The organism is Brevundimonas sp. GW821-FHT09G01, from assembly GCF_059416065.1.
Genome location: NZ_JBWKOL010000011.1, coordinates 1 through 56,624, shown reverse-complemented (window position 1 = coordinate 56,624; position 56,624 = coordinate 1). Strand labels below are relative to the sequence as shown.

General features: G+C 69.9%; 47 protein-coding genes. 19 read left to right on the top strand and 28 right to left on the bottom strand.

Features of this window, described 5'->3' with window-relative positions:
• Window positions 1-22 precede the first annotated feature (22 nt).
• Window positions 23-1,453 (top strand): UDP-N-acetylmuramate--L-alanine ligase, encoded by a 1,431-nt coding sequence (gene murC / locus AC07NB_RS16445; protein WP_492313721.1) that lies wholly within the window; start codon window positions 23-25, stop codon window positions 1,451-1,453.
• A gap of 7 nt (window positions 1,454-1,460) precedes the next feature.
• Here the strand turns inward: murC and AC07NB_RS16440 are convergent, their stop codons facing one another.
• Window positions 1,461-2,141: a hypothetical protein gene (locus AC07NB_RS16440; protein ID WP_291836736.1), complete on the bottom strand. Its 681-nt coding sequence runs from the start codon at window positions 2,139-2,141 to the stop codon at window positions 1,461-1,463.
• Between the two features lie 123 nt (window positions 2,142-2,264).
• Between AC07NB_RS16440 and murB the strand changes: the two genes are divergently transcribed.
• The 9 genes from murB to AC07NB_RS16395 all read left to right on the top strand — a co-directional run bounded on the left by murB (window position 2,265) and on the right by AC07NB_RS16395 (window position 15,867).
• Window positions 2,265-3,185, top strand: a complete 921-nt coding sequence (gene murB / locus AC07NB_RS16435) for a UDP-N-acetylmuramate dehydrogenase (RefSeq protein WP_492313720.1) — start codon at window positions 2,265-2,267, stop codon at window positions 3,183-3,185.
• A 35-nt stretch (window positions 3,186-3,220) separates the two neighbouring features.
• Window positions 3,221-4,822, top strand: coding sequence for an MASE1 domain-containing protein (locus tag AC07NB_RS16430; protein ID WP_494572334.1), 1,602 nt, complete (start codon window positions 3,221-3,223; stop codon window positions 4,820-4,822).
• Window positions 4,823-4,952: 130 nt separating this feature from the next.
• The gene (locus AC07NB_RS16425) at window positions 4,953-5,891 is read left to right on the top strand and encodes a D-alanine--D-alanine ligase (protein WP_494572335.1); all 939 of its coding nucleotides are present in this window, start codon (window positions 4,953-4,955) and stop codon (window positions 5,889-5,891) included.
• Window positions 5,879-6,772 (top strand): cell division protein FtsQ/DivIB, encoded by an 894-nt coding sequence (locus AC07NB_RS16420; RefSeq protein WP_291836740.1) that lies wholly within the window; start codon window positions 5,879-5,881, stop codon window positions 6,770-6,772. Before AC07NB_RS16425 ends, AC07NB_RS16420 begins: the two co-directional genes overlap by 13 nt.
• Before the next feature lie 11 nt (window positions 6,773-6,783).
• Entirely contained in the window at window positions 6,784-8,109 is a 1,326-nt protein-coding gene (ftsA, locus tag AC07NB_RS16415; protein WP_492313716.1) for a cell division protein FtsA, read from the top strand.
• A 247-nt stretch (window positions 8,110-8,356) separates the two neighbouring features.
• Complete coding sequence (locus AC07NB_RS16410; protein WP_494572336.1) at window positions 8,357-11,830, top strand: TonB-dependent receptor domain-containing protein; 3,474 nt, start codon at window positions 8,357-8,359, stop codon at window positions 11,828-11,830.
• A gap of 274 nt (window positions 11,831-12,104) precedes the next feature.
• Window positions 12,105-13,682, top strand: a complete 1,578-nt coding sequence (gene ftsZ / locus AC07NB_RS16405) for a cell division protein FtsZ (protein WP_494572337.1) — start codon at window positions 12,105-12,107, stop codon at window positions 13,680-13,682.
• Window positions 13,683-13,962: 280 nt separating this feature from the next.
• Window positions 13,963-14,862: a UDP-3-O-acyl-N-acetylglucosamine deacetylase gene (gene lpxC / locus AC07NB_RS16400; protein ID WP_291834169.1), complete on the top strand. Its 900-nt coding sequence runs from the start codon at window positions 13,963-13,965 to the stop codon at window positions 14,860-14,862.
• Between the two features lie 183 nt (window positions 14,863-15,045).
• The gene (locus tag AC07NB_RS16395; RefSeq protein WP_494572338.1) at window positions 15,046-15,867 is read left to right on the top strand and encodes an alpha/beta hydrolase family protein; all 822 of its coding nucleotides are present in this window, start codon (window positions 15,046-15,048) and stop codon (window positions 15,865-15,867) included.
• A gap of 9 nt (window positions 15,868-15,876) precedes the next feature.
• Here the strand turns inward: AC07NB_RS16395 and pgeF are convergent, their stop codons facing one another.
• Genes pgeF through lgt form a run of 3 tightly spaced genes read right to left on the bottom strand, consistent with a single transcriptional unit; the run spans window position 15,877 to window position 18,588 of the window.
• Window positions 15,877-16,647 carry a peptidoglycan editing factor PgeF gene (gene pgeF / locus AC07NB_RS16390; protein WP_494572339.1) on the bottom strand — a complete coding sequence of 257 codons (771 nt, stop codon included), beginning with the start codon at window positions 16,645-16,647 and terminating at the stop codon, window positions 15,877-15,879.
• Window positions 16,648-16,649: 2 nt separating this feature from the next.
• Window positions 16,650-17,723 carry a class I SAM-dependent methyltransferase gene (locus AC07NB_RS16385; protein ID WP_494572340.1) on the bottom strand — a complete coding sequence of 358 codons (1,074 nt, stop codon included), beginning with the start codon at window positions 17,721-17,723 and terminating at the stop codon, window positions 16,650-16,652.
• A gap of 4 nt (window positions 17,724-17,727) precedes the next feature.
• On the bottom strand, window positions 17,728-18,588 hold the full coding sequence (gene lgt, locus AC07NB_RS16380) for a prolipoprotein diacylglyceryl transferase (protein ID WP_494572341.1): 861 nt from the start codon (window positions 18,586-18,588) through the stop codon (window positions 17,728-17,730).
• 181 nt (window positions 18,589-18,769) lie between these two features.
• Between lgt and AC07NB_RS16375 the strand changes: the two genes are divergently transcribed.
• The 3 genes from AC07NB_RS16375 (at window position 18,770) to proC (ending at window position 20,418) form a co-directional block, all read left to right on the top strand.
• The gene (locus AC07NB_RS16375) at window positions 18,770-19,045 is read left to right on the top strand and encodes an accessory factor UbiK family protein (protein ID WP_291834207.1); all 276 of its coding nucleotides are present in this window, start codon (window positions 18,770-18,772) and stop codon (window positions 19,043-19,045) included.
• 64 nt (window positions 19,046-19,109) lie between these two features.
• Window positions 19,110-19,613: a type III secretion system chaperone family protein gene (locus AC07NB_RS16370; RefSeq protein WP_291834181.1), complete on the top strand. Its 504-nt coding sequence runs from the start codon at window positions 19,110-19,112 to the stop codon at window positions 19,611-19,613.
• 4 nt (window positions 19,614-19,617) lie between these two features.
• Window positions 19,618-20,418, top strand: coding sequence for a pyrroline-5-carboxylate reductase (gene proC, locus AC07NB_RS16365; RefSeq protein WP_494572342.1), 801 nt, complete (start codon window positions 19,618-19,620; stop codon window positions 20,416-20,418).
• On the opposite strand, the gene AC07NB_RS16360 is transcribed toward proC, so the two are convergent.
• The 3 genes from AC07NB_RS16360 to AC07NB_RS16350 all read right to left on the bottom strand — a co-directional run bounded on the left by AC07NB_RS16360 (window position 20,415) and on the right by AC07NB_RS16350 (window position 23,070).
• On the bottom strand, window positions 20,415-20,906 hold the full coding sequence (locus AC07NB_RS16360; protein WP_291834186.1) for a hypothetical protein: 492 nt from the start codon (window positions 20,904-20,906) through the stop codon (window positions 20,415-20,417). The genes proC and AC07NB_RS16360 overlap by 4 nt on opposite strands.
• A gap of 81 nt (window positions 20,907-20,987) precedes the next feature.
• On the bottom strand, window positions 20,988-22,331 hold the full coding sequence (locus AC07NB_RS16355) for an ATP-binding protein (protein ID WP_291834189.1): 1,344 nt from the start codon (window positions 22,329-22,331) through the stop codon (window positions 20,988-20,990).
• A 7-nt stretch (window positions 22,332-22,338) separates the two neighbouring features.
• On the bottom strand, window positions 22,339-23,070 hold the full coding sequence (locus tag AC07NB_RS16350) for a response regulator (RefSeq protein ID WP_291834193.1): 732 nt from the start codon (window positions 23,068-23,070) through the stop codon (window positions 22,339-22,341).
• An 88-nt stretch (window positions 23,071-23,158) separates the two neighbouring features.
• Between AC07NB_RS16350 and AC07NB_RS16345 the strand changes: the two genes are divergently transcribed.
• Window positions 23,159-24,037 carry a branched-chain amino acid aminotransferase gene (locus AC07NB_RS16345; protein ID WP_291834196.1) on the top strand — a complete coding sequence of 293 codons (879 nt, stop codon included), beginning with the start codon at window positions 23,159-23,161 and terminating at the stop codon, window positions 24,035-24,037.
• A 10-nt stretch (window positions 24,038-24,047) separates the two neighbouring features.
• Here AC07NB_RS16345 and AC07NB_RS16340 read toward each other — a convergent pair whose 3' ends face one another.
• A complete protein-coding gene (locus tag AC07NB_RS16340) occupies window positions 24,048-24,956 on the bottom strand; it encodes a DUF4349 domain-containing protein (protein ID WP_494572343.1) in 909 nt (302 codons plus the stop codon).
• A 200-nt stretch (window positions 24,957-25,156) separates the two neighbouring features.
• Between AC07NB_RS16340 and AC07NB_RS16335 the strand changes: the two genes are divergently transcribed.
• Window positions 25,157-26,422, top strand: a complete 1,266-nt coding sequence (locus tag AC07NB_RS16335; protein ID WP_291834202.1) for a NupC/NupG family nucleoside CNT transporter — start codon at window positions 25,157-25,159, stop codon at window positions 26,420-26,422.
• A gap of 17 nt (window positions 26,423-26,439) precedes the next feature.
• The gene (locus tag AC07NB_RS16330) at window positions 26,440-27,060 is read left to right on the top strand and encodes a glutathione S-transferase family protein (RefSeq protein ID WP_494572344.1); all 621 of its coding nucleotides are present in this window, start codon (window positions 26,440-26,442) and stop codon (window positions 27,058-27,060) included.
• Window positions 27,061-27,174: 114 nt separating this feature from the next.
• Here the strand turns inward: AC07NB_RS16330 and AC07NB_RS16325 are convergent, their stop codons facing one another.
• From AC07NB_RS16325 to AC07NB_RS16260, 14 genes are read right to left on the bottom strand one after another with little or no spacing between them, the layout of a single operon-like run.
• Entirely contained in the window at window positions 27,175-28,188 is a 1,014-nt protein-coding gene (locus AC07NB_RS16325) for a Rieske 2Fe-2S domain-containing protein (protein ID WP_494572345.1), read from the bottom strand.
• On the bottom strand, window positions 28,185-29,348 hold the full coding sequence (locus AC07NB_RS16320) for an ATP-grasp domain-containing protein (protein ID WP_494572346.1): 1,164 nt from the start codon (window positions 29,346-29,348) through the stop codon (window positions 28,185-28,187). Before AC07NB_RS16320 ends, AC07NB_RS16325 begins: the two co-directional genes overlap by 4 nt.
• Window positions 29,341-30,600: a cell division protein FtsA gene (locus AC07NB_RS16315; RefSeq protein ID WP_494572347.1), complete on the bottom strand. Its 1,260-nt coding sequence runs from the start codon at window positions 30,598-30,600 to the stop codon at window positions 29,341-29,343. Before AC07NB_RS16315 ends, AC07NB_RS16320 begins: the two co-directional genes overlap by 8 nt.
• Window positions 30,587-31,432 carry an MBL fold metallo-hydrolase gene (locus AC07NB_RS16310; protein WP_494572348.1) on the bottom strand — a complete coding sequence of 282 codons (846 nt, stop codon included), beginning with the start codon at window positions 31,430-31,432 and terminating at the stop codon, window positions 30,587-30,589. The genes AC07NB_RS16315 and AC07NB_RS16310 overlap by 14 nt, the downstream gene beginning before the upstream one ends.
• Window positions 31,429-32,418: an NAD-dependent epimerase/dehydratase family protein gene (locus tag AC07NB_RS16305; RefSeq protein WP_494572349.1), complete on the bottom strand. Its 990-nt coding sequence runs from the start codon at window positions 32,416-32,418 to the stop codon at window positions 31,429-31,431. The genes AC07NB_RS16310 and AC07NB_RS16305 overlap by 4 nt, the downstream gene beginning before the upstream one ends.
• Window positions 32,415-33,410: a 3-oxoacyl-[acyl-carrier-protein] synthase III C-terminal domain-containing protein gene (locus AC07NB_RS16300; protein ID WP_492313699.1), complete on the bottom strand. Its 996-nt coding sequence runs from the start codon at window positions 33,408-33,410 to the stop codon at window positions 32,415-32,417. The genes AC07NB_RS16305 and AC07NB_RS16300 overlap by 4 nt, the downstream gene beginning before the upstream one ends.
• Before the next feature lie 43 nt (window positions 33,411-33,453).
• Complete coding sequence (hisIE, locus tag AC07NB_RS16295) at window positions 33,454-34,062, bottom strand: bifunctional phosphoribosyl-AMP cyclohydrolase/phosphoribosyl-ATP diphosphatase HisIE (RefSeq protein ID WP_291837659.1); 609 nt, start codon at window positions 34,060-34,062, stop codon at window positions 33,454-33,456.
• Window positions 34,059-34,826 (bottom strand): imidazole glycerol phosphate synthase subunit HisF, encoded by a 768-nt coding sequence (gene hisF / locus AC07NB_RS16290; protein ID WP_291837661.1) that lies wholly within the window; start codon window positions 34,824-34,826, stop codon window positions 34,059-34,061. Before hisF ends, hisIE begins: the two co-directional genes overlap by 4 nt.
• The gene (hisA, locus tag AC07NB_RS16285; RefSeq protein ID WP_492313697.1) at window positions 34,823-35,557 is read right to left on the bottom strand and encodes a 1-(5-phosphoribosyl)-5-[(5-phosphoribosylamino)methylideneamino]imidazole-4-carboxamide isomerase; all 735 of its coding nucleotides are present in this window, start codon (window positions 35,555-35,557) and stop codon (window positions 34,823-34,825) included. Before hisA ends, hisF begins: the two co-directional genes overlap by 4 nt.
• Window positions 35,554-36,156 (bottom strand): imidazole glycerol phosphate synthase subunit HisH, encoded by a 603-nt coding sequence (gene hisH, locus AC07NB_RS16280; RefSeq protein ID WP_494572350.1) that lies wholly within the window; start codon window positions 36,154-36,156, stop codon window positions 35,554-35,556. The genes hisA and hisH overlap by 4 nt, the downstream gene beginning before the upstream one ends.
• Window positions 36,153-37,589, bottom strand: coding sequence for an imidazoleglycerol-phosphate dehydratase HisB (hisB, locus tag AC07NB_RS16275; RefSeq protein ID WP_494572351.1), 1,437 nt, complete (start codon window positions 37,587-37,589; stop codon window positions 36,153-36,155). Before hisB ends, hisH begins: the two co-directional genes overlap by 4 nt.
• Entirely contained in the window at window positions 37,586-38,893 is a 1,308-nt protein-coding gene (gene hisD / locus AC07NB_RS16270) for a histidinol dehydrogenase (protein ID WP_494572352.1), read from the bottom strand. Before hisD ends, hisB begins: the two co-directional genes overlap by 4 nt.
• Window positions 38,893-39,774, bottom strand: a complete 882-nt coding sequence (gene hisG / locus AC07NB_RS16265; protein ID WP_492313693.1) for an ATP phosphoribosyltransferase — start codon at window positions 39,772-39,774, stop codon at window positions 38,893-38,895. Before hisG ends, hisD begins: the two co-directional genes overlap by 1 nt.
• A gap of 9 nt (window positions 39,775-39,783) precedes the next feature.
• Window positions 39,784-40,068: a YerC/YecD family TrpR-related protein gene (locus tag AC07NB_RS16260; protein WP_492313692.1), complete on the bottom strand. Its 285-nt coding sequence runs from the start codon at window positions 40,066-40,068 to the stop codon at window positions 39,784-39,786.
• A 77-nt stretch (window positions 40,069-40,145) separates the two neighbouring features.
• Here AC07NB_RS16260 and AC07NB_RS16255 point away from each other — a divergent pair, with 77 nt between their 5' ends.
• Window positions 40,146-41,507 (top strand): DUF6880 family protein, encoded by a 1,362-nt coding sequence (locus AC07NB_RS16255; RefSeq protein WP_494572353.1) that lies wholly within the window; start codon window positions 40,146-40,148, stop codon window positions 41,505-41,507.
• Here the strand turns inward: AC07NB_RS16255 and AC07NB_RS16250 are convergent.
• The 6 genes from AC07NB_RS16250 to AC07NB_RS16225 all read right to left on the bottom strand — a co-directional run bounded on the left by AC07NB_RS16250 (window position 41,504) and on the right by AC07NB_RS16225 (window position 50,353).
• Entirely contained in the window at window positions 41,504-43,144 is a 1,641-nt protein-coding gene (locus AC07NB_RS16250; RefSeq protein WP_494572354.1) for a carboxylesterase/lipase family protein, read from the bottom strand. The two genes, AC07NB_RS16255 and AC07NB_RS16250, sit on opposite strands and share 4 nt — an antisense overlap.
• Complete coding sequence (locus tag AC07NB_RS16245; RefSeq protein ID WP_494572355.1) at window positions 43,144-44,457, bottom strand: spinster family MFS transporter; 1,314 nt, start codon at window positions 44,455-44,457, stop codon at window positions 43,144-43,146. The genes AC07NB_RS16250 and AC07NB_RS16245 overlap by 1 nt, the downstream gene beginning before the upstream one ends.
• A gap of 34 nt (window positions 44,458-44,491) precedes the next feature.
• Window positions 44,492-45,736 (bottom strand): serine hydrolase domain-containing protein, encoded by a 1,245-nt coding sequence (locus AC07NB_RS16240; protein ID WP_494572356.1) that lies wholly within the window; start codon window positions 45,734-45,736, stop codon window positions 44,492-44,494.
• Window positions 45,733-46,434: a TetR/AcrR family transcriptional regulator gene (locus AC07NB_RS16235; RefSeq protein WP_291837720.1), complete on the bottom strand. Its 702-nt coding sequence runs from the start codon at window positions 46,432-46,434 to the stop codon at window positions 45,733-45,735. The genes AC07NB_RS16240 and AC07NB_RS16235 overlap by 4 nt, the downstream gene beginning before the upstream one ends.
• 67 nt (window positions 46,435-46,501) lie before the next feature.
• The gene (locus AC07NB_RS16230; protein ID WP_494572357.1) at window positions 46,502-48,091 is read right to left on the bottom strand and encodes an AMP-binding protein; all 1,590 of its coding nucleotides are present in this window, start codon (window positions 48,089-48,091) and stop codon (window positions 46,502-46,504) included.
• A 90-nt stretch (window positions 48,092-48,181) separates the two neighbouring features.
• Window positions 48,182-50,353, bottom strand: a complete 2,172-nt coding sequence (locus AC07NB_RS16225; RefSeq protein ID WP_291837710.1) for a TonB-dependent receptor — start codon at window positions 50,351-50,353, stop codon at window positions 48,182-48,184.
• Between the two features lie 190 nt (window positions 50,354-50,543).
• Here AC07NB_RS16225 and AC07NB_RS16220 point away from each other — a divergent pair, with 190 nt between their 5' ends.
• Both AC07NB_RS16220 and AC07NB_RS16215 read left to right on the top strand, forming a co-directional pair.
• Complete coding sequence (locus tag AC07NB_RS16220; protein ID WP_494572358.1) at window positions 50,544-51,443, top strand: SDR family NAD(P)-dependent oxidoreductase; 900 nt, start codon at window positions 50,544-50,546, stop codon at window positions 51,441-51,443.
• 151 nt (window positions 51,444-51,594) lie between these two features.
• On the top strand, window positions 51,595-56,624 hold a 5,030-nt coding region (locus tag AC07NB_RS16215; protein WP_494572359.1), incomplete at its 3' end, for a beta strand repeat-containing protein.

Below are 56,624 nucleotides of genomic sequence, written 5' to 3'. Positions count from 1 at the left end.
AAACCCCTGCTAACCCGCTTCGATGATCGCTCGCCTTCGCCCCGTTCCGTTCGACCTCGGCCCCGTCCACTTCGTCGGCATAGGCGGCATCGGCATGAGCGGCATCGCCGAGATCATGCTGAAGATCGGCTATGCGGTGCAGGGCTCGGACGCCAAGGCCAGCGCCAACACCGAGCGGCTGGAGAAACTGGGTGCCAAGGTTTTCATCGGCCATGACGCAGCCCATGTCGCCGACGGCGTCTCGGCGGTGGTCTATTCGACGGCGGTCAAGGCCTCGAACCCGGAGATGATGGCCGCGCGCGAGCGCCGCATCCCCCTGGTCCGCCGGGCCGAGATGCTGGCCGAGCTGATGCGGCTGCAGTTCTCCATCGCGGTCGGCGGCACCCACGGCAAGACGACGACGACCTCGATGGTCGCGGCCCTGCTGGACGCCGCCGGGCTGGACCCGACGGTGGTCAACGGCGGGATCATCAACGCCTACGGCACCAACGCCAAGGTCGGCGACGGCGACTGGATCGTGGTCGAGGCCGACGAGAGCGACGGCAGCTTCCTGCGCCTGAAGTCGACGGTGGCGATCGTCACCAACATCGACCCGGAGCACCTGGACCACTACGGCGACTTCGACGGCGTCCGGAAGGCGTTCGTGGACTTCGTCGAGAACATCCCCTTCTACGGCTTCGCCGCCGTCTGCCTGGACCATCCCGAGGTGCAGCGGCTGGTCGCCTCGATCGATAACCGGCGTCTGGTCACCTACGGGATCAATCCGCAGGCGATGGTCCGGGCCGAGAATTGCGACATGGGCCCCGACGGCTGCCGCTTCGACGTGGTGATCCAGCAGCAGGGCGTGGCCGCGCTGGAAGAGCCGATCCGCATCGAGGGCCTGCACCTGCCCATGGCCGGCTGGCACAATGTCTCCAACGCCCTGGCCGCCATCGCCGTGGCGCGCGAGCTGGACGTGTCGGACGAAGCCATCAAGTCGGGCCTGGCCGGCTTCGGCGGGGTGAAGCGTCGCTTCACGACCACGGGCGTCGCCAATGGCGTGCGCGTCATCGACGACTACGGCCACCACCCGGTCGAGATCGCCGCCGTGCTGAAGGCCGCGCGCCAGGTGGCCGAGGGCCGCGTCATCGCCGTGGTCCAGCCGCACCGCTACACCCGCCTGCGCGACCTGATGGAGGAGTTCTCGACCTGCTTCTCGGACGCCGACGTGGTGATCGTGGCCGACGTCTATCCGGCGGGCGAGGCGCCCATCGAGGGCGTGGACAAGCATGCGCTGGTCGACGGCATCCGCCGCTTCGGCCACCGCTCCGTGCAGCCGCTGGAGAACGCCGCCGTCCTGCCGCGCACCATCCGCGAAGAGGCGAAGCCCGGCGATCTCGTCGTCCTGCTGGGCGCCGGCGACATCACCAGCTGGGCCTACGCCCTGCCGGCGCAGTTGGAGGCGTTGGGGTAGGCCGCAGCTATCCCAAGTGATCCAGAATCATGTTTCCGGCGACGAAGGCCAGGAAGCCGACCATGACGAAGGCCGTCGCGAACGAGGTCAGCCATTCCTGCCGATCCTTCAGCCTCAGGATCTCGGCGTCATCCAGGCCGCCCGCCTTCATCCGCTTCTGATCCGCGTCGATGAAGGGGAGCAGCACGGCGAAGCTCAGGGCCATCGGCAAGAAGACGAGAACCAGATTGGCCAGGCTGGAGAAGGAGGCGCGCCCTGCGCTGAACCGGCCGAGGAATTCGTTCAACGCCTGCTGGTGGGACAGCGGCGCATAGGCGGCCAAAAGGGATGCGATCCCGATGGCGTAGAGCGCGACGTAGAGCATGATCTGGCCTGGCGTCTTTTTCACGCGAGGGGGCGGCAGGGTCGGCTCCGAGCCGAAGCGGGGCATAGGCGCGCCGACCCGCCAGGCGCCTGAATCCTGCTTGCGCCGGACATGCCATGACCATCGATGCACGGCGCGATGGACGAGCGGCAGTCCTACGAAGGCCAGGAAGGTCGTCAGGATCAGGTTCAGCGCGGCCTCCGCCGTGATCGAGACCCCGGTGTAGACGTTGATCGCATAGACGAACGCGATCCAGCCCAGCAGCATGCCGACCGTCGCGATCAGCCATAACAGAACCAGTGTGAGGATCGCGGCGGGCTTCATGGGGCGAAGCTAGGGGATGGAGGGGTGCGCGGGCCAGTGAAACCGGCGCCGGAGTCGCACGCTAAGGCCAGGCGACCGCTTGCCCCCTTGGACATCGGCTCCGGCGCCGCTATCGGACTTCCCATGACCCGGCTCGACACCCTCCCCACCGTCCGCGGCAAGCTGCTGCTGAATGAACCGCTGGGGCCGTTCACCTGGTTCCGGGTGGGCGGAAACGCCGACGCCCTGTTCATCCCGGCGGACGCCGAGGACCTGGCCGACTTCCTGAAGGCGCTGGACCCGTCCACGCCGGTGACGGTGCTGGGCGTCGGTTCGAACGTCATCGTGCGCGACGGCGGGGTCGAGGGCGTGGTGATCCGGCTGGCGGGGCGTCCGTGGGCGCAGGTGACGACCGACGGCGACACCGTCACGGCGGGCGCCGGCGCGCTGGACTCGATGGTGGCCAAGGCGTCCGCGAAAGCGGGCATCGGCGGGCTGGAGTTCTATGCGGGCATCCCGGGCACCATCGGCGGCGCCCTGACGATGAACGCGGGCTGCTACGGCTCCGAGACCAAGGACATCCTGGTCTCCGCCTGGGGGCTGACCCGCCAGGGCGAGCGCGTGGACTATGCGCTGGCCGACTTCGGCTACACCTACCGCCACTCCGAGGCGCCCGCCGACATCATCTGGGTCGAGGCCGTCTATCGCGGAACGCCCGCCGATCCGGAAGCCGTGTCGGCCAAGATCAGCGAGATCACCAGCCGCCGCGAGCAGACCCAGCCAATCCGCGAGAAGACCGGCGGCTCGACCTTCAAGAACCCCGAGGGTCATTCCAGCTGGAAGCTGGTCGACGAGGCGGGATGGCGCGGCAAGCTGCACGCGGTCACCGGGGGCGGGGCCATGTTCAGCGAGCTGCACTCCAACTTCATGATCAACCCGGGCGAGGCGACCGCGGCGGACATCGAGGGGCTGGGCGACGCCGTCCGCGCCGACGTGCTGGCCAAGACGGGCGTCCAGCTGGACTGGGAGATCAAGCGCATCGGCCGCCCGGCCGCCCGGACTTAAGCCTCCGTTCACCACGCTTCGCCAAGCTTGGCGGCATGATCTCCTTCCCGCTCCGGCCCGGTCTGACGCCGGTTCGCCTGATCGCGCTTGTCATGCTCGGTCTGACGGCAGGCCTGCTGTCCTACGCCTCCTCGCTGTTCTTCGCGGGCACGCCGGGCATCACCGCCTTCTGGCCGGCCAACGCCCTGGTGCTGGCCTATGTCCTGCGGGTCTGCCGGACGCCGCGGGAGAGCCGACTGGCGCTGGCGGTGACGCTCGTCGGAATGGTCACGGCCAATCTGGTCATGGGACGGCCGGTCGAGGTCGCCGTGGCCTTCCCGATCGCCAATGTCGTCGAGATCGGCGTCGCCGCCTGGTTCATGCGGCGGATCGCCATGCCGTTGTGCGGTCTGCGCGACCTGCGTCAGTTCCTGCTGGGCGCCGTGCTGGGCGGCCCTCTGGCCTCGACCCTGATCGCCGCCTTCTTCATGTGGGTCCGGCTGGGAATGACCGGAGAGGCGTTGGCGGGGGCGGCGGGCACATGGCTTCTGGCCGACATGATGGGCATGGCCGTCGTGGCGCCGTTCGCCCTGTCGCTGGGGTCCGTCGTTCGTGGCGCATGGCTGAAGGGGCTGACCGCGCCCATGGTCATCTGCGGGGTCTGTTTCGTCCTGTGCTGGCAGGCGCAGGTTCCGGTCATCTTCCTGGCCTTCCCTCTGGTGGGGTGGGCGGTGCTGAGAGATCGCGACCGGGGCGGAGCCCTGGGCGTGGGGGCCGTGGCCATCGCCGTGATCGGCGCCGCCCTGCTGGGCCAGGGCCCCATCGCGCGCCTGCCGCAGTTCGGCGTGGACCCTGGCATCGCCGTGCCGGTCTTCTTCGGCGCGCTGGTCCTGACCGCCTATCCCCTCGCGGCCCTGCTGAAGGAACTGGATGTCGTCGCCGCCGAACTGGACCGTCGCCGCGCCCAGGCCGAGACGGACAGCGCCGCCAAGTCCCGGCTGATCGGACAGGTCGGCGAGGAGCTGCGTTCGCCCCTGACGGGGGTGGTCACGGTCGCGGAGATGTTGAGAAGCGGCCGCCTGGGCGAACTGAACGAGCGCCAGCGCGACCTGCTGGCCCGGATCGCCGAGAGCGGCGCGGAAATCGAGAGCCTCAGCCACGAGATGGTGGCGCTGGCGGACGGCGGCGGACGGGGATCGCGGGCGTCGTCGGTCGCGGAGGTCGTGGAGGCGGCCATCGGCTCGGCGCGCTTCCGCGCCAATCGGGCCCGGGTCTCGCTGCAGGCGCTGTCCGGCGAGCCCTACTGGCGCGCCGGCATAGACGCCGACCGCCTGAAGCGACTGGTTCAGGACGCCCTGGGCGCCGCCGTCGACGCCGCGCCCGCGGGCACGACCGTCCGGGTGGTCGTCGGCCTGGCCGGCGACGATCATCTGGAGGTCACCGTCGAGGATGCCGGCGCGCGGACCCTGACCGAGCGCGAAACGCGGTTCGCCACGGCCCGGCGCACGTCCCCGGCCGCGGACGGGGTGGCCTTTGATCGCGCCGAGCTGCGCCGGCTGGGCGGCGATCTGTGCTTCGGTCCCGGCGCCCTGGGCGGGGGCAGGCTGACGATCGTGCTGGCCCGGGCGCCGAACGAGGCCGCCGTCCGGGCCGCTTGACGCGCCGGGCGGCTGTCGCCGTCACCAGGTCACCCTCAATTTATCTCGCCCGGGGCCGCTTCTGGTTAAGGCTTCTTAACCGTCCCCACGGCAATCGGTTGGGGGGCGCTGAAGATGCCCGGAGCCGATCATGACCCGCCCGCTTTCCGATCTGCACGTCGCCGTCCTGATGGGCGGGCTGTCGTCCGAGCGCGAGGTCTCGCTGAGCTCGGGCGAGCAGTGCGCGAAGGCTCTGGAAGGACAGGTCGCCCGGATCACCCGCGTCGACGCGGGCCGCGACCTGGCCCAGGTGCTGACCGCGCTGCAGCCCGACGTGATCCTGAACGCCCTGCACGGGGAATGGGGCGAGGACGGCTGCGTCCAGGGCATCCTGGAGACCCTGCAGATTCCCTACACCCACTCCGGCGTCCTGGCCTCGGCCCTGACCATGGACAAGGACAAGACCAAGTCGATCCTGCGCGCCGCCGGGGTCGAGGTGCCGGGCGGCGGCCTGTTCAACCGGTTCGAGGTGGCCCGCCGCCACGTCCTGCCGCCTCCCTATGTGATCAAGCCCAACGCCGAGGGATCGTCGGTCGGGGTCTATCTGGTGCCCGAAGGCGCCAACGGCCCGCAGGCCGAGGTCGGCGCGCCCGGCTGGACCTATGGCGACGAGGTGATGGTCGAGCCCTACATCCCCGGCAAGGAGCTGGCGGTCGCGGTGATCGGCGAGGCCTCGGGCCCGCGCGCCCTGACCGTGACCGACATCACTCCGGTGAAGGGCTTCTATGACTATGAGGCCAAGTATGCGCCGGGCGGGTCGGTCCACAAGCTTCCGGCCGAGCTGCCAGCCCATGTGTTCGAGGCCGCGATGCGGGAGGCCGAGCTGGCCCACAAGGCGTTGGGTTGCCGAGGCGTTAGCCGGTCCGACTTCCGTTATGACGATCTTAAGGACGTTCTGGTCCTCTTGGAGGTCAATACCCAGCCAGGCATGACGCCGACCTCGCTCGTTCCCGAGCAGGCCGCCTACTGCGGGATGGCGTACAAAGACCTGGTCCGGTGGATGGTGGAGGACGCCTCATGCCCGCGGTAGTTCGCGGCGGTCGGCGACAGAGTTCGAACCAGCCCGCAAAACGCGGCGCGGCTCCCGCAAACAAGGGGCGCGGCCGCGCACCTCGCAACGCCCAGGCCATTCCCGGCAAGATGGCGGCCATCGGCCGCCTCGACCTGTCGCCGCGCGCCGTGGTGATCTCGATCGCGGCCGGCGTGGTCCTGCTGGGCGCCGTGCTGGCGACCGGGGCGCGGGCCGAGCGGATCGGCGCCTCTATCGGCCATGGCCTGGACGGGGTGACCGCCGGCATGGGTCTGAAGCTGGACAAGGTCTACATCGAGGGCGAGAGCCCCGAGGCCACCGCCGCCATCCAGCGGGCGGTGCAGCTTAACGCCGGTCAGGCCATGACCTCGATCGACCTGAACGCCGTGCGCGAACGGGTCGAGGCGGTGGGCTGGGTCAAGTCGGCGCGGGTCGTGCGCCTGCTGCCCAACACCCTCATCATCGACGTCACCGAGCATGACCGCCTGGCCGTCTGGCAGGTGGCCGGTCAGGCCTGGGTCATCGACGGCCACGGCAAGGTCATCCCGGGCGCCGACGCCGGCCGCTATCCCAATCTTCCGCTGGTCGTGGGCAAGGGCGCCGAACAGGCCGCCGCCGAGGTGCTGCCGCTGATCGCCCAGCGCCCGCGCCTGATGAGCCGGCTGGAGGCCCTGGTGCGCGTGGACGAGCGCCGCTGGGACCTGCGCCTGAAGGACGGCAGCCTGATCCAGCTGCCCGCCACCAACCAGGACGCCGCCCTGATCCAGCTCGACGAGATGGACCAGCGCCGCCGCCTGCTGGAGCTGGGATTCTCCCGGATTGACCTGAGAACGCCGGAAGAGGTCGCGGTCCGGCCCTCGTCCGCCGACGGTAGAGCTTGAGAGGGCAGGGGATGGCCGGACGGTCTGTGGACAAATCTGTTGATGGTCGGGGCGCGGCGGGCCGCGCGCCGGTCGTGGCCGCGCTCGACCTGGGTCAGTCCAAGGTCGGCTGCTTCATCATGAAGCCCGAGGGCGTGCGTCACGCCGACCGGACCATCCGGGTCGCCGGCGCGGGCCACGTTCAGTCGCGCGGCATCAAGGGCGGCGGCATCATCAGCATGGACGAGGCCGCCCAGGCCATCGGCCACGCCGTCGAGCGCGCCGAGCGCGCGGCGGGCTCTCCCGTCTCGGGCGTCGTCGTCACCACGGCCATCGGCCAGATGGCCAGCCACCGCGTCCAGTCGCGCGTCTCCCTGAGCCAGAACCCGGTCGGCGACGCCGACCTGGCCCGCGCCATCGGCATGGCCCTGGCGCAGATTCGCCTGCCCAACCGCCGTCCGATCCACGTCCTGCCGATCGCCTGGTCGGTCGACGGGGCGCGTGGCGTGCACGATCCGCGCTCGATGCGCGGCCATTCGCTGGGCCTCGACCTGCTGGTCGTCTCCATGGCCGAGAGCGCCTTCACGGCCCTGAGCCACTGCCTCGAACTGGCGCACCTGGACCTGCAGGGCGTGGTCGCCGCGCCGGTGGCCTCGTCGCTGGCCGCGCTGGAAGACGACGAGATGGATCTCGGCTGCGTCTGCATCGACATGGGCGGCGGCGCGACCTCGGCGGCGGTCTGGGGCGGACGCAGCCTGCTGCACATCGAATCGCTGAACGTCGGCGGCGACCATGTCACCGCGGACATCGCCCGCGGCCTGTCGACCTCCCGTGCGGGGGCCGAGCGGCTCAAGACCCTGCACGGCTCGGCCATGGCCTCGGCGAACGAGGACCGCGAGATGCTGGAGGCCCCGCCGCGCGGCGAGGATCCGTCCGCCGGGCCGGTCGTGGTGCCGCGCGCCATGCTGAAGACCGTCATCGCCCCGCGCGTGGAGGAGACGCTGGAGCTGCTCCGCGACCGCCTGCGCAGCGCCGGCGTGGGCCTGGAGCCGGGCGCCGGCCTGGTCCTGACCGGCGGCGCGAGCCAGCTGAACGGCGTGCGCGAACTGGCGGTGCGGGTGTTCGACCGCCCGGTCCGCCTGGGCAAGCCCCAACGGGCGCCTCACCTGGCCGACGCCGCCTCCGGCCCGGCCTTCTGTTCGGCCGCGGGCGTGCTGCTGCGGGCCGCCTACGGCCCGCGCGAAGCCGTTTCGGCCCGCAAGCTGATGTCCCGGCAGATCACCGCCGCGGACGCCCCCCGCGCCCACGCCGGCGGCCTGGTGGCCCGCGCCGCGGGCTGGCTGCGCGAGAACCTTTAAGGCGCCGCCGAGGCGAGCCGCGACGCCCGCAAGGTCGCATTTTGCCGCTATCTCGCCGCAAGGGGCGGTTTTTCTCGCTTGGATGGCGAGACTGTGTCCGGATTGTAACAACCGAGGTCTTGAGTGGTCGCCGTGCGGCCACATTCTCTTGTCGCCGCCATCTTTGCTGCTAGCGTGCCGAGAGAAGCAGTGTGCCGTTCTGTGACGGTCGCTGCGTCCTGCATCATCATCGGTTGGGGCCCAACACATGCTAATCAAGCGCAAGTACCTCTTTGGCACGACGATCCTGGCGGGGGTCATGGCTGTGGCGGCTCCGGCCTTCGCGCAGAGCCAACTTCCGGGCGTCACCGTCCAGGGCGAGTCCGCCCAAGACGCGACCGACCTCGGCGAAGTCGTCATCACCGGCACGCGTATCCGTCGTGACCCGACCAACTCGCCGACCCCGCTGATCCAGGTGAACCGCGAGCAGCTGCTGGAAACCGGCCAAGCGACCGTCATCGACTACCTGGCCACCATCCCGGCCCTGTCGAACTCGCAGGTTCCGTCGGACACCACCGGCTCGCTGAACATCGGCGGTCTGTCGCTGGCCAACCTGCGCTCGCTGGGTTCGACCCGCACCCTGACCCTGGTTGACGGCCGTCGCCACGTCTCGTCCTCGTCCGGCACCCTGGCCGTCGACGTCGACTCGATCCCGCGTCTGCTGATCGAGAACATCGAAATCGTCACCGGCGGCGCCTCGTCGGTCTACGGCGCTGACGCCGTCGCCGGCGTGCTGAACTTCGTCCTGCGCAAAGACTTCGAAGGTCTGGAAATCGACGCCCGCTACCGTCAGATCAACCAAGACGGCCAAGCCAACATCGATATCGCGGCCCTGCTGGGTCACAACTTCCTCGACGACCGTCTGAACGTCTATCTGTTCGCCGAGCACGAAGACATCGACCGGATCCGCCCGGCCGACATCGACTGGCTGCGCGACGCCTCGCTGCTGGTCGGCAACGACGCCGATCCGACCGCCGCGCCGTACGACAACCAGATGGACTCGCTGCTGTACAGCGGCCTGCGCACCCTGTCGCGCATGCCCTGGGGCGTCACCGTCCTGGCCAACACGCAACGTCCGAGCGCGACCACCGACCCCGACGTTCCGGCCGGCGCCTGCGGCAGCCGCGCTGGTTTCGCCGACGGCCTGGGCAACCTGAACTTCGTCGCGCCCAGCAGCAACTGCTTCAACCTGGAGCCGGGCAAGACCTACCTGTACGACGGCACGACCCCGCGTCTGGCCAACTTCGGCGTCCGCGTCAGCCAGACCGGCCTGAACCGCACGCTGAACATCGGCGGCGACGGCATCAACCCGAACACCGAGTTCTCGGGCGACACCGCCACGCCGCGTTCGGTTTCGAGCCGCTTCCAGACCGGCCTGAACTTCCGTCTGTCGGACAGCATCAACCTGTATGCTGAAGCCAAGTACACGACCGAAGAAACCGACATCATCACCCAGCCGGTGTTCGGCGACGTCATCATCCGTGACGGCGTGGAAGTCGTGACCCGCGCCAGCGCGGCTCCGGGCGCTGTCCAGACCTTCCGCATCGTCGGCGCCAACGAAGTTCAGCCGATCTTCAACAACCAGACCTTCATCACCCGTCTGGACAACGCCTTCCTGCCGGCCAGCCTGCGCACGCTGATCTCGCAAAACCGCTACCAGCAATACGGCGCCGGCACCGCCAGCGGTCCGGGCGCTCCGACGAACCCGGAAGGTACGGCTGACGGCCTGACGCCGGGCGCCTTCGCCCGTCACCGCTTCTTCTCGAACGACCGGAAGCAGTTCAACACCCGCGACGTGCAGCGTTACGTCGTCGGCGGCAACGGCGACCTGGGCGACTTCGGCTTCATCCGCGACCTGGCGTGGGACCTGTCCTACACCTACGGCAAGATGGAGAACGAGAACCGCGAAGAGGGCGTCGACATCCTGCGCTTCGGCCTGGCGCAAGACGCCGTGGTCGACACGACCGGCGCCCTGGGCACCGTCGGCGCCATCGTCTGCCGTGCGCGCCTGCTGGACCGTCAGGGCCAGTTCGTCGCGGACTACCGTCCGGGCTCGCAGAACCTCACCACGCTGGCCTACGACAAGAGCCTGCGTGCGACCGATCCGTCGGCCATCGACAACTGTAAGCCGCTGAACGTGTTCGGCCCGGGCAACCAGTCGCAGGAAGCCCTGGATTACGTCTACGCCGACCTGACCGTCCGCGAGCAGAACGAACAGCACAACGCGATCTTCTCGCTGGCCGGCCGTCTGTGGGACGTGCTGGGCGCGGGTGAGATGGGCGTCGCCATCGGCGGCGAATACCGCAAGGAAATCGCTTCGGGCATCGGTCGTGACGCCGACACCCGCGGTCGCTGGCTCTTCCTGAACACCGGCGCCGACATGCCGGAAGCCTCCTACGAGTCCAAGGAAGCCTTCGCCGAAATCTCCCTGCCGCTGATCCGCGATCACTGGCTGGGCGAGTACGCCGAACTGTCGGCCTCGTACCGCTACGCCGACTACGATCTGTACGGCAACGCGGACGTCTACGGCGTGAACCTGGTCTACCGTCCGATCCCGGACATCACCTTCAAGACCAGCTACAACACCTCGTTCCGCGCTCCGACGCTGTTCGAAGGCTTCCGCGGCACCGCGCAGACCTTCGCCAACGGCTTCACGGACTCCTGCGACGCCCGGGTCATCTCGCAACTCAGCGACCCGAACCTGCGTAGCCGCCGGATCCAGAACTGTACCGCTCTGGCGGCGCAGCGGGGCGTCACGGGCCTGACCTTCGACTACAGCGACATCAACGACGGCGACGGCACCGTCCGTTACACCCCGATCGACAACGGCCAATACGGCGCGGGTTCGATCGCCGGTGTGAACGCCGGTAACCGCAACCTGAAGCCGGAAACCTCGGACAGCTTCACCTTCACGGTGGGCCTCCAGCCGCGGTTCATCCCGAACTTCTCGCTGGTCCTCGACTACTACGAGATCCAGATCGACGACGTGATCGCCTCGGTTACGGCCCAGACCGCCGCCAACCTCTGCGTCAACGGTCCGGACAACGGCCAGCCCGCTGGCCCGACGCCGACGCTGAACCAACAGTTCTGCGACAGCATCACGCGTAGCGGCACGAGCTTCCTGGTCACCACCTTCGTCCAGCAGTCGTACAACTACGCCAAGCGCACCACCCGCGGCCTGGACTTCACCGCCCGTTACAGCTTCGACTCGCAAGAGCTGTTCGGCCGCAACTTCGGCACGTTCAACTACTCCCTGCGCGGGTCGTGGCTGATCGAGCAGAAGAACTTCAACAACATCGCTGACCCGAACGACTTCACGGAATCGGCGAGCACGGTCTTCTTCCCGCGCGTTCGTCTGACCTCGCAACTGGCGTGGGCTCCGACCGACGCCCTGACCGTGACCTGGGGTGTCGACTGGCAGTCGTCGCAGAACATCTCGTTCCTGCGTGACTTCGTCCGCAACCCGGACGCTTCGGACGTGAACTACATCGAGACCGGCAACTTCGCCCGTCACGACCTGAACGTTCGCTTCAACGTTCGCGACGACCTGACCCTGTCGGCCGGCGTGACCAACATCTTCGACGCCGAGCAGCCCGCGTGGCTGAACGCGGGCGCGCTGGTCAGCTCGTTCGACCCCTACGGTCGCCGCTTCAACATCGGCCTGAACTACCGTCCCTGGTAAGTCCGGTCTGATCTGAAACGGAAAGGGCGGCTCGAAAGAGCCGCCCTTTTTCGTTGCGCCGATACGAAGGCCCGACCGGCGTCATCCACCGCCGAAGGGGCGTTTTCTGTTGTGAAGGTTAATGAAACTCGTGGCTGGAGCTCCGACTCAGCCTATCCGGTAACACTCCCTTAAGCAGTTCGGGCGCTTCCTTAACGCGCTCATAACCAATGCGATTCGGCGGGGTTCTCGCATTGGGACTGCAAGGGCAGGGTCGGAATTAGGGTCGGAAAACATGTCTCTCTCGCTGGTGCGTCCGCAAGCTACGGAATTGAAGCCCCGCATCGTCGTGTTCGGCGTCGGCGGAGCCGGCGGGAACGCCGTCAACAACATGATCGACGCCGGTCTCGAGGGCGTTGAGTTCGTGGTGGCCAACACCGACGCGCAGCACCTGTCGTTCGCCAAGACCGACCGCCGCATCCAGCTGGGCGAGACGATCACGCAAGGCCTGGGCGCCGGCGCCCACCCCGAGGTCGGCATGAACGCCGCCGAGGAATCCGCCGAGGAAATCTTCGGGCACCTGGACGGCGCCCATATGGTCTTCATCACCTGCGGCATGGGCGGCGGCACCGGCACCGGCGCGGCCCCCGTCATCGCCAAATGCGCCCGTGACCGCGGCATCCTGACGGTCGGCGTGGTGACCAAGCCCTTCACCTTCGAAGGCCGTCACCGCATGCGCCTGGCCGAGGCCGGCATCGCCGAGCTGCAGCGCTACGTCGACACCCTGATCGTCATCCCGAACCAGAACCTGTTCCGCGTCGCCAACGAGCGCACGACCTTCGCCGACGCGTTCGGCATGGCCGACCAGGTGCTGCACTCGGGCGTCCGCTCGATCACCGACCTGATGATCCTGCCCGGCCTGATCAACCTGGACTTCGCCGACGTGCGCGCCGTCATGTCCGAGATGGGCAAGGCGATGATGGGCACCGGCGAGGCCACGGGCGACGACCGCGCCCTGATGGCGGCCCAGAACGCCATCGCCAACCCGCTGCTGGACGAAACCTCGCTGAAGGGCGCCAAGGCCGTGCTGGTGAACATCACCGGCGGCATGGACATGACCCTGCTGGAAGTCGACGAGGCCGCCAACGCCATCGCCGGCGAAGTGGACGCGGACGCCAACATCATCTTCGGGGCTGCCTTCGATCCCGCCCTGGACGGCAAGATCCGCGTCTCGGTCGTCGCGACCGGGATGGAAGACCTGGCCGCGGCCAAGGCCCCGCCGTCGACCGGCTCGGTCTTCGAGACCCGCCGTCCGGCCCCCGCCTTCGCGCCGCGCACGCCGGAGCCGGTTCGCACCGAACGTGCGGCCGAGCCGGTCCGCGCCGAACTGCGCAACCGCGCCGAAGAGGCGCCGATCGTCCCCACCTTTCAATCCGCTCAGCCGACGTACGGCGCTGTAGCCCAGGCCCCCGAGGCCCGGCCGGAGCCGGTCATCCACGTCGCCGAAGAGCGCACGCTGGAGCCGATCGTCGATCCGTGGGTCGAGGAATATGAGTCCGGCCCGCGTTCGGCCGTCGAAAAGACCCCGCAGGCCCAGGGCGAGCTGTACCTGGACCGCGCCGCCGCCGCGGCCGAGCCCGCGCCGCGTCCGGAACCGGCGTACGACGACTATGACGACCGGGACCACCGCAAGAGCGGCTGGAGCCTGTTCGGCAAGAAGCGCACTCAGCCGCAACCGACCTATCCGGCGGGCGGCAATCGCCAGACGGAAATGCGCCAGACCACTCAAACCCAGCCGACCGTCGAGCCGGAACTGGGCCAGGCCGAGGACGATCTCGAGATCCCGTCCTTCCTGCGTCGCCTGGCCAACTAGACCCCCTGCGCATCGCCTGCATCGCCGCCCCGGAGGAGACTCCGGGGCGGTTTTGCATGGGCGAGCGGTCGAGAAAGCCGCTTCGCGCGGCGCCCGATGTGCGCGCCCGGCGGGCAAGGAACCGGACGTGATCCTCTTCGCCTTACGGGCGGGGTCCTGTTTCAGACCGAAACAATCCGAAACCCGACTTTGATTTTCCGCTTGTTCACCATCCTCTAGACCGTGCGTGGGGCGAACTCCGCACGCAGAGGCGGAACGCAAAGATGCAGAGAGTTTGAGTTTGTCGGTCCGCAACGACCATCTCCAGAAGACGACCGTCGCGCCCGCGATCATCGCCGGCGTGGGCGTGCACACGGGCGACCGTGTGCGCCTGGCCGTGCGCCCGGCGCCGGTCGGCACGGGAATCGTCTTCGTGCGCACCGACATCACCGATCGCGACAACCGCATCCCCGTCTCGGGCGAGGCCGTCATCGACGCCCGCCTGAACACCATGATCGAGAACGCCGCCGGCGTGCGCCTGTCGACCATCGAGCACCTGATGGCCGCCTTCGCCGCCCTGGGCGTGTCGAACGCCGTGGTCGAGGTGGACGGCCCCGAGCTGCCGATCCTGGACGGTTCGGCGCTGCAGTTCGTCCAACTGCTGGATCGGGCCGGGTTCCGCCGTCAGCCGGAACCGGTGCGCTATATCGAGATCCTTGAGCCGATCCGGGTTCAGGACGGCGACAAGAGCGCCGCCCTGCTGCCCTGCGACCGCTATGAGATGCGGTTCGAGATCGATTTCGACACCCCGGTCATCGGCAACCAGGTCGTGGACTTCGTGGTCGACGAGCAGACCTTCCGCGACGAGATCATGGCCGCCCGCACCTTCGGCTTCGCCCATGAGGTCGAGGCCCTGCGCAAGGCCGGCCTGGCCCGCGGCGGCTCGCTGGAGAACGCCGTGGTCATCGACGGCGACCAGATCCTGAACCCGGGCGGGCTGCGCATGGAGCGTGAGTTCGTGAAGCACAAGGCGCTGGACGCCATCGGCGACCTGTACGTGCTCGGCGCGCCCCTGCTGGGCCGCTATGAGGGCGTGAAGGCCGGCCACGCGATCAACAACCTGCTGGTCCGCGAACTGCTGGCCAACCCGCAGGCCTGGCGCGAAGTCGTGCGCGTGCCCGAGCTGGCGATGGCCGGGTGAAATTCTTTTAATTTTTAAGAACTTGTGACCCCTCCGAGAAGCCGTCAGTCCTGTTCGGACTGATGTTGTTTGGGGGTGAAGTTCTTGAAACGCCTTAAGCCTTTGCGACTCCTGACGGCGCTGGCGTTGGGGCTCGCTTGTAGCCCGGCCGTCGCCTCCGACGCCTTCTCGAGCCCCCGCCGCGTGGAAGTCACGCGCGGTGACGGAACCACCATCGATATCGTGGTCTGGGACCGGGGCGAGGGAACCAACGCCGCCACCCTGGTTCTGGGCGGTTCGGACTGCAAGGCGGGCGAGCACCGCCAATGGACGCGCCGCGTCGTCGATGGCGCCCCCACCCGCTGGGTCGTGGCGGTCGACAAGGAAGGCGCGGGCGCTGACGCCAACATCTGCGGTCCGACCTATGAGCAGACCTCGGTCGAATCCCAGCGCGCGCTGGACGTTATTCGCGCCATGACCCGGCTGAAGCGCGAACTGGGGCTGCCGGCCTCCGGCGGTTTCCAGATCATCGCGACCTCGTCGGGGGGCATGGCGGCCTGCGGCGCGGCGGGCGCGACGACCGATGTCGCCGCCCTGGCCCTGCTGAGCACGGCCGGCGGCGCCGCTTTCGAAGCGGACATGCGGCAGGTGACCCAAGACAGCGGCGGCGGCTTCGCGGCGCAGATGGAGCGCGTGCGGACCGACCCTCGTATGGGCCAGACCTGGCTGGGTCAGAGCAATCCGGAAATCTGGTGGTGGTCGGCGCTGCCTCTGGATTGCACGGGGCAACTGGATGGCTGGCAGGGGGCGGTGATGATCGTCCATGGGAGCGCGGACACGGCCTCACCGGTCTCGTCGGCGCGCCTTCTGGCGGAAACCCTCGCGCAGCGCCCCGGCGTCACCGTGGACTATCGCGAAATGGAAGGGGCGGGGCATGGCCTGTTCATTACCGCGCCCGACAAACCGCAGGGCGGCGACGGACTGGATATCGCGCTCGGATGGTTGTCGGCGCGGGCGGCGCATTAGGCCGGGCCTTCAGCCCAGGCTGATCGCGCTCATCAGGCGGCCGAAGTCCGGCTCGGCGTTCAGATAGGCCCGGCGGTTCGAGAAGAACTGCACCGCGTCCGCTCGGGTGTCGTGGCCGGTCCAGGCCGCCTCGCCCACGCCGGCCTGCTCCAGGCGCCACAGGACGAAGGCGGGCAGGTCGAACAGGCGTTTGTCGGCGGCGGAGCCGGGGCAGAAGAAGCGTTCGCTGCCCGGATCGTGGTGGGCGAAGCGTTCCTCGAAATCCGCGCCGACTTCATATGACGCCTGGGCGATGCAGGGCCCGACGACGGCGACCATGCGCGACGGCTGGGCTCCCAGGGCCTGCATGGCGGCGACGGTGGAATGGACGATGCCGCCCAGCGCGCCCTTCCAGCCCGCATGGGCCGCGCCGACGATCCCGGCGTCCGGATCGGCCAGCAACACGGGGGCGCAGTCGGCGGTCAGGACGCCGCAGATGACGCCGGGCGCGGCGGTGACCGTGGCGTCGCCCTCTGGCCGCTCCCCCTTCCAGCCGGCCTCGGCCACGCGGGCCACGGCGGAATGGATCTGGTAGCAGGCGGCCAGGTCGTCCGGCAGGCCGCTCATGTGGGCGGCGATCCGGCGGCGGTTTTCGGCGACGGCGGCGGCGTCATCCGTAGAGCCCAAGCCAGCGTTCAGGCTGTCGTAAATGCCGCTGGAGACGCCGCCCTGCCGCGTGAAGAAGCCGTGGCGGATGCCCGCGCGGTCCAGCAGCGGATGTCGGATCGGCTCCAGCGACATGATCAGTCCTCGAACCCGGGAACCACCAGGGTATGCGGAGAGAAGATCGCGCAGGCCTTGAACAGGGTTCCCATCTGGTCGTCGCCGGTCAGGCGCCCCAGCTGGCGGTCGATGACCGGGGCGGCGTCGGGGCGGCCGGACTTCAGCCGCTCGGCGCGGTGCTCGATGCCCAGCAGCTTCAGGAACTCGCCCTGGCCCAGGCAGCCGGTCACGTCGGCGCCTGCATGGACGGCGGCTTCCAGCACGATGGGGAAGTCGGCCCATTGAGTCAGGTCGGCCTCACCCGGATCGGCCAGGGGATCGACCTTCTGGTGGCGGCGCAGGGCCTGCAGGGTGTCGCCGGCCTCGGGCTTGGCGCGGCCGTAGTCGATCAGCAGGGCGGCGCCCGAGGCGGCCTTGACCAGGGTCGCCAGATCGCGGCCGAAGCCCGCCTGCTGCTCGGAAATCTCGAGGGTCTGGCCGGGCTCGACCTCATAGGCGGGCCGTTTGAAGCCGCCGGTGATCTTCACCAGTCCGAATTGCAGCGCGCCGTCGTCGGTGACGCCCACGCGGCGCTCGGCCCAGCCGTCCTCGGTGCGCACGAACTGGCGGGCGGGCAGGCAGTCCAGCACCTCATTGGCGATCAGGATCACGGGGGCGTCGGTCTCGACCCGGTCCAGGGCCGAGACCCAGCGCGGATGCACGTCGCTGTCGGCCAGCATGCGGGCCTGGGCGGCGCGCAGAGGGGCGCTGGGCTCGATCAGGATCAGGTCGACCGCTTCGAGGAAGTCCGGGGCCAGACGGGCGGCGCGCAGGGCGTCGGCCATCAGGGTGCCGTCGCCGGGGCCGACCTCGACCAGCCGCACCCGTTCGGGCGCGCCCAGCCGACGCCACAGCTCGATGGCCCACAGGCCGATCAGCTCGCCGAACATCTGGCTGATCATCGGCGCGGTAATGAAGTCGCCGGTCGCGCCGATGGCGGGCCGCGTGGCGTAGTAACCGCCCTGCGGATCATGCAGGCAGCGGGTCACGAAGTCGGCCACCGTCATCGGCCCGGTGAGGGCGATCTCGCGCGCCAGCCGTTCCTTCAGGCTCATGGCGTCAGGCCGAGACGGGCGGGCGGCTCCAGGCGCGCCAGATCAGCCAGGCTCCGACCAGCATCATCGGCGTCGACAGGATCATCCCCATGGTGAGGCCGAGCGGCAGATGGTCCAGACCGGCGTCCGGCTGGCGCACCGTTTCCAGCGTGGCGCGGATCAGGCCGTAGCCCAGCAGGAACAGGCCGGTGACGTAGCCCGGCTTGCGCAGCAGGCCGACCTTCCAGATGGCGAAGGCCAGCAGGCCGAACAGGAAGATCCCCTCCAGCCCGGCCTCGTACAGCTGGCTGGGGTGGCGCGGTTCATTGCCCGCGGGGCAGAAGCCGTACATCCGCTGGATGCTGTCGTTGCAGAAGCGGACGGCCCAGGGGACGGTCGTCTCGCGGCCCCAGAGCTCGCCGTTGATGAAGTTGGCCAGGCGGCCGAACATCAGGCCGAAGGGCGCGGCGGCCAGGGCCACGTCGCCCACGCTCAGGATGCGCACCTTCGAGCGCAGGGCGAAGACCACCACGGCCAGGGTGCAGCCCAGCAGGCCGCCGTGGAAGGACATGCCGCCGTCCCACAGCCGGAACAGGGCGAAGTTGTCGGGGCCCATGAACAGCTGCCCGTACAGGTGCGGCTGATAGAACAGGGCGTAGCCGAGACGGCCGCCCAGGATGATGCCGAGGGTGACCCACAGGACCAGGTCGTCCAGCTGCTGAGTGTTGATCGGCGCCTTGCCGGGCGCCCACAAGCGGTCCGTCTTGATGATGCGGGCGGCGTACCACCACCCCAGGACGATGCCCGCCACATAGGCGAGGGCGTACCAGCGGATATCCAGCGGGCCGATGCTGATCAGCACCGGATCGAACTCGGGAAATTGCACGGGCGCTCCTGACGGCGTTTCCTCGGAAACGTGGTTTAGCAAGCGTCGCCGATCCCGTCCCCGAAATTTCCGTAACGCCGGATCGGCGCTTTCGCCGCATGCTCGACAAGGTTTCGTTCACCATATCGGCTCAACCTTCATTAACGATGCTCGCCAGTGTGAGTCGGAGCGCCTGAAAGCCATGCAGACCCGTAATCCCTTCCTCGATGAGTTCTCCAAACTGACCACCGGCGCCATGGGACTGGCCCAGGCGGCGGGCGAGGAAGCCAAGACCGCCATGCGCGCCCAGGCCGACCGTTTCGTCGCCGAAATGGACCTTGTACGGAGAGACGAGTTCGACGCGCTGAAGGCGGAAGTCACGGCTTTGCGTGCGGAAATTGCCGCCCTGAAGGCCCCGAAGACGCCTCGTAAGGGAACGTCCACAGCGTCGGTTCCCCCTCAGGACGCAGCCGGTTGAGCCGAATCTGCGAACCCGCCTACGGTTCCTTAACAGGGCGTGAGTCGCGCCCAAGGAAGACTTGATGGACGCCGCGCGGCCCGAAGAAATCGACACGCCCTACGATCCTCTGGACGTGGTCGAGCATGTGCTGGTGGCGGAAAACCTTCCGTTCGACCGGACCGACGAGGGCGATCTGGCCTTCTCGCTGGCCGGCGACTGGAAGGACTATGAGCTGTGGTTCGCCTGGCGTCCGGAGGGCGACTGCCTTCAACTGTGCTGCGCGCTGGACCTGCAGGCCGCCAAGTCGAAACGCACCGCCGCCTATGAACTGGTCGGCCTGATCAACCAGCGCACCTGGATGGGCCATTTCGAGGTCTGGGCCGAGGACGGCGAAATCGTCTTCCGCCATTCGCTGGCCCTGCCGCTGGGCGAGCGTCCGACCCTGGCCCAGGCCGCGTCGATGATTGACGCCGCGGTGGAAGCCGCCGACCGCTACTATCCGGCCTTCGACTTCATGATCCGCGGATCGAAGAAGCCGCAGGAGGCGATCGACGCCTGCCTGTTCGAGACGGTCGGCACCGCCTGATCCCATGACCTCCGATGTCTCCCGTGACGGCCTGGTCCTGGTGGGCTGCGGCCGTCTGGGTTCGGCCATGCTCGAGGGCTGGCTGGCGACCGGCGCGGTCGAGGCGCGCGACCTGATCATCCTGACGCCGTCCGAGAAGCCCGCCGCCGAGGCGGCGCGGGCCCTTGGCGCGCGGATCAATCCGCCCCTGGACGTCCTGCGCCCGGCGAAGACCGTGGTGCTGGCGGTGAAGCCGGCGATGTGGCGCGAAGTCCTGGCGCCGCTGGCGCCGTATCTGAATCCCGAAGCCGTGCTGCTGTCCGTGATGGCGGGCGTGCGGGCGGACGACCTTTTCGCCGCCGCAGGACGTCCGGTGGCGCGGATCATGCCGACCACGGCGGTGGCGCAAGGGCAGGGCGTGGCGGCGGTCTGGTCTGAAGACGCGCGCGCCCTCAGGGCGGCGCAGGCCCTGTTCGCTCCGGTGGCCGATGTGGCGCCGCTGGAGGACGAGGGACTGATGGACGCGGCGACCGCCGTGGCCGGGTCGGCTCCCGCCTTCATCTACGCCTTCGTGCAGGCGCTGGCGGACGCCGGCGTGGCGCAAGGCCTGTCGCCGGAGGCGGCGGCGCGTCTGGCGCGGGGCGCGTTGCGCTCGGCGGGCGCCGGACTGGAGACGGGGGAGGGGCTGGACGCCCTGATCGCCCGCATCGCCTCGCCGGGGGGCACGACCCGGGCGGGGCTGGACGCAATGGCCGACAGCGGCGACCTGAAGCGCGCGGCCGAGGCCGCCATCAGGGCCGCCGTGGACCGGGCGCGATCATTCTAGCGGTTGACGTAACGCCCCGTGGCGAGGTTCGAACTGAACCGGCGGAAGGCGCGGTCGGCGTCCTGCCAGGTGGTGAAGCCGCGCACATCCGCGAGCGTGTTCGAGAACCACTCATAACGCACCGGCTGGACCGTGCCGTCGGCCAGGGTGATCTGGCCCTCGATCTCCGCGCCGCCGATGGAAATGCTGCGCATCGGGTCGAGCCCGGGGCGTTCCGAGATCTGCTGGAAGGTCGGACGGTTGGGCTTGAGATCGGTCAGGACCAGATCGATCCGCGCGCCGTTCAGGGCGGGCGTCTCGGCGACGGCCTGGGTCACGAGCTGAACCAGCCGGTCGGACTGCTCACGCACTTCGCGCGGGCCCAGTTCTTCGACCTTGTCCTGCAGCTGGGCGCCGACGGTCACGTTGACCGAGGCCGGTTCGGCCAGGGCGGCGCCGGCGAGGGCGGCGGTTACGGCGAATGGAACGATAAAGGTGAGATTGCGCATGGTCAGGCTCTCCAGATCGCCCCCGATCCGTCCATAAAATGGGCCTAGTGGCCCCGCTTCGCAATGCCCGCGCGGCGGGGCCTAGCCCGGCAGGCGGATCACAGCGCGCAGGCCGCCCATGTCGCTGCGTTCCAGGGTGATGTCGCCGCCGTGGCCGCGCGCCACGTCGCGCGCGATCGCCAGACCCAGGCCGACGCCCTTGTGGTTCTGGTTGCGGGAGTCGTCCAGGCGCGAGAAGGGCCGGAAGGCCTCTTCGTGCATGTCGTCGGGAATGCCCGGGCCGTCATCCTCGATGGCGATCTCGAGGCCGCCGGAGGGCAGGGGGCGGGCGCTGAGCCGCACATGTTCGCCGTGGGCGGCGGCGTTGCCCGCCAGGTTGCTGATCGCGCGCTTGAAGGCCAGCGGGCGAAGCGAGGCGGTCAGGTCTTCGGGCGCGCTCACCTCGACCTCGGCGCCGGCGCGGCGGGCGTCCTCGCCGGCGGCGGTCAGCAGGCCGGCGATGGAGATCTCCTGCGCGGGCTCCCCGGCCTCGCCGCGGGCGAAGGCCAGGTATTCGTCGATCATGTGCTCCATCTCGTCCATGTCGCCGCGCATGGCCTCGGCGCGCTTGAACGGAGGAGCGAGGGCCAGTTCCAGCCGCAGGCGGGTCAGGGGTGTGCGCAGGTCGTGGCTGACCGAGGCCAGCAGGGCGGTGCGCTGGTCGATATGGCGCTGGATGCGGTCGCGCATGTTCATGAAGGCCTGGGCCGCGGCCCGGACCTCGCGCGCGCCCGAGGGCTTGAAGCGTTCGCGCGGCTCGCCCCGGCCGAAGGCCTCCGCCGCCTCGGCCAGCCGCTCGATGGCGCGCACCTGGTTGCGGATGAACAGGATGGCGACACCCATCAGCAGGACGGTGGCGACCAGCAGCCACAGGACGAAGATGTGGGCCTGGGTCGCCACCGCGCGCTCCCGCGGGGCGATGATGCGCAGTACGCCCTGCGGCTGCTGCACCCGGATATCGACGTAGGCGGGGTAGCGCGTGGTGTCGAACCAGACCGGCTGGTCGATCCGCGCCTTCAGCGCCTTCTCCAGGGTGCGGTCGATGACCCCGATGGCGCCGCGCCGCCTGTCGCGGGGCAGGACCTCGCCCTCCTGCAGCGCGATGGACAGGGACATGGAGCGCTGCGCCCGCTCGGCGATGACGTCCAGGTTCTGAGGCGTCGGATCGTCGGCGTAGCTTTCGGCGGCCCAGGCGATATCGCCCGCCAGCCCGTCGGACAGGCGCGCGGTCACCGTCTGCCAGTGCATGTCGAAGAAGGCCCAGGTCACGGCCACCTGCATGACCAGCACCGGCAGGACGATGATCAGCAGCGACCGGCCCCACAGCGAGGTCGGCAGGCGCCGCTTCAGGAAGCGCGGCCACAAGGTCGCGGGCAGAAGCCGCATGACGCGATCAGTCCGGAGCCAGCATGTAGCCGATGCCGCGCACGGTCTGGAGGTAGCGCGGGTTCTTGGGGTCGGCTTCCAGTTTGCGGCGCAGGCGGGTGACCTGCACGTCCACGGCGCGGCCGGTGATGTCGGCGGTGTCGGGCGACAGGCTCATGCGCTCCACCGGGGCGTGGGCGTGGATGGCCAGGGTCTTCAGAAGCTGGGCCTCGGCCTCGGTCAGGCGCTGGGGCTTGCCGTCCTTGAGCAGTTCCAGCCGCTCCATGTCGAACACCGCCGGTCCCAGCTTGATCTCGCGCGGGGTCAGCGGCTTGCCGCCGGTGCGGCGCAGGATGGCGTCGATGCGCAGGGCCAGTTCGCGCGGATCGAACGGCTTGGACATGTAGTCGTCGGCGCCGCGGGACAGTCCTTCGATACGATCATCCGGATCGCCGCGGGCGGTCAGCAGCAGGACGGGGGTCTTGGAGGTCTCGGCCTTCGACCGAATCCAGGTCGTCAGGTCGAAGCCGCTTTCACCGGGCATCATAACGTCCAGCACGATCAGGTCGAATTCGATCAGTTCGACAAGACGCTTGGCGGCCGCCGCGTGGGCGGCGCCGGTGACCCGATAACCCTCGCGGGTGAGGAATTCTTTCAGCAGCTCACGGATGCGGTCGTCGTCGTCGACGACCAGCAGGTGACGGCCTGCGCCGGGTCCGGCGATGGGGCCCGAGCGGCCATAGGCGCGAACGTCGCTCATGCGGATGCGACCTCAGAGGCGCGACAGGCGTTGACCTGAGCGATTCCGGCGGGTCTAACCCGAGTGATTTCGCGGGAGACGTTCTTCAATGGCCTTCGTTCCTTTCGACGATCGTGACGGTTGGATCTGGATGGACGGCGATTTCGTGCCCTGGCGGGAAGCGAAAACGCACGTTTTGACCCATGCCCTTCATTACGGCTCGTCGGTCTTCGAGGGTGAGCGTATGTATGGCGGCGAAATCTTCAAGCTGACGCCGCACTCGGAACGTCTGCAACGCTCCGCGAACCTGCTGGATTTTGATCTTCCCTATAGCGTGGCCGAGATCGACGCCGCCTGCAAGGAAACCTGCGAAAAGATGGGACTTTCGGACTGCTATGTGCGTCCGGTGGCCTATCGCGGGCCGGAGCAGGTCAGCGTCTCGACGATCAACAACAAGACCCACGTGGCCATCGCCGTGTGGGAGTGGCCCAGCTACTTCGATCCGGAGACCAAGGCGAAGGGGATCCGCCTGGAGTGGGCCAAGTGGCGCCGCCCGGACCCCGCCACCGCCCCGTCGGCGGCCAAGGCCGCAGGCCTGTACATGATCTGCACCATGTCCAAGACCGCCGCCGAGAAGCGCGGCTATTCGGACGCGATGATGCTGGACTGGCGCGGATATGTCGCCGAGGCGACCGGCGCCAACGTCTTCTTCGTCCAGGACGGCGTGCTGCACACCCCGCCCATCGACGCGATCCTGGACGGCATCACCCGCCAGACGGTGATCGAAATGGCCAAGGCCAAGGGCATCGAGGTGATCGTGCGCCATATCCGCCCGGAAGAACTGGCGACCTTCAGCGAATGCTTCCTGACGGGCACGGCCGCCGAGGTGACGCCGGTGAGCGAAGTCGGCGAATACCGCTTCACCCCCGGCGCCCTCAGCCTCGGCCTGATGGAAGACTACGGCAAGCTGGTGCGCGGCCAGCTCTGACGCGACCGCTTCAGGCGGCGACGCGGACTTTGCGCCGCCGCACCACCGCCCACCAGACCGCGCTGCCGATCACGGCGACGGGCAGCAGCACCGATCCCATCGTGATCAGCAGCGCCAGCATGCCCATGGACAGGCCGAACGCATCCTGAAGCGCGCGGGCGACCGGTCGGGTCGGGCTGCCGGCGGCCATGACCCCGCCCTCGCGGTAGTCGATGGTCAGGCGCGCGGTCAGGACGCGGTCGTTCAGCGCGCGCAACTCGATCTGCTGGGCGTCCTGCTGGCGTTGCAGGTCGGCGATCTGACGTTCGATCTCCAGGCGCTGATCCACTGTTCCGCCCTGACGGCGCTGGAGGTCGCGGATACGCTCGGCGATCGTGGCGGTGGTCGCCGATCCGGTCTGGGCCACGTCGATGTCGCGGGTGACGTTCTCCCCTTCGGTGATCGAGCTTTCCAGTCGTCCGCCGGCGTTGCGGGCGTCCAGCGCCAGACCGGAGCGGAAGCGGTTGATCCATTCAGGCTGGCCGCGCAGTTCCAGCCTGCCGCCGGCCTGGCGCGAGGCCCAGTCCGAGTTGGCCGAGACGACCTGACAATAGCCGGCTCCTGCGGAGGCGCAGGCGAGCTCGTGCCGGCTCATCATCTCGGCCCCCCGGTCCTTGGGCGCGGACAAGACGTAACCGAAGGCGTAGGCGATGCGGGCCACGGGGGCGAGCGGCGCGGAAGCCTGGGTGGGTTGCGGGGTGATCTGCTGCACGGTCGGCATCGTGTTGGTCCGCGCGGCGCGGTTCGCGACCGCGGACGGTTCAGCGGAGACTCCCTCAGGAGCGTCAGAGGCGCGGTCGAAGCCCTCGGTCGCGGGTTCTTGTCCGCAGGCGGACAACGTCAGTGCGCCGGCGGCGGCCAGCATCAGAGCCCTACGCATGTCATTTCTCCCAGTCGCCGTGATGATCACGGTTCCGTGATGGCGCGCCCGGATCGGGGCGAAGTGTGGACGGGAGAAGAGCGGAAGCGTGGCCTTATGCGGCCAGATTTCGGACCGGGTTGACGCTCCGCTTGCCAGACGCGGCGGCGTGGCGTTCAACGGGCTGAAGGGGCCGACGGGGAGTCGGTCGGGGAAGATCGATGTTCAGCCTGCTGAATCTCCAGAGCCTGCTTGGCCTTGTCGTCATCGTGGCGGCCTGCTGGGGCCTGTCCGAGAACAAGCGCGCCTTCCCCTGGAAGCTGGCGATCGGCGCGATCATCGTGCAGGCGGCGCTGGTGCTGGTGCTGTTCAATCCGGCTTCGGGCGGGGTCCTGCACGCGGTGAACGGCGCCGTGGACGGTCTGGCCAAGGCGACGCGCGAGGGCACGAACTTCGTCTTCGGCTATCTGGCCGGCGAGGAGTATCCGCAGCCCTATGCGGTGCAGAACCAGCAGGGCCTGTTCACCTTCGCCTTCCAGGTCCTGCCGCTGATCCTGGTGATCTCCGCCCTGTCGGCCCTGCTCTGGCACTGGAAGATCCTGAAGTGGATCACCTATGGCTTCGGCATCCTGTTCCAGAAGACGATGGGGCTGGGCGGGGCTTCGGCGCTGGCGGTGGCGGCCAACATCTTCCTGGGCATGATCGAGAGCCCGATCGTGATCCGCGCCTATCTGGACAAGCTGACCCGGTCGGAGCTGTTCCTGATGATGGTGGTCGGTTTGGCGACGGTGGCCGGTTCGACCATGGTGGCCTACGCCCTGATGCTGGAAAGCACCCTGACCAACGCCGCGGGGCACGTGCTGGTCGCCTCGATCATTTCGGCGCCGGCGGGCATCCTGCTGGCCCGCATCATCATTCCGGAGACGGCCGGCGAGGGCGGCGCCTTCGCCGAGTATGACTCGCCCCTGAAGTACGACAGCGCCATCGACGCCATCGTGAAGGGCACGTCTGACGGCCTGATGGTGGTGCTGAACATCTCGGCGGTGCTGATCGTCTTTGTGGCGCTGGTGGCCCTGGTGAACATCATGGTCGGTGCGATCTTCCCTGGCATCAGCGTTGAATGGCTGTTGAGCTGGATCTTCGCCCCGGTCGCCTGGCTGACGGGCGTCGAATGGTCGGATGCCCGGGAGGCGGGCCTGTTGCTGGGCGTCAAACTGACCCAGACCGAGTTCAAGGCCTTCATGGAACTGGGCGCCGTGCCGGGCGGAGCCATAAGCGAGCGCACCCGTATGCTGCTGACCTACGCCCTGTGCGGCTTCGCCAACATCGGTTCGGTGGGCATCACCGTGACCGGCCTGTCCGTGCTGATGCCCGAGCGACGGGAAGAGGTTCTGGGACTGGTGTGGAAGGCGCTGTTCGCGGGCTTCCTGGCCACCCTGATGAGCGCCGCCATTGTCGGCGCGATGCCGGCCTCCATATTCGGCTGAACCGAAAGGCCGATCACATGAAGCTCTACACCTCGCACCGCGCCCCCAACCCGCGCCGCGTGCGCTGGGTCATGGCCGAAAAGGGCGTCCAGGACGTCGAACTGGTCGAGATCGACATCATGGTCGGCGAGCACCGGACGCCCGAGTACCGGGCAAGGGTCGGCGTGCCGCATGTGCCCGCGCTGGAGCTGAAGGACGGCACGACGATCTCGGAATCGGTCGCCATCTGCCGCTATCTGGAGTCGGTCTATCCCGAGCCCAACCTGTTCGGACGTGACGCCAGCGAGCAGGCGGTGATCGAGATGTGGACCCGCCGCTGCGAGTTCTACCTGGCCAATCCGATCATGCTGAACGTGCGCCACTCGCACCCGGCCCTGGTCGCGCTGGAGGCCACGCAGGTGCCGCAGGTGGCCGACTACAACCGGCTGGCGGCCGAGAAATTCATGCGCACCCTCGACCGTCGTCTGGCGGACCACGAGTTCATCGCCGCGGACCGCTTCACCATCGCCGACGTCGTGGCGGTGGTCGGGCTCGATTTCGCGCGGCTGATCAAATACCGGCCGCCCGAGGAGTTCACCCATCTGGCCCGCTGGCTGGAGGCGAGCCGCGCCCGTCCGGCGGCGCAGGCGGGGGTCTGAGCCAGAGCGAAATCGGTTGGGTTGGACGCAGTCCAACTGGGCTCAGATTTCGCTCAAGTTTGATGCTGGACCATTGTTTGGATTCAGGTCGATCCGACCTGAAGCAAAAATGGTCTAGAGCCGGCAGTCGAACGGGCCTTCCTCGGCCGGTTCGAGCGTCTGGCCCTGATAGAGCATCGCCACCCGCGGACCGGGGAAGTCGCCGGGACCCTGCAGGAAACGCGGCGCGCCGAAGCGTTCGATGTTGTCCAGCTGGGTGGCCAGGGCGTGCTTGTCCTGAGCCACCACCCGCTCCATGAACAGCCGGATCGCGGCCTGCTTCAGCCAGCCGGGACCGCGCCCCTTCGGCGTGGTGAAGCGGGCGAACAGCCTCAGGGTCGTGGCCGACACCGGGGTGAAGAAGACGGTCACCAGCAGGGTCAGTCCCTTCGGCCCCTCCCACCGCGCCTGGATGATGTTGGGCGCGTGCAGGCGGGTGACGCTGCGCTCGCGCGGCGGCTCCAGCAGGCGGGACATCCAGCCGAGATCCGGTTGCGGCTGGCGGATGATCGATTCCAGCCAGGTCTCGCCGGCGCGGATCGACATGGTCACCGGCATGCGCCGCGTGCTGCGGCGGATGACTCCGTCGTGGACATGGTTGGTATGGAAGGGATCCATGACGTTCTCGAGCGCGTCGAGGGTTCGGCCGCGCCACAGGCCCTGCTCCCACCAGAAGTGATCGTGATCCGCCGCGTCCCAGACGCCGAGGTCGGGCAGGTCCGGTCCGCCGGGCTTGAGCCGCACGAAGACGGCGCCGTTGATCTCCTTCGCCTCGACGGCGGCGGCGGACAGTCGCAGACCCTCTCCCTGGCCCAGATCGCAGCCCGCCACCTCGACGCAGGCGCCGTCCGCCCCGAACCGCCAGCCGTGGTAGGGACACTGGACCGCGCCCTCGACCACCCGGCCTTCGGACAGCGGATAGTTGCGGTGCGGGCAGCGGTCGATCAGGGCCGCGGCCCGCCCGTCCGCGCCGCGGAACAGCGCCAGCGGCGTATCAGCGATCGTGCGGGCCAGCGGCCTGCGCTCCAGTTCGCCGGACAGGGCGGCGATCTGCCAACTGCGGGACAGGCTTTCGGGCAGGGGCGTCACGGGCGGCTCCAGCGGTCAGGAGGCAGCGGCTCGCCGTTCCACTCGATGTCGGCGGTCATGGCGGCGGTCAATGATTGATTCCGATGCAAGGCGCGCAGGGTGAAGCCGAACGTATCCGCCAGCGCCCCCGCCAGAGGCCCCCGGTCGCCGGGCAGGGTCAGGGCGTCGAGGCCGTCGCGCCGCTGATCCCGCCAGGCGGCCAGCCGGCCGCGCGGCAGCCCGTAGCGCCACAGGGCGGGGCCGAGATGCCGGGGCCGATCATCGGGCGTCGCTTCGCCCTGTCCGACCAGCGCCAGGCCGAAGGCGGTGCTGCGCCCGAACAGATGCACGCCGCTGGTCGCACGGGGATTGCACTCGATGAGCCAGGGCTGTCCCTGGTCGTCGACGAGGGCGTCGCAGGCGATCTGGCCAGTCCCGGTCTCGGCGGCCAGAACCTCGGCCATGGCGTGCAGGGCCTCGGCGGTGCGCGCGGGGGCTGGATGGAAGACGTAGGCGGCGCCGCCCGGCAGGCGCCAGTCCGAGGCGTAGGCGGCGAAGGCGGTGATCCGGCCCGCGTGGCAGACGGCGTAGAAGGAGACTTCCTCGCCGACAATGCGGCGCTGGACGACCCACGGCTGCTCCGGCGTCGGCCGGAGCGCCGCCAGATCGGCGGGGGACGGCGAGATCCGCGTCCGGCCGCCGAAGCGCGACCAGACCGGCTTGACCACCACATCCCCCATGGCTGCGACGGCGGCGGCGAGGCCCGCGGGGTCGGTCGTTGTGCGGGTCTCCGGCACGGGGAGGGACAACCGCGCGCACAGGGCGGCGAAGCGGTCCTTGGCGTGCAGGGGCGCCAGCCTGTCTGGACCGGGCGCCAGCAGCCGGTCAGACCAGCCTTCGGCGGCGGCGAGCGCCGAAAGGTGGAAGACCTCCTCGCAGGCCGGGATGATCCAGCGGGGCTCCAGCCGGGCGATCAGGGTGCGGAGGTCGGCGGCGAAGGCGGCGGGCCGGGCCACCGGCGAGGCGTAGCGATGCACCGGCCCGGCGCTGTTCGACCAGCGGGCCAGCCGCGCGGGGACGCAGTCGGCCAGGTGCGGCTCGAACCCGGCGGCGCGCAGGCCGCGGGCGAGATCCAGCGCCGAAACGGCCCGGGCGCCGGTGACCAGGACGCGCTCAGCCATCCGACCAGCGCACGCGGCGGCGTTTGACTTCGACGGGTGGCGGCGGGCCTCCGGCCTCGACCGGGACGGCCACGCCGCGCTCCGCCAGCAGGGCGCGCAGGGCCTCCGACGCTGCATCGACCCGATCCGGCGCGGCCTCGACCACGACACCGGACGGCCCGGCGACGGCGCGCCAGTCCTCGGCGGGCCCCAGGGCGGCGCTGAGCGTCTCCTCCACCGCGCGCGGCGGCATGGCGATCCCGCCCCAGCGCCACAGGTCCTCCAGCCGGCCTTCCACCGGGCGGATCGCCGTCCGGGCCGAGCCGCAGGGGCAGGGGGCGGACAGCGGCTCCAGCATGTCGGGAAGGCGCAGCCGGATCATCGGCTGGGTCGTACGGCGCAGGTCGGTGATGATGGGGAGGAAGCGGTTGGTCCCCGGCACGGGCTCGCGCTCGACGATCAGCACGTCCTCGTTCAGGTGCAGGGTCCCGTGCACGCAGGGCGCGCCGAGGAAGCCCTCGGTGGCCTGGTAGATGGGGGCGGGGCGGCTCTCCAGCGTGGCCTCGATCCAGTCGCGCTCGATCTCGCCCATGGGCTCGGCGCCCCAGAACAGGCGGGCGGGCCGCCAGGGGGCACCGTCCTCCACCCGCCGGGTCAGGTCGGCCAGCACATGGGCCGGGGCGATCAGGATGTGCGGCGCGAAGGCGTCGAGGCGCTCCAGCTTCACCTCGCCCGGGACGTCGAGCCCGAGGAACAGGAAGCGGAAGGGCCCGGCCCCGGACACGTCGCTGTACAGCTTGGACGAGGCGCGCAGGCTGAGGCCGATCCGCTTCTTCCGGAACAGGGCCGACTTGGGCATCAGCCGCGCGATCATATGACCCAGATAGGCGGCCCGTTCGGCCTTGCTGCTGATGAACAGCCCGGGCGCGCCCGACGACCCTGAGGAGAAGCCCGCCACCACGCCGGGCGCGACCTCGCCCGAGCCGCCGGTCTCGGCGCTCCGGGCCGCGGCTTCGGCGGCGGCGCGGGTCAGGCCCAGGGTGTTCCAGCGGTCGAAGGCGTCGCGCACCGCCTGCGGCGACAGGATGGGGAAGGCTTCCAGCGGTTGGCCGGCGAGGTCGGCCACGGCCGGGGTGCGGGCGATGACGGGCGTCATCTGTCGCCACAGCCGGGCCTGCCGCGCGGCGACGGCGGCGGGCGTGGTCAGCCGCGACCCGGTCCAGCGCGCGTCCAGCCAGGCGCGCAGCACGGCGGGACGATCAATCGCCGACATGGGCCGTCTCGGTGGGAACCTCGCCGCAGTGCGACGGGGTCAGCAGCAGTGCGGGATTGCGGTCCCACAGCCCATGCAGGGCGGTCAGGGTGTCGCGCCACGGCCCGGTCTGGCCCAGCAGGGCGGTGGTCAGGCGCGGCGGTGGGACGTTGTCGCGCACGGCCCCGCTCGACCAGGCGGCGTCGGCGATGAGGAAGCGCGTCTGTCCGTCGTCCTGCCGCACCACCAGGCCCCAGTGGCCGGGGCAGTGACCGGGCAGTTGCACCGCCAGCAGGGAACCGTCGCCCAGCACGTCCGCGCCGTCCTCGAACGGCGACAGGTCCGGGCCCAGGGGCAGGCGCGGCCGGTCCTCGAAGAAGACAGCGCGGGCGTTGATGTCGGCCGGGGCCAGGTCGGCCAGCACGCCCTGCCGGACGCGGGCGAACCGGCCCGGCCTGCGCACCTGGTCCAGTCCCGCCCGCGCGCAGAAGATGCGGGCTTTGGGGAACCGCTTCAGCCCCGCGACATGGTCGCCGTGGAAGTGGGAGACGATCACCGCCGTCACCTCCTCGGGCCGAACGCCGAAGCCCGGAAGCTGCTCCGCCACCGTCTCGCCGGGCGGCAGGTCGACCGGGGTCATCCAGCGGTAGAGTACCTCCGGAAAGGCCTTCGTCGCTTCGAAGAAGGCGGGATCATAGCCGGTGTCGAACAGGATCGCGCCTTCGACCGGATGGACGATCAGGGCGGCCAGCGCCGGGAAGACGGCGGGTTTCAGCGATCCGTCGCGGCGGGTCATCACCTCCGGATGCGAACAGGCCCCGGCGCGCAGGATGTGGACCCGGCAGCGGGTCATGCCCGCTCCGCCAGCTTCGGCGCTACCGCCATGGCGGTCTCGACCGCATCATAGCGCGGCTCGTAGCCGATCAGCCGCTTCGCCCCGCTGAGGTCGAAGGTCTGCGACCAGGCCAGGGTCGACAGGGTGTAGGGCGTCAGCATCGGCTCGGGCTGTCCGGGCAACAGGCGGCTGATCGCCTCGGACGCCACCGACAGGACCTGCCCCAGCGCCAGCGGCAGGGGCACGATGCGCACCTCGACGCCCAGTGTCTCGCCCAGCCGCCGGACCAGGTCCGAGATCGGCAGGGGACGGCCCGAGGTGATGTTGACCACCTGCCCCCCGGCGGTCTCGCGATGCTGGTCCGCCAGCAGGAAGGCCCGGGCGGCGTCGCGGCTGTCGGTCAGTTCGACCAGGGCCTTGCCGCCCCGAAACAGCGGGAAGCGGCCCTTCTTCACCAGTTTGAGGATGCGCGGCAGCAGGACCGCATCGTCCGGCCCGATGATGGCGCGGGGGCGAAGCGAGACAGTACGGAAGCCGGGCGCGTCGGCGGCGCGCACCAGCCGCTCGGCCTCGCCCTTGGTGCGGGAATAGGCGTTCAGAGGCTTGGGGTTGGGCGGGCTGTCCTCGGTCAGGCCGGTCTGGTCGCCCCAACGCGCGAAGACGGAAGGCGATGAGACGAAGATGAAGCCGTCCACCCCCGCTCGCCTCGCCGCCGCCAGCAGGCGCCGGGTCAGCTCGACATTGGCCAGTTCGAAGTCCGCATCCGGTCCCCAGGGACTGGATAGGGCGGCGGCGTGGAAGACCACGTCGATATCGCGGCAGGCGGCGTCGGTCTGGTCCAGCAGGTCGCCGCCGAAGGGCTCGGCGCCCATGGCCCTGAGCCGTTCCAGCGCTTCCGGCTTGCGGCCCGAGGCGCGCACGGCGTACCCGGCCTCGACCAGGGCGGCGACCAGCGCCAGGCCCAGTCCGCCGGTGGCGCCGGTGACGAGGGCGTGGCGGCTCATGTGCGGATCACCACGGCGGCGGCGCTGACGCCGGCGGCCGTGCCCAGCAGCAGCACTGTCTTCCCGGAGCCCAGCAGGCCGGTCGCCTGCGCTTCGGCCAGGGCGGTCGGCAGGGAGGCGGCGATCTGGTTGCCGCGGCCGGCGAAGATGTCGATCACCCGCGCCGGATCCCCGCCCATCAGCCGCCGCACGTGCTCGACCCCGGGCGCGCTGGCCTGATGGGGGACGATCACATCGACGGTCTCGCGGGTCAGTCCGGCCTCGCCCAGCACCCGGTCGACCAGGTCGGGCAGGCAACGGGCTGCGGCCTTGAAGATGCCGAAGGCGTCCATGTGGAAGCGCGCGCCCTCGGTCAGGGCCTCAAGCCCGTGCTCGATGCGGATGCGGGTGCCGCCGGAGCGCAGGGTCGCCAGATCCTTGCCGTCGCCATAGGTCTCGAACCCGCGCGCCAGCAGGCCGGGGCCGTTCCGGTCCGCGCCCGCCTCGACGCAGACGGCCGCCGCGCCGTCGCCGAAGATGGCCGCTGCATGCGGCGCCTCCCAGTCCAGACCGGCGGAGGCGATGTCGCTGGATACGATCAGGGCGCGGCGGAAGCGGCCGGTCTCGAATCCCATGGCGGCCACGTCCAGGGCGGCGACGAAGGACAAGCAGGTCTGGTTGACGTCGAAGGCCCAGATGCCGGACTTGCCCAGGCCGAGCGCCTGCTGGATCAGCACCGAGGTCCCGGGGATGGGCTGCTCCATCACCCCGCAGGCGCCGATGATCACGTCCAGGTCGTCGGGCGCCCAACCGGCCATGGCCAGGGCCTCGCGGGCGGCTTCCGCGCCCATGGCCGAGGTGGTTTCGTCGGGCGAGGCGACGCCGCGGACGGCGATCCCGAACTGGCTCTCGGTCCATCCCGGGGCCTGGCCGAAAACCGCGTCCAGCGCCGTGGAGGGGCGTTGTTCGCGCGGCGCGCAGGTCCCGAATCCGGTCAGCGTCATCGGCGTCATGGCCAAAGGCTTAGCCTCGCGGGCCGGGGCCGTCCATCACACCTCAGTGACCGGCCCGCGCCGCCAGCACCTTCAGCACCGCCTCCAGCCCCATGCCGCGGGCGTGCAGCAGGACCAGCAGGTGGTAGATCAGGTCGGCGGCCTCGGAGGCCAGTTCCTCGTCCGGCCCGGCGACGCCGGCCAGCGCGGTCTCGACCCCTTCCTCGCCGACCTTCTGGGCGATCCGCTTGGGCCCCTCGGCCAGCAGGCGGGCGGTCCAGCTCTCGGCCGGATCGGCGGCGGCGCGGACGGCGATGGTCTGTTCCAGCCGGGCGAGACGGCCCACGCCGGGCGCATCCTCCTCGCCGAAACAGCTGATCCGGTTCAGGTGGCAGGCGTTGCCGACGGGACGGACCTTCAGCACCAGGGCGTCGCCGTCGCAGTCGGCGGTGATGGAGACGACAGACAGCCGATCGCCGGAGGTCTCGCCCTTGCGCCAGCGGCCGCCGCGCGATCGTGAGAAGAACGTCGCCTCGCCGCTGTCCACCGTCTCGTCGAAGGCGGCGCGGTCCATATAGGCGAGGGTCAGCACCTGAAGGGTGGCCGCGTCCTGCACCACCACGGGGATCAAGCCGCCGCCCTTGGCGAAGTCCAGGGTGTTGGGATCGATCATGGTCTCACCTCGACGCCCGACCGGGTCAGGAAGGCCTTCAGTTCGGGGATGGGCAGGGTCCCGGTGTGGAAGACGCTGGCGGCCAGGGCGCCGGACACGTCGGCCTGGTCGAAGACGTCGCGGAAATGCTCGGCAGATCCGGCGCCGCCCGAGGCGACCAGCGGGATGGTCAGGCGCGACCGGGCGGCGGCCAGCTGGGTCAGGTCATAGCCTTGGCGCACCCCGTCCTCGTCCATGCAGTTCAGCACGATCTCGCCGGCGCCCAGCGTCTGGGCCTCGACGATCCAGTCCAGGGTCCGGCGGCCCGCGCCCCGGCTGGCGGCGGCGTCGCCGGTGTACTGGTGCACGACCCAGTCGTCGCCCGCGCGCTTGGAATCCACGCCGACCACAACGCACTGCGACCCCAGCCGGTCGGCCATTTCGGCGATCAGCTCGGGGCGTTCCAGGGCGGGGGAGTTGATCGACACCTTGTCCGCCCCATGGTCGAGGCAGCGCGCGGCCTGATCGACCGAGCGGATGCCGCCCGCGACGCAGAAGGGGATGTCCAGCAGGCGGGCGATGTCGCGCACCCAGCCGTAGTCGAGGGTGCGGCCCTGCGGGCTCGCGGTGATGTCGTAGAAGACCAGTTCGTCAGCGCCCTGATCGCGATAGCGGGCGGCCAGTTCGGCGGCGTCGCCCATGTCGCGATGGCCCTCGAAGCGGACGCCCTTCACGACCCGGCCGTCCTTCACGTCCAGACAGGGGATGATGCGCCGGGCGGTCATGCGCGCGCGGTTTCCAACGCCTGCGCCAGGGTGAACCGGCCTTCGTACAGGGCGCGGCCGATGATGGCCCCTGACGATCCGACCGAGCGGGCGCCGGTCAGGTCGGTCAGGTCGGCGATCCCGCCTGAAGCTTGCAGCCACAGGTCGGGCCGCCGCTGGTGGATCTCGGCCAGCAGGTCGAGGTTGGGCCCGGTCAGGGCGCCGTCGCGGCCCACGTCGGTGACCAGCAGATGTTTGGCGGCACCGACCGGATAGCGGTCCAGGGCGGTCCACAGATCCACGTCGGCCGCCTCGGTCCAGCCCTTGAGCGCGGGGACATAGCGGTCGCCGTCGGCCTTCACGTCGATGGCCAGGGTGATGCGGTCAGGGCCGAAGCGCTCCAGCCAGCTCAGCACCTCGTCGGGCCGGGTGACCGCCAGGGAGCCGACGACGACCCGGCTGACGCCCGCGCCGAGCAGGCGGTCCACGTCGTCCGCGCTGCGCACGCCGCCGCCGGACTGGATGTGGATGTCGATGGCGGCGGCCAGTTCGCCGATCAATTCGTGCTGCATGGCCCGGCCCGCCTCGGCGCCGTCCAGATCGACGATGTGTGCCCAGGTCGCGCCCGCCGCGCGAAACGCCGCCAGCCGCTTGGCCGGGGCGTCGTCATAGTGGGTCACCTGATCGAACTTGCCGTGCATCAGGCGCACGCAGACGCCGTCCCTCAGGTCGATGGCCGGATAGACGATCACGCGGTCAGCTCCAGGAAGTTCTTGAGAATGCGGGCGCCGGCCTTGGCCGAACGTTCCGGGTGGAACTGGCAGCCCCAGCGGTTGGCCTGGCGCACTACGGCGGGCACCACGCCCCCATAGTCGGCGCGGGCGAGGGTGGCGGGGCTGTCGGGACAGACGAAGCCGTGCACGAAATAGGCCCAGGCCTCGCCGCCGATGCCCTCCAGCAGCGGGTCTTCCCGGGTCACGTCCAGTCGTGACCATCCCATGTGCGGCACCGGCAGGCGCGGGCCCGGCTCCAGCTTGCGAACCCGTCCGGGGATCAGGTCCAGCAGGGGCGTGCCGCCGCCCTCCTCGCTGTCGGCGAAGAGCAGCTGCTGGCCGAGGCAGACCCCGAGCAAGGGGCGGGGAAAGGCGCGGACGGCCTCGGTCAGGCCCAGTTCGTCCAGCCGGGCCATCGCATAGCCCGCCTGACCCACGCCGGGCAGGATCAGCCGTTCGGCCTCGGCCACATCGACGGGATCGCTGGTCAGGCGCACCGCCGCGCCCAGCCGCTCCAGGGCGAACTGCACCGAGGCGACATTGCCTGCGCCATAGGCAAGGACGGTGACCGACTTCACAGCACCCCCTTTGTGCTGGGCACGGCCTCGCCCTCGACGCGGATGGCCTGGCGCAGGGCGCGGCCGAAGGCCTTGTAGGCGGCCTCGGTCTTGTGGTGATCGTCCTCGCCCTTGACCGAGACATGGATCGCCGCGCCCAGGTGCTCGGCCAGCGAGCGGAAGACGTGGGCGGTCAGATCGGTGCGGTAGTCGCCGATGAAGGGGGTGTCAAAGGTCCCCTCGAACACCGGATAGGGACGGCCCGACAGGTCGATCGACACCTGGGCCTCGGCCTCGTCCATGGGCAGGACGAAGCCGTAGCGGGCGATGCCGCGCCGCTCGCCCAGCGCCTGTTTCAGGGCCTGTCCGAGAGCGATGGCCGAGTCCTCGATGGTATGGTGCGGGTCGGTGTGAAGGTCGCCCTCGCACGACAGGGTCAGGGAGAAGCCCCCGTGGGCGGCGATCTGCTCCAGCATGTGGTCGAAGAAGCCGACGCCGGTGGAGATGACGACGGGCGCGGTCGCGTCCAGATCGACAGCGCAGACGATGCGCGTCTCCTTGGTGTCGCGCACGGCCTGGCCGGTGCGGTTGGGCCGGGCCCTGGCCGGGGCGAGGTCGAGCGCGATCAAAAGCCGGTCGTTGACCTCGGCCTTGGCGGAGACGGGCAGGCGCAGGCGTTCTCCCGCGACCTCGGCGGCGACGCCGTAGCGGGTCAGGGCCGCCAGCACCGCGTCCGGGTTCGACGGGCGGGCGATCAGGACAGGGCCGAAGCCGGGCTCGACCGTCATCTCGCGCGACAGGGCCTTGCCCAGCCGCTCGCGTTCGCGGCGCACGGCGGCCAGCCGTTCCTTCGTCTCGATCAGGCGCGACGGGTCCAGCGCCTGCAGCGCCAGCCGCACCGAAACCTCGGGCAGAGCGTAGGGCTCCAGCACCGTCGCCAGCCGCGCCAGCGCCTCAGGCTGTCCCAAGGCGGCCCCGACGCGGGCGCCGGCCAGGCCGTAGGCCATCGACAGGCTGCGCAGGACGATCAGATTGGCGTGGCCGGCGATGGCCTCGACCGCCGAAGCGGCGTCGGCGTACTCGGCCATGCCCTCGTCGACCACCAGCAGGGCGGGGGCGACCCGCTCGGCCATCTCGGCCACCGCCTCCGGCGAACCGAGCGCGCGCAGGACGACGGCGGCGGTCCCGGCCCCGGCGATGGGACGGCGATAGAGGGCGGCCAGAGCGCGGTAGGGCTCAGCGTCCGGCGCCTCGACCCGCAGGCCGTCCAGCGCCGCGAGGCGGAACACCAACTCCAGCCCATGCGTCAGGCCGCGCACCGGCAGCACTTGGTCGGCAGACAGGCCGTAGATCTCGCTCATGCGAGCCGCGAGGGCGCGGGGTTCGACCGGATAGCGGTCCAGACCCTCGCCGCCGGCCACCAGCGGCGCGAAGGGCGCGGGCAGGTTCTTCATCGGCCGGACCTCAGATCGGCGGCGCGGGCGTGCGCCTCCAGCCCTTCCATCCGAGCCAGCTGCGCCGCGACGGGGGCCAGGGCGGCGGCCCCGGCCGCAGTCACGGACTGGACCGACATGGAGGTCATGAAGCTGGCGGTGGTGACGCCCCCCATCGTACGGGCGGCGCCGTCGGTGGGCAGGACGTGGCTTGGGCCGGAGGCGTAGTCGCCCAGGGCCTCGGCGGCGTTCGGACCGACGAAGACCGCGCCGGCGGCGGTGATGCGTGGGACCCACTGGTCGGCGTCCAGCGTCTGGATGGCCAGGTGCTCCGGGCCGTACAGGTTGGAGACGTCGCAGGCCTCGGTGATGCTGTTGACCCGGATGGCGCGGCCCTCGGCCAGGGCGGCGCGGGCGATGTCGGCGCGGGGCAGGGTTTCCAGCTGCAGCTCGACCTCTTCCAGCACGGCGTCGATCAGGCCCCGGCTTTCGGACACCAGCAGGACCTGGGCGTCAGGATCGTGCTCGGCCTGGCTCAGCAGGTCGGCGGCGGCCACCACGGCGTCGGCGTCCCGGTCGGCGATGACCAGCAGTTCGGACGGTCCGGCGGGCATATCGACGGCGGGGCCGCCGGGCAGGGCCGCAGCCTGTTTCTTGGCTTCGGCCACCCAGGCGTTGCCGGGGCCGAACAGCTTGGCGACCGGTTCGATCTCGCCGTCGTCGAAGATCGCGCCGAAGGTCAGGGCGGCGATGGCCTGCGCCCCGCCGATCAGCCACAGGGCGTCCAGCCCCGCTTCGCCGGCGGCGACGATCATGGCGGGGTGAGGCTCGCCGTCCTTCGAAGGCGGGGTCACGGCGACGCGCCGCCCCACCCCCGCCACGCCCGCCGGAATGGCCAGCATGAGCAGGGAGGAGAACAGGGGCGCGGTGCCGCCGGGCACATAGAGGCCCGCCGAACCGACGGGCCGCCAGGCGATGCGCGAGCGCACGCCGGGCCGGGTCTCGACCCAGGCGCTGTCCTCGGGCCTGGTCGCCTCGTGGAAGATGCGGATGTTCTCGGCGGCGATGCGCAGGGCGCGGGTGGCGGCGGGGGGCAGGGAGGCGCGGGCCTCGGACACGGCCTGTTCGGTGATGGCGATGCGGCGCGGCGCGGAGCCGTCTAGCTTCAGGCCCCAGTCCGCGACGGCGGCGCCGCCCCGGGCCCGCACGTCGTCGAAGATGGCGCGCACGCCGTCCGCGACCGACGCGTCGTTGCGCCGGGCCGGGCGGGCCAGGGCCTCGCGGCGGCCGGCGGCGTCGAGGGAGGACCAGTCGAAACGGCGCATCACATCATCTTCTCGATAGGGAGGACCAGGATGGCCGAGGCCCCGACGGCCTTGAGCTTCTCCAGCGTCTCCCAGAACACGGCCTCCTGGCAGACGGCGTGGACGGCCACGGCGTCGTCGCGGCCCATAAGGGGCATGACCGTCGGGGCGCCCGCGCCGGGCAGGATGGCGGTGATCTGTTCCAGCGCCGAGCGGGGCGCGTTCAGCATCACATATTTGGCGCCCTGCGAGGCGACGACGCCGGACATGCGCTCGATGATGCTGTCCAGCAGCTCGGCCAGCTGAGGCTCGGGCGCGACGGGCGAGCGGATCAGCACGGCCTGCGACTCCAGCACGGTGTCGCGCGCCGCCAGACCGTTGGCCTCGATGGTCGCGCCGGTGGAGACCAGGTCGCAGATGGCGTGGGCCAGCTTCAGCCGCGGGGCCACCTCGACCGCGCCGCGCATGGTGACGATGTCGGCCTCGACCCCGGCGGCTTCCAGCCAGCGGCGCAGCACGCGCGGGTAGGAGGTGGCGATCCGCTTGCCGTCCAGCGAGGCCGGCCCGGCGTAGTCCAGCGTCGGCGGCACGGCGATCTTCAGGGTACAGCGGCCGAAGCCCAGCGGCATGATCACCTGCGCCACCGGTCCGCCGTTGCGGCCTTCCTCCAGCACATTCTCGCCCACGATGCCCAGATCGCAGACCCCGTCGGCGACGAAGGTCGGGATGTCGTCGTCGCGCACCCGCAGCAGGTCGATGGGGTAGTTCTCGACCCGGTACAGCAGGTCGTTGTTGCCCTTGACCACGCGCAGGCCCGCGTCCCGCACCAGATCAAGGCTGCGTTCGGACAGGCGACCGGATTTCTGGACGGCGATACGGAGCCGTCCCTCGACAGTACTCATGGCGTGAACTCAGGCTTTCAATCTGTCCAGCACCAGGCGGTAGCCCTGATGCGGCATCTCTTTCAGGAACCGGGCGACCCGCACGACCGTGGTCGGGCTGGCCTGGGCCTCGGCGGCGATTTCTCGATAGGACTTGCCGCCCGCGTCCAGCAGGCGGGCCACCTCCCAGCGCTCGGCGAAGGCGCGCAGCTCGGCGGGCGTGCACAGATCGGCCAGGAAGGCGTCGACCTCCTCGGCCGTCTTCAGCGAGAGCAGGGCGTCATGGAGCGCTTTTCGGGCGGGGTTGGTCGTCATGCGTGTTCCATTATGCTGTAACAGTGGAACACGCAAGCGGCGTTTGTTCGGCTTCACCGGAAGCCTTAGAAGACGGCATGGCCAGGCGCCCGACTCCCCCGAAGAAAACCCTGTCCGCCGCCAATCTGTCGGTGCTCGGCGCCGACCGGCTGGCCGGGCTGCTGATGGAGGTCGCGGGCGGCGACGCCCTGTGGAAGCGGCGGCTGCGCATGGAGCTGGCCGGCGAGGTCGGGGCACCCGACTTGGCGCTGGAGCTGGACAAGCGGCTGACCGCCCTGGGCGACAGCCGGGTGCGGGTGTCCTGGCGCAAGCGGCCCGAACTGGTGCGGGACCTGCAGAGCCTGCGCCGCATGATCGTCGACCGGCTGGCCGAGCTAGACGCCCGGCTGGCCTTCGACCGCATGGTCGCGTGGTTCGACCTCTATCCGGGCCTCGCCGTGCGGGTGAAGGATCCCAAGGGCGAGCTGGCCGTGCTGTTCGACGGCGCGACCGGCGAGCTTGCGACGCTGGCTTCGGCGCTGGGGCCGCAGGGCGCCGTGCCGATCCTGGCCGACGCCCTGGCGACCCGGCTGTCGGAATGGGCCTCGTGGATCGGGCGCGGCGTGGGCGACCTCAGCCCGGCGGTGGCCTCAGGCCTGCTGGCCGAACTGACCGGGGGCAAGCCGCGTCCGACCGGGCGGCTGGCGCTGGTGGTGCGCAAGTTGGCGGAGCGCAGCGGCGACCTGGACGCCTGGATCGCCGCCATTCCCGACGACGACCGCCATCGGCCCGAGGTCGGCTCGGTCATGGCCACGCGGCTGGCCGCCGCCGGACGGGTGGAGGAGGCGCGCGCCGCGCTGGAGGCCTCGCGTCCCGCCGCCCCGCCGCCTTCGCGCTGGGGCCGCAAGGCCGAGCCCGCGCCGCCGCCGCCGGAACAATGGCTGGAGGCCGAGATCGCCGTGCTGGACGCCGAAGGGCGGGACGAGGAGGCGGATCAGGCCCGCTGGATCCTGTTCGAGCGCACCCTGTCTCCCGACGCCTTGCGCGCGATCATCGCCCGGCTGCCGGACTTTGAGGACGTGCCTGCCCTGGACCGCGCCTTCGCCCATGCGGCGACCTATTTCGACCCGGTGAAGGGGCTGGCCTTCCTGATGACCTGGCCCGCCCTGCGCGAGGCGGCGGAGATGATCGAGGCGCGGGGCGGGGAGCTGCGCGGCGGGCACGAAGACATAGCCCTGTGGGCGTCGCGCCTGTCGGCCCGCTATCCGGCGGCGGCGCTGATCCTGCTGCGGGCCCGGGCGCGGACCCTGGTCCGGCTGGGCTCGGGCATGACCGACGAAGTCGAGGGACTGGTCCATGAGGCCGAAAGCCTCGCGGCCGAAGCCGGCGACGAGGGCCATGCCGCCTTCGTCGCCGGTCTCAGGACCGACATGGGGACCTACAGGCCCCCGCGCCGCTAGTCGCAGCCTGCCGCGGCAGGAGGCATCGGCGGCGAGGCCAGGCCGGTGTTCCAGTTCCAGCCGATGGTCCCGGCGGCGCGGCGGCGGCACATGGTCTGTTCGTGCAGGTCGAACATGCCGGGGAACAGGCCGGTCCCGGGCTCGGGCGCGGCGCGGAAGGCGATATAGGCGCCGGTCTCTCCATAGGCGGCCCAAGCCGGTGCATCCGCCGCGCGGGGCCGGCCGTCCCGGACGAAGCTGGTCCAGTAGCCGACCATGGCGTCCGACAGCCGGGTCTCCTCGGCCGTGTCCGGGACCTTGGGCCAGCGCGGCGGCGTGCGGGCCGGATTGCCGAACATGTAGGGCAGTTCGCTGGCGTGGAAGGCGTGCAGGTTCGCCTCGTCGGCGGCCGGATAGCCGTGGTCGAACAGATAGAGGTAGGAGGACTGTCCCGCCGCCGTCTGCGAACGCACCAGCCGTTCCGAGGTCCAGCCGTACAGGGCGTCGCGGCTGGCCGCGAGGATGCTCTCGCCCATATCCGACGACGGATAGAGACGCAGGAAGGCGTCGGCCATGTCGCCGTAGCGCTCCCGGATCACCCGCTCATAGTCCGCCGCGGAACCCGGCGCCGGCGGGGCCAGCATCCGCAGGGAGCGGATTTCACCGCTGTTGAAGCCGGCCAGCACCGGAACCTTGGCCTGGCGCCCGCGGTCGAACACATCGACCAACTGGGCGGGCAGGATGACGCCGTCGACCGCGCCGAAGGTGGCGAAGCCGCCCATTGCCGCGCGGTCGGTCAGCGTCTGCGGATCCATGCCGCGCAGCACGCGCAGGCTGGGTGCCTGGAGCGTGCGCGCCAGGGCCGCGCCCGCGTCCTCCGCCGACGGCGCGCCGAAGCGGGCCGTCTTCAGCTCGGGCGTCGAGATCATGTAGGCGCTCTGGGCGATGGCCCGGTCGAACAGGCCCTGCGCCAGCGGCGAGGTCATCAGATACAGGACGCTGAGGCCGCCCGCGGACTCGCCCGCGATCGTGACGTTGTCCGGATCGCCCCCGAAGGCGGCGATGTTGTCGCGCACCCACTGCAGGGCGCGGACCTGATCCATCAGCCCGTAGTTGCCCGAGATGTGCGCCGGGCTTTCGGCGCTGAGATCCGGGTGGGCCAGCCAGCCCAGCACGCCCAGCCGGTAGTTGATCGAGACCACCACCACGCCTTCGCGGGCCAGCCGGACGCCGTCGTACAACGTCTCCTTGCTGGAGCCGGTAACCAGCGCCCCGCCGTGGATCCACACCATCACCGGCGCCTTGCCGGCGGCGGGCGGGGTCCAGACGTTCAGCGTCAGGCAGTCCTCGCTGGTCCGGCCCAGGTCGGCCGAATAGATCGACTGGACGAAGGGCGTCGGCTGGATGCAGGCGGCGCCGTACTGGGTCGCGTCGCGGACGCCTTCCCAGCCGGCGGCGGGGGCGGGCGGACGCCAGCGCATCTCCCCGACCGGCGGCGCGGCGTAGGGAATGCCCTTGAAGCCGAGGATGTCGCCCTCCGCCGCGCCCCGTACGGCGCCCGCGGGGGCTGTGACGACGGGTGCGGTCTGGGCCGAGGCGGTGGAGGCGCCGGCCAGCAGAGCGAGCGCCGCGCCGGCGGCGAGGAGTTTGGAGATCATTAGGCGGCTCCCGCTCTGGAGGTGTCGCGGCCCAGCACCTTGGCCAGCCACAGGAACAGGCTGATCGCCACCAGATAGACCGGGATCAGGGTGTAAAGCGCGATCTGCAGCGAGTTCTCCGGGTGCGCCGCGCGGAAGAAGTCGCTGGCCGCGCCGACATAGGTCGGACCCACGGCCATGCCGATGAAGTTCATCACCAGCAGCAGCAGGGCTCCGGACATCACGCGTTGATTGGGCTTCACCTCCTCCTGCACCAGCGCCACCGAGGACGACAGGTAGAAGTAGTTCAGGAAGTTCGGACCCAGCATCAGCACCAGCGCCAGCGGCCACGACGGCGCCCAGACGAAGGCGACGTAGAGCGGCAGGGCCAGCGACAGCGAGAGGGCCGGCAGCAGGGCGTAGGCCTTCTTGGACCGCCGCGTGTAGCGGTCGATCAGCCATCCGGAGGCGAAGATGCCGCCGCCCATGCCGATGGCCACCACCAGCGCGTACCACAGGGCCACGTCGTTCAGGGTCATCCCCTTCTCGCGCATCAGGAACAGCACGGCGAAATTGCCCAGGCCGTAGGTGACGATCTGGGTCACGCCGCTGCCCAGCGAGGCCAGCACCAGGGTCGGGGTGGAGAAGAACATCCTCACCGTGGCCCAGAAGCCGGCTCGGGGCGGGGCCGCGGCGTCCGGCGCCCGGTCCAGTCCGCCGCGCCGGGGCTCCTTGACCAGGAAGGGGGTGGCGGCGGCGACGACTAGGCCGACCGCGCCGATGGCGATGAAGGCGTCGCGCCAGCTGAAGGCGGCGGCCACCGACGCGCCGAAGGCGATGCCCAGCGCCGCGCCGACGGGCGGCCCCAGGTTGTAGATGCCCAGCGCCATGCCGCGACGGCCGGGCGGGAAGTAGTCGGTGATGATGGCGTAGGACGGCGGCACCCCGCCCGCCTCGCCGAAGCCCACGGTCATGCGCGCCACGGCCAGCTGGCCGAAGCTGCGCGACAGGCCGCAGGCGATGGTCGCCGCGCTCCAGATTCCGCAGGCGACGGACACTACCCAAACCCGGTTGGTCCGGTCCGCCAGCCAGCCCACGGGGATGGCGATGAAACAGTAGAAGAATGCGAAATACAGCCCGCCCAGCAGGCCCAGCTGTCCGTCGGTGATGTGCAGGGCGTCCTGGATCGGCTTGGCCAGGATCGACAGCAGCTGCCGGTCCAGGAAGTTCAGCACATAGACGAACCACAGCACGCCCAGGGCGACCCAGGCGGGCCGTCCCACCGACGGTTTGGCGGCGGGAGGGTCTCCGGATTCGATCGGTGTCGCACTCATTCTCGTTTCCTCGGATGCGGGCCTGAGGGCCCGTCTATTTTTCGGGATGGGTCAGCGCGGCGTAGGTGAAGCCGCGGGCCTTGGCGCGGAACTCGTTGCTCACCGGATCGGCCATCCGCTGGATCAGGCCGACGAAGACGATGTCGTTCTCGGGGTCGATCCAGAACCAGGTCCCGCCGCCGCCGCCCCAGCTCAGCGTGCCTTTGCCTTCGCCGAGGCCCAGCCGTTTCGGGTCCTCGGTGATGGCGAAATCGAGCCCGAAGGTCAGGGCTGGGCTGAAGGGCAGCAGACGCAGCGGGCTGTATGTGTTCAGGACGGCGTCGGGGATGACGTTGGTCGCCATCAGGTCGATGGTCTCGGGCTTCAGAATGCGAACGCCGTCCAGCTCGCCCCGGTTCAGGATCATCTGGCAGAAGCGGGCGTAGTCGGTCGCGGTCGAGACCAGACCTCCGCCGCCGCCCTCGAACCGGGGCGGGCGGGTGTAGTCGTTGATCGGCATGTCGAAGGCGTCGGCGGCGACCTTCAGTCCGCCCGCGCCGTCGTCGCAGTACATCTCGGCCAGCCGGTGAACCTGGTCGGCGGGGACCTGGAAGCCGGTGTCGACCATGCCCAGCGGCGCGAAGATCCGGGTGCGGAGAAACTCGCCGAACGTCTGGCCCGACAGCCGTTCGACCACCAGCGCCTGCAGGTCGGTTGCGATGGAGTAGAACCACTCGGTTCCCGGCTGGAACATCAGCGGGATCCTCGCCGCGCGCTCGACAAGGTCCTGGTAGCCGTGGGCCATCATGACGCCCGCCTCGCGATAGGCCCGCTCGACCGGATGCACGTCGAACAGGCCGTAGCCGAGCCCGGTGGTGTGGCTCATCAGCTCGCGCATCGTGGGCGGCCGGAGGGCGTCCTCGGTCAGCATGGCGCCGTCCTCGGCGAGGCCAGCATAGACCTTCTGGCCCTTCAGCTCGGACAGATAGTCCGTAACCGGATCGTCGAGGCGCCAACGGCCTTCCTCGAACAGCATCATCATGGCCACGCCGGTCACCGGCTTGGTCATGGAGTAGATGCGGAAGATGGCGTCGCGGCTCAGCGGCGCCGCATCGCCCAGCCGGGCGTGGCCGAAGGTGGTGAAGGCGGCGACCTGTCCGTGGCGCATCAGCAGGGTGGAGGTCCCCGCCACCAGCCCCGCCTCGACCATGCCCGCCATATAGGCGTCGAGATCGGCGAGACGGGCGGAGTCGAAGCCGAGGGCCTCGGGATCCGGTGCGAACGGAAGGCCGCCGGTCATTCGCGCGTCTGCTTTCGCCGTTCCGCCGCGCGGTCGTGGCAGATGCCGATGAAGCCGTGGGCCATGAAGGAGGCCATCCGCTCCTTGATCGCCTCGAAGTCGTCGGACCGGCATTTGCCGCCCGACAGGTGGTCGATCCGGCCTGTGCGTGCCAGGCTCAGCGTCAGGGCGCCGGTGACGAAGTGATAGCCCCAGAACAGGTCTTCCTCGGTCGCGTCCGGCAGGGCCTGCCGCAGCAGGCCGATGAGGCGCAGCACGACGGGGTCGAACAGCCGGTCCATGACCTCGGCGCCCCAGGCGGGGGTATTGTTGATCTGGGCGCTGAGGGCGCCGAAATGCCGCCATCCGTCGCCGCCGTTCGAGTAGGTGTCCAGGTCGGTATCCAGGAAGGCGCGCAGGGCGCCCTCGACCGTCGGCTTGCCGCCCGCCGCCGCCTCATAGGCGTCCAGGGCCTCCATGCGGCGTCCACTGGTCACGGGCGCCCGGCGCGCCATGACCTTGTCGAACACCTCCTGCTTGTCGGTGAAATAGTAGTGGATCAGCGATTTATGGACCCCGACCTTGTCGGCGATGTCCTTGATCGTCACCCCATAGAAGCCATGCTGCGAGAACAGCTCCTCGGCCGCGTCGAGCAGTTGCTCCAGGCTTTCGGCGCGTTGCTCTGCCTTGCGGCGCGGCTGGCGGGGCGGGGTGGTCATAGGCGGAACCTCAAGGCGGTCCGGCGCGCCACGGTAGAACGCCGACTCGATGGAGACGGCGGTCATCCTATGCGCCTCCATAGGTGGCGCGAAGCACGGCCTTGTTGATCTTGCCCGTGGCCGCCAGAGGCATGGCCGTCACGCGCACGATCCGCTCGGGGATCCACCAGTCGGCGACCTGACCCTTCAACGCGCCCTTCAGATCGGCGTCGTCGATGGTCTGTCCGCGGGCGGGTTCGATCACCATCAGGGGACGCTCGCCCCATTTCGGATCGGATCGGCCGATCACGGCCACCAGTCCGACGGAGGGCAGGGCGCCGACGATCTCCTCGATCTCGACCGGATTGATCCATTCGCCGCCCGACTTGATCAGGTCCTTGGACCGCCCCGCCAGCGTCAGGTTTCCCGCGTCGTCCAGGATGGCCAGGTCGCCGGTGTCGAACCAGCCGCCCGCGTCGATGGCGGCCTCGGCCGCGCCGAAATAGCGGTTCAAGACGCTCTGGCCCCTCACCTTCAGATGGCCGACCACGTTGCGCTGGTCGGGCAGGGGGGCGCCCTCGGCGTCGGTCAGCAGCAGGTCCAGGCCCATGGGCGGGCGGCCCGATCCACGCGCGGCGCCCGGTCGGCGGCTGCGCGGCGAGATGGCGCCCAGCGGCGACAGTTCGGTCATGCCCCAGCTGGTCTGCACCGTGGCGCCGAACCGGCGTTCCATCCGCTGCAAGAGGCTGTCGGGGCAGCTGGAGCCGCCGATGATGATGCGCTCCAGGCTATGGGTCTCGGCGCCGGTGGCGTCCAGATGATCCAGCAGGCCCAGCCAGACGGTCGGCACGCCGACGGCGACGGTCACCTGATGCCGGTCGATCAGCCGGGCCAGGCTGGCGCCGTCCGTGACCCGGCCTGGCAGGACCAGGTCGGCCCCCACCGCAGGCGCCGCGAACGGCAGGCCCCAGGCGTTGGCGTGGAACATGGGCACGGCCACCAGCACGGCGTCGTCGGCCGTCAGGGCCATGGCGTCCGCCTGCAGGGCGCGGGTGGTGTGCAGATAGTTGGAGCGGTGGGTGTAGACGACGCCCTTGGGCGCGCCCGTGGTGCCCGAGGTGAAGCACAGGCCCGCCGGCGCCGTCTCATCGAACCGGCCCCACTCGACCGGACGCCCGCGCTCGGCCAGCAGGGCCTCCAGCTCGCTGACGTCGGCGCGTCCGGCCTCCGCCGCATCGCCGTCCAGCAGGATAAGGTGTTCGAGGCAGGGGCAGGCGGCCAGCAGGGCCTCGGCCATGTCCCGCAGTCCGGCGCCGACCGCCAGCACGCGGTCTTCAGCCTGCACGATCATCGCCGCCAGATGGGCGATCGTCAGGCGGGGATTGAGGGTGTGGCAGACCAGGCCGACGCCCATGGCGCCGTACCAGACCTCGACATGGTGTTGGGTGTTCCAGGCCAGGGTGGCGATGCGCTCGCCGGGCGCCAGGCCGAGGTCGAGCAGGGCGCCCGACAGGCGATTGGCGCGCTCGCGCAGGGCGGCGTAGCCGAGGAGGGAGTCCGGGCCGTCGACGCCGGCGGTGATCACCCGCGCCTCGCCGTGCCATTTGGCGCCGTGATCCAGGAAGCGGTCCACGGTCAGCGCATAGTCTTGCATGGGGCCGGGGAGCGAGCTGATCATCCTGAAGCGAAATTCCAGACAGTTACAGGGGCCGGCGGACCGGCGAAGGGGGCGGGGCGGCGACCTTCGGCCGCCGCCCCGGCGTCAGGATCAGAAGGTCTTCATCAGGTTGATGCCGAACTGCCGCGGCGGCCCGGCGTAGCGCAGGCCCGCGTTGACGGCGGCGATGTAGGTCTGGTCGGTCGCGTTGTGCGCATAGGCCGCGACGGTCCAGTCGTCGGTCTTGTAGCTGAGCATCAGGTTGACCAGGTCGCGGGCTTCAAGCCGGTCGCCCAGGGCCCGGTTGTTGAAGATGGAGGTCCAGGCCTCGCCGATGTGGGCGTAGTCCATGCGGGGCGACAGGGTCGCGCCGTTCGGCAGCTGGAAATCATACTGGACGCCGATGTTGAAGGTGAACTCCGGCGCATAGCTCTGGGTGTTGCCGTCCAGGTTGAGGCAGTTGGCGGTCGCCGGACCGGTGGTGGCGTTGCACGTGCCGCTGCGCGCGACACGCGGGTCGGCGGCGTAGAACTCGCCCAGCTCCGATTTGGAGACGGCGGCGCCGACATCCACGGTCCAGTCGTCGACGCGCACCTGGGCCGAGGCCTCGACGCCCATCAGAACGGTCTCGTCCGCGACGTTGACGATCGAGCTGAACAGCGGGACGGCCGGATCGCCGACGACGACCTGGAAGCCCTCATAGGTCATGTAGTAGGCGCCCAGCTGGGTGCGGACCCGGCCGCCGAACAGGGTCGATTTCCAGCCCAGCTCGTAGTCGATCACGTCTTCCGGCCCGAAGGAGCTGGCCGGGACATAGAAGTTCGGCGCGTTCAGCCCGCCCATCTTGAAGCCGGTGGCGACGAAGCCGTAGACGAAGTTGTTGTCGTCGATCTTGTAGTTGAGGCTCAGCTTGCCGGTCGTCTTCTCGGCGGTGACCTCGTCGTTCTGCAGCAGGGTCAGGCCGAACGCCGGATAGGTCGTGTAGACGTTGTCGTTGCGCGAGGTGCTTTCCGACCAGCGCGCGCCCAGCTGGATCTGCAGCCGGTCCGAGATGTCGTAGCTGACCTGGCCGAAGACCGCGGTGGTCTCCTTCGGCGTCTCGCCGAAGATGTAGTAGTCGACCACGCCCTCGGGGAAGCCGACGTGATAGGCGCCCTGCGGGAAGGTGGTGACCGGGAAGGTGACGTTGTCCTGCTGCCAGAAGGCGCCCAGCAGCCAGGTCAGGCGCTGGTTGTCCGGCGAGACCAGGTTGATCTCCTGCGACCAGACGTCTTCCTCTACGCGGTCATAGAAGGTGTTGTTCAGCGCGCTGGTGCCGTCCAGGTCGGTCGAGAACTCGCTGATCCCGTCCTGATAGCCGGTGATCGACCGCAGGGTGATCCCGTTGTCGAAGACGTAGCTGACGTTCAGCGACACGCGCGCCGTCACGTCCTTGCCGGAGTGGGGGCCGTTGGCGGTGATCTTGAACGGATCGTTGGTCGCCAGCGCCGGGTCGGCCGGATAGCCGCCGAAGTCCAGGCTGTTGTAGTCGCCCTTCAGCAGCACCCGCAGGGCCGGCGTCGGGGTCCACAGGAAGCTGGCGCGGACGCTGTTCATGTCCACGTCGCCGGGGCTGCCCTTATAGGGGCCGGTGATCTCGTGGAAGCTGCTGCGCTGCTCACTGTTGACGGCGAAGCGGGCGGCCAGGGTGTCGGTGATCGGCACGTTCACCGCGCCCTGGAATTTCAGGTTGTCGTAGTTGCCGACCTGACCCATCACATAGCCGTTCACGCCCGAGAAGTCGGGGTTGCGCGAGGTGATGAAGACCGCGCCGCCCGTGGCGTTGGTGCCCGCGAAGGTGCCCTGCGGTCCGCGCAGCAGCTCGACCGCGCCGATGTCGTAATAGGGCTCGGTCTGGAAGTAGCCGGGGAAGACCGGCACGCCGTCGCGATAGGTGGTCACGCCCACGCCGATGGCGGTGGTGGGCTCCGACTTGCCGATGCCGCGCACGTTGAAGAAATTGCCCTGGCCGAAGTTCTGCACCGTCGTGGACGGGGCCACGAATTGCAGTTGCTCCAACGAGAAGACGCCGCGGTCGTCCAGGCTTTCGCCCGACAGCACGGTGGCCGCGACGGCGGTTTCCTGAAGGTTGGTCGTGCGCCGTTCGGCGGTGACCACCACCTCGCCCAGCGAGGCGACGTCGGCCTGCTGGTCGGTGGATTGGGGCGTGGCGTCCTGAGCCTGCGCGGCTCCGGCCCACAGCAGGACGGCGGCGGATGTCGTCAGCCAGAGCTTGCGCCCCATGGTCTTCCTCCCTCGATGTTTCCTCGGGCGCTCTGACGGCGCCGTGACCATGACCGTCTCACCGATTCAAGTCGTCGTCAATCCTCACTCGCCGGCTAGTGAACATTGACCTTTCGGTCAGGATCATCAGAGTGCGACCGCCCGGAGCCGGGCGACAGCAGCGATGTCCGGAACAGTCGGGGAGACCAGCATGACCATCGATCTCAAGGGCCGGGTGGCCATCGTCACGGGCGCCGGCGGCGGCCTGGGCCGCAGCCACGCCATCGCCCTGGCCCGCCAAGGCGCCAGGGTGGTGGTCAACGATCTGTCGGCCGCCGCGTGCGACGCGGTCGCCGCCGAGATCACGGCCGCGGGCGGCGAGGCCGTTCCCTGGACGTGCAGCGTCACCGACCGCGAGGGCGTCTTCGCCATGGTCGCGGGCGTGGTCGAGCGCTGGGGCCGGATCGACATCCTGGTCAACAACGCCGGCATCCTGCGCGACCGCACGTTCGCCAACATGGATCTGGACGATTTCGCCCTGGTGGTGGACGTGCACCTGATGGGATCGGTCAACCTGACCAAGGCCGCCTGGCCGCACATGCGCGACAGGGGCTACGGGCGGGTGATCTTCACCACCTCGTCGTCGGGCCTGTACGGAAACTTCGGCCAGGCTAACTACGGCGCGGCCAAGATGGCGCTGGTCGGGCTGATGCAGACCCTGGCGCTGGAAGGCCGCAAGTTCGACATCCGCGTCAACTGCCTGGCTCCCAGCGCGGCGACGCGGATGACCGAGGGCCTCTATTCCGACGATGACCTCAAGGGCCTCTCGAGCGACCTGGTCAGCCCGGGCGTGGTCGCCCTGGCCGCCGAGAGCGCGCCGACCCGCACCATCCTGCTGGCGGGGGCGGGGGCCTTCGAGCAGGCGCACATCACGATGACGCGGGGCGTCCATGTCGGCGACGCCCCCGACGCCGCCGAGCAGATTCAGGCGCAGTGGGCTCGCATCGCCGACCGGACCGAGGAGCAGGTCCCCGAATCCGGCGCCGCCCAGTACACCCACGAGATCGGCCATCCTGATCGTCCGGTGGTCGGCGCGCTCGATGCGGCCTGACATCCGGGAACCTTGGTACGCCCGCGATGAATTCTGGGATTCCTGGGCGTAGGCGTTAACGGCGCCTTAATATAAAGGCCAAGCTTCGCCGTCATTTTTGCCGGTGAAGCTTGACCCGTCGCGCTCGCGGCGGACCCGGGGGAAGTCAGAGATGTTCGGTATTGTGAAGTCGGTCTTCGGCCGCGCGGGCGTCTACGCGCGCGCGCTGCTGACGGTGGTCGTGGCCTTGGTGGCGCTGGCCGCGCCGTCGGCCGCGTTCGCCCTTTCGGCCGGGTGCAGTGCGATCAATGCCTTGGGTGGAACCTTCACCGTCGATGGCGCGGGCAACGGCACCGACAAGTTCACCGACTTCGCGAGCCAGCCGCTCGCGAACGGTGAGGTCGTGACCTATTCCTGGTCGGGAAACACCAAGGGCGCTTACGTCTACATCCTGTACAGCCAGAACAGCGGCTTCCAATTCGCCCCTGAATCCGTCGAGGATTCGACCGCGGTCAGCGGGTCGGGATCCTTCACCTTCTCGAACATCGCTGCCGGTGACTTCTTCGAAGTCGGCGTGAACGACGACACGATCTACAATACGGGGTCCAATCCCGCGGCGCGTAACAGCACCGTCAACATCACGCTCAGTTGCTCGGCGCCGACCCCGCCCAGCCTGTCGATCAACGATGTGTCCGAGAGCGAAGGCGATACCGGGACCAAGACCTTCACCTTCACCGCCTTCCTGTCGGCCGCCAGCGCGAGCACGGTCACCGTCAACTATGCCACCGCGAACGGCACGGCGACCGCCGGCAGCGATTACACCGCGGTCAGCGGCGTCCTGACGTTCGCACCTGGCGAAACGATGAAAACCATCGCGGTCCTGGCCAACGGCGACGCCCTGGCGGAGCCGAACGAAACCTTTTTCGTGAACCTCAGCGGCGCGACGAATGCGACGATCTCGGACGCTCAAGGCATCGGCACAATCGTCAATGACGACGTGGCGACCCCTCCGACGGTCAGCGCGGTCTTCAACGCCTCCCCCATCAACCTAGGCAGCAGCCGTCAGCTGCAGATCACGATCACCAACCCGACCGCCTCCCCGATGACCGGGGTCTCTCTCGCGGCCGCCGCCTTGCCGGTGAACGTCAACGGCTCCACCCCGGCGACCAACTGCCCCAGCGCGACGGCCAGTTACAACTCCGGGACCAAGGAATTCAGCCTGTCCGGCGGAACGCTCGCCGCCGGCGCCAGCTGTCTGTCCACCCTGACCGTGACGCCGACCGCGACGGGCAGCTACACCTATACGACCGGCGTGGTCTCGGCGACGGGAGCCACCGGAGGCACGGCGACCACCGGCGCCCTGGTCGTCAATTCCCCTCCGACGGTGACGTCGATCAGCCCGACCGCCGGCCCGACCGGCGGCGGCACGACGGTGACGCTCACCGGCGCCAACTTCACCGGGGTGACCGCGGTCACGTTCGGCGCCACGGCGGCCACCGGCTTCACTTTCAACAGCGCGACCTCGATCACCGCCACGGCTCCGGCCGGCGCGGCGGGCACGGTCGATGTCCGTGTCACCACGGGCGCCGGGACCAGCGCGACCAGCGCCGCCGACCAGTTCACCTATGTCACCGCGCCGACTGTGACCTCGGTCTCGCCGACGGCCGGTCCGACAGGCGGCGGGACCACCGTGACCATCACCGGCACGGGCTTCGCGGCCGCGGCCGGCACGGGCGCGGTGAAGTTCGGCGCGACCAATGCGACCTACACCATCAACAGCAACACCCAGATCACCGCCACGTCGCCGGCCAACTCGGCGGGGACTTACGACATCACCGTCACCACCCCGGGCGGAACCAGCGCCACCTCGGCCGCTGACCAGTACACCTATGTCGCTGCGCCGACCGTGACCTCGATCTCGCCGACGGCGGGACCGACCGGCGGCGGCACGACGGTGACGATCTTCGGGACGAATCTCTCCACGGCCACCGCCGTCACCTTCGGGGCCACGGCGGCCACCGGCTTCACGGTCAACAGCGCGACCTCGATCACCGCCACGGCTCCGGCCGGCGCGGCGGGAACGGTGGACGTCCGCGTCACCACCGTGGGCGGGACCAGCGCGACCAACGCCGCAGACCAGTTCACCTATGTTGGAGCGCCGACCGTGACCTCGATCTCGCCGACGGCGGGACCGAGCGGGGGCGGGACGACGGTGACGATCACCGGCACACGCTTCTCCGGCGCCACCGCCGTCACCTTCGGGGCCACGGCCGCGACCGGCTTCACGGTCAACAGCGCCACCCAGATCACGGCCACCGCTCCGGCGGGAACCGGCACGGTCGACGTCCGCGTCACCACCCTGGGCGGGACCAGCGCGACCAGCGCCGCTGACCAGTTCACCTATGTCCCCGCGCCGACGGTGACCTCGATCTCGCCGACGGCGGGACCGGCCACGGGCGGGACGTCGGTGACGATCACCGGGACCAACTTCACCGGGGTGACAGCGGTCACCTTCGGCGCCACCTCGGCGACCGGCTTTACGTTCAACAGCGCCACCTCGATCACCGCCACGGCCCCGGCCGGCGCGGCGGGCACGGTCGACGTCCGCGTCACCACCGGCGGCGGAACCAGCGCGACCAGCGCCGCCGACCAGTTCACCTATATCGGAGCGCCGACGGTGACCGCGATCTCGCCGACGGCGGGACCGGCCGCGGGCGGGACCTCGGTGATCATCACGGGAACCCGCTTCACCGGGGCCACCGCCGTCACCTTCGGGGCCACGGCGGCGACCGGCTTCACGGTCGACAGCGCCACCCAGATCACCGCCACGGCTCCAGCCGGCGCGGCGGGGACGATCGATATCCGCGTCACCACGGCGGGTGGGACCAGCGCGACCTCGGCAGCCGACCGGTATATCTATATCGCGGCGCCGACGGTGACGGCGATCTCGCCGGCGGCGGGCCCGATCTCGGGCGGGACGACGGTGGTCATCACCGGCACGCGTTTCGCGGCGGCGGCCGGAACCGGCGCCGTGAAGTTCGGCGCGACCGACGCGACCTACACCATCAACAGCAACACCCAGATCACCGCCACGGCCCCGGCCAACTCGGCGGGGACCTACGACGTCACCGTCACCACCACGGGCGGGACCAGCGCCACCTCGGCCGCTGACCAGTACACCTATGCCGCGGCGCCGACCGTGACCGACCCCGGCGCCGTCGTGGTCGCCTTCAACACCGCCACGCCGATCGACCTGTCGGGCTCCATCTCGGGCAGCCATTCGACCATCGCGGTCGCGTCGGGTCCGTCGCACGGCTCGACCAGCATCTCGGGCGACGTGGTCACCTACACGCCTGACACCAACTATGCGGGCGCCGACAGCTTCACCTTCACGGCGACAGGCCCAGGCGGAACCTCGGCCACGGCCACGGTCAGCCTGACGGTCAGCCTCGGCGACCAGGCCATCACCTTCAATGCGCTGGGGAACGCCTCGCTCTCGGCCTCGCCCCTGACCCTGGCGGCGACGGCGAGCTCGGGCCTGTCGGTGAGCTTCTTCTCGGACACCACCGCGGTCTGCACCGTGTCGGGAACCAGCCTGACCCTGCTGCAGACGGGGACCTGCACGATCCGGGCGGAACAGCCCGGCGACACGACCTGGGCCGCCGCGCCTTCGGTCTCGCGCAGCTTCACGGTCACTCCGGCCCATCTGGTCATCACGGCCGCCCCGGCCTCCGGCCTCGTCGTCGGTCAGAACTACAGCCAGGCCAACACCGTCAGCGGCGGCGTCGCGCCCTACACCTATGCGCTCGCGGCCGGCGCCTTTGTGCCCGGTACGACGCTGAACACCTCGACCGGCGTGGTCTCGGGCACGCCGACCGTGGCGGGTTCGTTCAGCTACATCGTCCGCGTCACCGACAGCCAGGGGACGCCGGTCACCGCCGACACCGGCGTGAACACGGTCACCATCGCCAGAGGCTCGCAGACCCTGGCCTTCACCTCGACGGCGCCGTCCGCCGTGGTGGCCGGTCCGGCCTATGCGGTCACGGCGACGGCGAACTCGGGCCTGACCGTCAACCTCAGCCTCGACGGAACCAGCACGGGCTGCGTGCTCTCGGGCGGGTCGGTGACCTTCACCAGCCCCGGAACCTGCGTCATCAACGCCAACCAGCCCGGCGACAGCAACTGGAACGCCGCGGCCCAGGTCCAGCAGAGCTTCGCCGTCATCGCCAACCCGCCCATCGCCGACGACTCGCCGGGCTGGCTGGTGGCCTACAACAGCACCGGCGCGCCCCTGGACCTGTCGGTCTGGATCAGCGGCGGCGCCCACACCTCGATCGCGGTGGTCACGCCTCCGGCGCACGGCACGACCTCGATCGCCGGTGATGTGGTCACCTACACCCCGACCGCCGGCTATTTCGGCATCGACAGCTTCACCTATACGGCCACCGGCCCGGGCGGGACCTCGAACGTCGCCCTCGTCCATCTGACGGTGGAGACTCCCGCCGCTCCGGCCGTGACGAACCGCAGCGGTGTCGCCGTCGCCTACAACGGCGCCGGTACGGTGATCGACCTCTCCACCTCGATCACCGGCGTGCACGCCTCCATCGCGATCGACACGCCGCCGGCCCACGGCACGGTCACGGTCGCCGGCGACGTGGTCACCTATGTGCCCGCCGCCAACTACTACGGCGCTGACAGCTTCACCTACACGGCCACCGGCCCCGGCGGGACCTCGGCTCCGGCGACCGTCAGCCTGACGGTGGCCAATCCGCCGGCTCCGACGGTTTCGGGCCGTAGCGGCGTCGCCGTCGGCTACAACAGCACCGGCGCGGCGATCGACCTAGCGAGCGCGGTCAGCGGCGTGCACGGCTCCATCGCCGTCGCGACCCCGCCCGCCCACGGCGCGGTCACTATCGCGGGCGACGTGGCCACCTACGTCCCGGCCGCGAGCTACTTCGGTCCGGACAGCTTCACCTATACGGCGACGGGTCCCGGCGGGACCTCGGCTCCGGCCACGGTGTCGCTGACGGTGGCGACCCCGCCGCCGCCGGTCGTCGCGCCGCCGACCACCCCGGTGGTGGTGCCGACGCCGCCCGCCGGCAACGGTCCGCCGCAACCGGTCACCGTCAATCTGGGCAGCCAGAGCAACGGCGTCATCGACGGCTACCGCATCACCGCGACCAGCCAGCACGGCACGGCGTC

Bases quoted from the DNA above. Each gene is read 5' to 3' on its own strand.
- murC (WP_492313721.1), top strand. From the start codon at position 23: ATGATCGCTCGCCTTCGCCCCGTTCCGTTCGACCTCGGCCCCGTCCAC.
- AC07NB_RS16440 (WP_291836736.1), bottom strand. From the start codon at position 2,141: ATGAAGCCCGCCGCGATCCTCACACTGGTTCTGTTATGGCTGATCGCG.
- murB (WP_492313720.1), top strand. From the start codon at position 2,265: ATGACCCGGCTCGACACCCTCCCCACCGTCCGCGGCAAGCTGCTGCTG.
- AC07NB_RS16430 (WP_494572334.1), top strand. From the start codon at position 3,221: ATGATCTCCTTCCCGCTCCGGCCCGGTCTGACGCCGGTTCGCCTGATC.
- AC07NB_RS16425 (WP_494572335.1), top strand. From the start codon at position 4,953: ATGACCCGCCCGCTTTCCGATCTGCACGTCGCCGTCCTGATGGGCGGG.
- AC07NB_RS16420 (WP_291836740.1), top strand. From the start codon at position 5,879: ATGCCCGCGGTAGTTCGCGGCGGTCGGCGACAGAGTTCGAACCAGCCC.
- ftsA (WP_492313716.1), top strand. From the start codon at position 6,784: ATGGCCGGACGGTCTGTGGACAAATCTGTTGATGGTCGGGGCGCGGCG.
- AC07NB_RS16410 (WP_494572336.1), top strand. From the start codon at position 8,357: ATGCTAATCAAGCGCAAGTACCTCTTTGGCACGACGATCCTGGCGGGG.
- ftsZ (WP_494572337.1), top strand. From the start codon at position 12,105: ATGTCTCTCTCGCTGGTGCGTCCGCAAGCTACGGAATTGAAGCCCCGC.
- pgeF (WP_494572339.1), bottom strand. From the start codon at position 16,647: ATGTCGCTGGAGCCGATCCGACATCCGCTGCTGGACCGCGCGGGCATC.
- AC07NB_RS16385 (WP_494572340.1), bottom strand. From the start codon at position 17,723: ATGAGCCTGAAGGAACGGCTGGCGCGCGAGATCGCCCTCACCGGGCCG.
- AC07NB_RS16375 (WP_291834207.1), top strand. From the start codon at position 18,770: ATGCAGACCCGTAATCCCTTCCTCGATGAGTTCTCCAAACTGACCACC.
- AC07NB_RS16370 (WP_291834181.1), top strand. From the start codon at position 19,110: ATGGACGCCGCGCGGCCCGAAGAAATCGACACGCCCTACGATCCTCTG.
- proC (WP_494572342.1), top strand. From the start codon at position 19,618: ATGACCTCCGATGTCTCCCGTGACGGCCTGGTCCTGGTGGGCTGCGGC.
- AC07NB_RS16360 (WP_291834186.1), bottom strand. From the start codon at position 20,906: ATGCGCAATCTCACCTTTATCGTTCCATTCGCCGTAACCGCCGCCCTC.
- AC07NB_RS16355 (WP_291834189.1), bottom strand. From the start codon at position 22,331: ATGCGGCTTCTGCCCGCGACCTTGTGGCCGCGCTTCCTGAAGCGGCGC.
- AC07NB_RS16350 (WP_291834193.1), bottom strand. From the start codon at position 23,070: ATGAGCGACGTTCGCGCCTATGGCCGCTCGGGCCCCATCGCCGGACCC.
- AC07NB_RS16345 (WP_291834196.1), top strand. From the start codon at position 23,159: ATGGCCTTCGTTCCTTTCGACGATCGTGACGGTTGGATCTGGATGGAC.
- AC07NB_RS16340 (WP_494572343.1), bottom strand. From the start codon at position 24,956: ATGCGTAGGGCTCTGATGCTGGCCGCCGCCGGCGCACTGACGTTGTCC.
- AC07NB_RS16335 (WP_291834202.1), top strand. From the start codon at position 25,157: ATGTTCAGCCTGCTGAATCTCCAGAGCCTGCTTGGCCTTGTCGTCATC.
- AC07NB_RS16330 (WP_494572344.1), top strand. From the start codon at position 26,440: ATGAAGCTCTACACCTCGCACCGCGCCCCCAACCCGCGCCGCGTGCGC.
- AC07NB_RS16320 (WP_494572346.1), bottom strand. From the start codon at position 29,348: ATGGCTGAGCGCGTCCTGGTCACCGGCGCCCGGGCCGTTTCGGCGCTG.
- AC07NB_RS16315 (WP_494572347.1), bottom strand. From the start codon at position 30,600: ATGTCGGCGATTGATCGTCCCGCCGTGCTGCGCGCCTGGCTGGACGCG.
- AC07NB_RS16310 (WP_494572348.1), bottom strand. From the start codon at position 31,432: ATGACCCGCTGCCGGGTCCACATCCTGCGCGCCGGGGCCTGTTCGCAT.
- AC07NB_RS16305 (WP_494572349.1), bottom strand. From the start codon at position 32,418: ATGAGCCGCCACGCCCTCGTCACCGGCGCCACCGGCGGACTGGGCCTG.
- AC07NB_RS16300 (WP_492313699.1), bottom strand. From the start codon at position 33,410: ATGACGCCGATGACGCTGACCGGATTCGGGACCTGCGCGCCGCGCGAA.
- hisIE (WP_291837659.1), bottom strand. From the start codon at position 34,062: ATGATCGATCCCAACACCCTGGACTTCGCCAAGGGCGGCGGCTTGATC.
- hisF (WP_291837661.1), bottom strand. From the start codon at position 34,826: ATGACCGCCCGGCGCATCATCCCCTGTCTGGACGTGAAGGACGGCCGG.
- hisB (WP_494572351.1), bottom strand. From the start codon at position 37,589: ATGAAGAACCTGCCCGCGCCCTTCGCGCCGCTGGTGGCCGGCGGCGAG.
- hisD (WP_494572352.1), bottom strand. From the start codon at position 38,893: ATGCGCCGTTTCGACTGGTCCTCCCTCGACGCCGCCGGCCGCCGCGAG.
- hisG (WP_492313693.1), bottom strand. From the start codon at position 39,774: ATGAGTACTGTCGAGGGACGGCTCCGTATCGCCGTCCAGAAATCCGGT.
- AC07NB_RS16260 (WP_492313692.1), bottom strand. From the start codon at position 40,068: ATGACGACCAACCCCGCCCGAAAAGCGCTCCATGACGCCCTGCTCTCG.
- AC07NB_RS16255 (WP_494572353.1), top strand. From the start codon at position 40,146: ATGGCCAGGCGCCCGACTCCCCCGAAGAAAACCCTGTCCGCCGCCAAT.
- AC07NB_RS16250 (WP_494572354.1), bottom strand. From the start codon at position 43,144: ATGATCTCCAAACTCCTCGCCGCCGGCGCGGCGCTCGCTCTGCTGGCC.
- AC07NB_RS16245 (WP_494572355.1), bottom strand. From the start codon at position 44,457: ATGAGTGCGACACCGATCGAATCCGGAGACCCTCCCGCCGCCAAACCG.
- AC07NB_RS16240 (WP_494572356.1), bottom strand. From the start codon at position 45,736: ATGACCGGCGGCCTTCCGTTCGCACCGGATCCCGAGGCCCTCGGCTTC.
- AC07NB_RS16235 (WP_291837720.1), bottom strand. From the start codon at position 46,434: ATGACCACCCCGCCCCGCCAGCCGCGCCGCAAGGCAGAGCAACGCGCC.
- AC07NB_RS16230 (WP_494572357.1), bottom strand. From the start codon at position 48,091: ATGATCAGCTCGCTCCCCGGCCCCATGCAAGACTATGCGCTGACCGTG.
- AC07NB_RS16225 (WP_291837710.1), bottom strand. From the start codon at position 50,353: ATGGGGCGCAAGCTCTGGCTGACGACATCCGCCGCCGTCCTGCTGTGG.
- AC07NB_RS16220 (WP_494572358.1), top strand. From the start codon at position 50,544: ATGACCATCGATCTCAAGGGCCGGGTGGCCATCGTCACGGGCGCCGGC.